Consider the following 57671-nt stretch of genomic DNA (forward strand, 5'->3'; position numbering starts at 1 on the left):
CCATGTTTTAAATGTTTCATCTGCTGCTTGCATAGCTTTTTCTGCTAAGTCTTTGCTTGCTTTTGACACACGGCCAATAACTTCTGTTTTCTTTGCAGGGTTATACGAAACGATTTTATCTTCAGTTGTAATGCGCTCGCCACCGATAATAAGTGGGTAGTCTTGACCTAAATAACCTTCAACTTTATTTAAAGCCTCTACATAAGCATTGTAGTTTGCCTCTTGTGAAAAATCTGTGAATGGTTCGTGTTTGTATGGAATCATGTCTGTTTCCTCCCCTGGATAAAGGGTGCCAAATGATTATGCACCTTTAAAGATTTTATTAATTATATAATGCAATATTATTTGGCATTAATCAACTCAAATTTTAAAACTTTTTTAATTTTTGCATCTGTTTTTCGTATTGGTGTTAGAATAAGCTTAATGGAACACAGGAGGACAAGATGGATAACAATGTACTACTAGGTATTTATAAATACGTCATTGAAAAAGGTGATATGGGGATTTGCGTTGTCGATACAGAAGGCAAGTTGCTCATATACAATAAAAAAATGCGAGAACTTGAAGGCGTGAATGAAGATGAATATGAGGAGAGGCGAGCTATAGAGATTATTGATTTCGAAATTGAAAAAAGTGATATTTTTAAGGTCCTAAGTTCTGAAACGCCAGTTCTCAATGTCAAAAAAACGTATTGGAATAAAAAAAATCAAGAAGTGACCTACATAAGCAATATTTATCCGTTGCACTATGAGGGTGTTTTAGTAGGAGCTGTGGAATTTGCACGAGATATTACGCAGCTTGAATACATGATGTACCAGCCATTAAGAAGATATGGTGCACCCCTAACATTTGATATCATTACGGCGGTTTCAGCAGTCATGAAAGATGTCATTGAAAAGGCAAAAATTGTCGCATTGAGTAGAATGCCCGTTGTGTTGATAGGGGAGTCAGGTACTGGAATCGATATGGTTGCTGAAGGTATTCATCATGATCTAAAAGTGCAAAATGATATGTTTATCGCTCTAATTTGCCGCCGAGATGAACAAACAGTGTTGAAGCAATTTGAAAAATACATTGTTGAAAAAGAGAGAATTACTTTTTTTGCTGAACGCATCGAATATTTATCACTCGAAGCACAAGAAAAGATTGTCGAGCTTTTCAATAATCATCCAAATCATCAGCATGTTTTGATCGCTAGTGTTGGTAAGGACCCTATAGATTTAATTCAAAAGCATGAGCTTTCTAAAAAACTTTACCGCTTATTTTCAGGGATTACGATTTATGTACCACCTTTACGCGAAAGAAAAGAAGATATGATGCCTTTTATTGATGATTACTTCAAAAGGCATCGTGATAGCTTTGGCTCAACGATCCAAGGTCTTTCCGAAGAAATCCAAGAGACCTTTTTGAAATATGACTGGCCTGGGAACTTGAAGGAACTAGAAGTTTTGTTGGATGAAATCACCTCGCTAATTACCAATGAGACGATCGTTGAATCTCATATGTTACCTGTTCATTTTAAATGGAAAATTCAAAGCTCTTGTGAGGAAGCAGAAAAAGAATTATCAACCAGTGATTTGTTTGTCATTAAAAATCAGCAGGACATTCGACCATTAGATGTCTACATGAAAGAGGTGGAGGAATATTATATTTCGAAGGCTTTAGACTTTCATCAAGGTAATATCTCTAAAACCGCGGCTGCATTGGGGATTCGTCGACAAAGCTTACAATATCGCGTAAAAAACTATAAACTCAATAAAAAAAGCGAAAACATTGATTAACGATGTTTTCGCTTTTTTGGTTAGCTTGTTCAAAGTGACGGATAAAACAGTCGAACTGACGGATAGGATTCCGAAAGTGACGGATAAAACTACCAAACTGCTGAATAGTCACTAGCCTCAAGTATTATTTTCCTTTTTTTGAAAGACGACCTAAGGCGAATGCTGCTGCCCCTAAGCCAATGGCTAGGTTTGTTTTTTTGTTAAAAACTTGTTTTGTTACAAGTGCTACATTTTGTGGACGTTCTGCTAAACGGCGCATAAAGTACCCGTACCAATCGTTACCAAATGGTAGGTATGTGCAGAAGTTATAGCCTTCACGTGCAAGGTCTAACTGCATTTCTTTACGGAAACCATAGAGCATTTGGAATTCAAATTTCTCGTTTGGAACGTTATGTTGTTTAACAAATTGCTTCACATGGTTAATAACATTATGATCGTGAGTAGCGATAGAAGTAAATTTACCATGTAATAAATGATGTTCAATAAGTTTCAGATAGTTACGGTCAATATCACCTTTAGATTGGTAAGCTACACTTTCTGGCTCTTTGTAAGCACCTTTTACAATACGTAAACGGAAGTTTTTGTACTTCTCAATGTTTTCCTCAGATTCGAAGAAGTAAGCTTGAATAACTGTCCCAACATTATCGAATTCTTTGTGTAACTCTTCTAATAATTCAAAAGAGCTGTGTAAACGTTCGTAGTTTTCCATATCAAAATTCACGAAAACATTGTATTGATGGGCAAGAGCTACGATTTCTTTTAAGTTTTCATAGCAGAATGCATAATCAATATCTAAACCTAATTGTGAAGGTTTAAGCGAGATATGAGCATCTAGTTGCTCATCATGAATAGCTTGGACAACAGCTAAAATATTATTTTTTGCAGCAGTTGCCTCTGATTTCTCATAAACAAACTCTCCTAGATTGTCGACTGTACAAGAAATATTAGCTTTATTTAATTCTCTAATGGATTGCACAACTTCAGGTAAGCTTGTACCTGCAACAACACTTTGAGCACCCATTTTTAGTCCATATTTTTGTGCAGCGCTATTTAATATTTTGTTCTCTGATAAGTAAATGAAAAAATCACGTAGTACCATGAATATGCCTCCAAAATTGAAAATTTTAAATTCTTGGCGATTATAACACTTTTTTCGAAAAGTAAAATGGTATGATTTTTTAAAAAAATTTTTTCTAAGGGATAATTGTGGGGGCAAACTCTTGGGGGAATTGACTTTTCAAAATTAAAAATAGAAAGAAAAAATTTTTTTTCAAAAAAAGGGACTTTTCAAAATAGTAGTTTTGTTTTATGTTGAAATTTATGTCTTAAAAAGTAAAAGCAACTAGGTTGGAAGGCGTTTTTTAATATAATATTGGCAATGAAATGGAATTCAGGATGAGTTATTTAGGTCATTCTAAAACTGCATAGAGAAAGAGAAATCCTCTTCCAAAAAATATTTTAATATAACATTTTAGAGTAACTCATAGTGGTATCTTAGATGTGAATCAGTGATATCTGTTTCTTTAGTTTTTCTAAGTAAGCATAAATGTATCATTTATAGTAAAAAAACAAAGGGTGTATTATAATAAAATGGTGTATAATCATGGATAAATTATGTACATATTATGAAATTTTAGTTACTTTTGATTAAGAATAGTGTGTCTATTCGTGATGCTAAAGGATTAGGACGACTATAAACTAAGATAAGGTGGAAAGTATGGCAAGGGGTAGAAAGTTTAATTCAAATGGTGAACGGAGCAAACAACTATTACTTGAAAAAGCGATAGAGCTATTTTCAGATCAAGGATATCATCAGACAAAAATTAGTGATATTGTGAAAGCTGCTAATGTAACGCAGCCTACCTTTTATCTATATTTTAAAAGTAAGGATGCACTTTATAATGATTTGAATGTAAAATTTCAGAGTGGCTTTTTTGAAGTGATGAATAGTAAATCCTCTGATATTATGGCTGATGGATTAGAAGCATTTATTTCGATGCTAGAGCAAAAACTGTCAAAATTATTCCTCTACATGATCGAAAATCCGAAGCTATCAAAAATCGGTTTTATAGAATCTAAGCAGGCGTATTTAGTAAAATCCCAGCTGACGCAGCAATTGATCCACCTTATTTATCTTCATGACTGTGACAAAGATTTTCAACATTATCATGTAGATATTAAATTTCTAATAGATTCTTTAGTTGGATCGATGGAGAGATTGATTTTAACTAATTTATTAGAGCAAAAAAGGTTACCTGCCGAACTAGCAAACGATATTGTACAATTATATTTTCGGAAAACTGAAGAGGTCATATAAAAAATCCTCTCATCGATCGTAGTGTATATCGATGAGAGGATTTTTCTTAATTTTCAAATTTTATATGCTGATAATAACCTTTTTGTGCTTTGCTTTGTTTATTCGAATGAATGAGGAGCATATATTCCTGATCGGGTGACAACGGAGTTGTTGGGGTAACAATTAGTGTTTGCCCTTCGACTTTAGCAGTTGCAGATACTTCATCAGCGCCTAAAGCAACAAGTTGAATGTGACCTTTCGCAATTTGTGAAACAAGAGCTGAAGGTAGTTTCATCGTCAATTTTCCTGTTTGAATGTCTAAACTTCCAATTGTAAGTTTTTTATATTTAGCATATTGCTCTTTTAAAGCATCATAATGTGCCTGGAAAATTGGTGAAGTTGTTGTTTGGATATCAGGTTTGACACCTACTTCATGAATGGTTTGATGAGCAGGACCTGTAAATTTACCTACAGTTAACTTTAAGTAGCTTCCGTCATGGAGCGTATAAAAGCCTTGCATGGCGCCTTTCCCGTAAGTTGTTTCACCATATAAAATAGCAGCCTTCTGGTCTTTTAGTGATGCAGAAAGCATTTCAGAAGCACTTGCGCTATAGCGATTGACCAAAATGCGTGTATTTGCTGGAAATTTAGTATCCTGCTTAACGGCTGGTATTGTATAGGAGGCATGTGCTTCCTCCAATAGATACGCAACTTTTGCTGATGGAAATAGTCCAGTAAGTTCTTCCGCTGTTGTAACATAACCGCCACCGTTATTCTGTAAATCTAAGATGAACGATTTAGCACCACGTTTTTTTAAGTCAACAAGCGCTTTTTTGACAAGTTGAGCGCCATCTTCTGAAAAGGAAGCGAGTGATATATAGCCAACATGTCCAAACAGTATTTCGGATTGTACGTTTGGTAATGTGAACTTTTTACGGGTAATGGTTTTAGTTGTTGTCGTTTCATTACTATGTTTAAGTGTTACTTTCACTTGACTACCTTCATTACCAATTAAGAGAGAAGAGGTCTCCTGTGTAGAACGACCAATAATAGACTCACCATTTACAGCAATGATGATATCTCCAGCCAGAACACCTGCATCAAAGGCACCACTGCCTTCGATTACTTGTAAAATATGAATACCATCCTCGTGTTCCCCAATTACAACACCAATACCGATTGTTGATAGATTGATGCTATTCATATAATCTTCGAATTCTTGCTTTGTAAAATAGGTTGAGTAAGGATCCAGCATATCAATAATTTCTGGGATGGATGTGGCCTTTTCTAAGTTTCCGTTAATCGTCCCTACATACGTGTTCTTAATAATCTCCTTCATTTCCCTTATTAGCGATTGCTCATTACTAGCTGCCTGAGTAGACGTGACTGGTAAGAGGAAGAAGCCTAGAATAAATACGAACGACCATATTAATTTTTTCATTGGACACCTCTTTTCTAGAACTCAAATGGGCATGCATAGTCCTGTTAGGTAATGGGTGGATACATTTTACAATTGAGTATCTAATTTTTATTATACATGAACGATAGAAATAGTGGACGAATGAATTAAATGTGATAGAAATAGAATCTGCTAGCCTTGAATAGCAAGCAGATTCTTGAGGATGTTGTAGCGTTCTTTTGTAACGTGCTAAAAAATTCGAATACATTACGCAGAGGCTTGATTGTTAAATAGTTTATGAATAATATAACCGATTAAAGCGCCAACAATGGCTGGTAGAAGCCATCCCAGGTTTTGCTCATACAATGGCAATGCTTGTAGAATATTTTTATATGGCGTGATTTCAATTTTCATTTCTTTTAAGCCACCATATAGACTAACAAAAAAAGTTGGAATTAACGCTAAAATATAAACAATTTGTCCACCTTTAAAGAAATGATCCGCCAATGATAATACCATCAATACCATTGCTAATGGATAAATGATTAACAGTACAGGTAAAGATGCACTAATAATTGATGAAAGTCCAACATTTGTAATGGCTGCACTAATAATAGTAAAGACGATCAAAAATGTCTTATACGAGATTTTTGGGAAGAGCTTGTGGAAATATTGTGCATTTGCAGTAAGTAAACCGACAGCTGTTGAAATACAAGCTAGTAAAATAGTCGCAGACAAAATAATACTTCCAAGGCTTCCGAAGAGTACTTCTGCTGATTTTGCAATAATATCTCCACCGTTAGCAGAAGTACCAATGGCAGTAATACTTGTATTCCCAATATGACCAAGTGAGATATAAACAAAAGATAAACCTAAAGCCGCAACAACTCCAGCAAAAATTGTCGTATTGACTTGCTTTTTCTTATCTGTCATGCCCATATCACGTAAAGCTTGTAAAATAACGATACCGAAAACAAGTGCGCTCAGAACATCCATTGTTAAGTATCCTTTTACAAAGCCTTCAGCAAAAGGAGAACTAATATAGTTTCCTACCGCTTCCCCTGGTTCTCCCATTGGAGAGATAAAGCTTTTGACAGCTAGCAATAAAATGACTAGAAGCAGGACAGGTGTTAAAACTTTTCCTACTCGGTCGACAAGCTTCGAAGGATTAATGGATAAATAAAGGATTAAGGCAAAAAACAAAATAGATATGATGAAAAGTGGCGCCCAATGATCTTTCATAGCTTCTGGAAGAAAAGGTGCAATTCCTATTTCATAGGACACTGATCCAGTTCGTGGTACCGCAAAGAACGGCCCAATTGCTAAATAAACAATGGATGTAAAGATGATACCAAAGGTAGGGCTAACACGATTGGCAAGCAGTTGTAAATCGCCTCCTGCTTTTGCGACAGCAACGATAGCTAATAGTGGTAAACCGACACCTGTTATTAGAAAACCGATCATTGCCACAGTGATATTTCCACCTGCTTGTTGACCTAATAACGGTGGAAAAATAATATTCCCAGCACCCAAGAATAAGGCAAATAATAGCAATCCTACTGCTAAATTTCCTTTGATGAAATGCAAGATATTTTTCATAAGTATAAAAACTCCTTTAAGATTGAAAAGCTAAAACTTTCTAAAAATTTTAAATACAGATGTGTATGTTATCATAGGAACCAAAATCTTGCAATGAATATATTATTGCAATATAGTCGGATTTCGTCGTATTTTATAAGTTTGATAAAATGTTTGAAAAATAGTCAGTATTTCCGATTTTTCATAAGGTAATTATCTAGTATGATAGACACACAAGGAAATATTCTAGCACGAACGGAGGCACTTTGGTATGCAAAAAACAAAAAAATGGAGAATTCTTGTTTTAAGCACTTTAGCCACTTCATTTTTAACACTACAAACTGCAGAGGCTGCAACATATACCGTACAAAAAGGCGATACATTATCGAAAATCGCCCAAAATCATCAAGTAACGATTACGGATATTATGAAGTGGAATAATCTATCGAAAGATACGATTTTTGTCGCTCAAAAGCTTGAAATTCAAAAGCAATCGACGAGTGAGGATAAAAAGCCTTCAGTCCCATCAACATCCGTAAAACCATCGACTACCTCTCACACAGTAGCGAAAGGTGATACATTATCCAAAATTGCAAAACAATATAATGTGACAATTAAGGATATTATGAATTGGAATAAGCTTGAGAAAGATACAATTTTTATTGGACAAGTGTTGAAAATTTCTTCAGGCGCAGTAATTCCCGAGGGTGATACAATACATAATAATGTGACTTCAGATGCGGGCACACCATCAAAAGTAACAGCTAATGATCCTACAGCTAATGGACAAGCTATTTATAAGAAAACAGTCGAAGTAGCCAATACTTTGGTAGGTACACCATATCTATATGGTGGTAATACACCTGTAGGTCTTGACTGCAGTGGCTTTATTTTCTATGCCTTTAATCAGGGTGGTTTAAAAGTAGGAAGAGCAAGCAGTGAGGGGTATTTTAACGGCAATACAACATCCGTACAAAATCCAGTACCTGGCGATTTAGTATTCTTCGAGAATACGTATAAAGAAGGTATTTCTCATATGGGTATTTATCTTGGCGATAATAAATTTGTCCATGCGGGTCCAGATGGCGTAGAAATTTCAGATGTTACGTATTCATACTGGTCATCTAAACTAGTAGCCTATAAACGCTTTGATAGCGTAAAATAAAAACTAGCGATTTTTGCTTTGGCAGAAATCGCTTTTTTCGTTGCATATTCAAAAAAGCCCCTTCATTTTTTAAGAGAAGGGGCTTTCTGTTATTGTGTTACACGTGCTGTCCAACGGGAAAGATCAGCGTCATGTGCATCAACAAGCTCTGCTGGGAAGATAAATGTCCACGGCTTTGTTGAGTTTGGTTGAACAGTTAGGATTGGATCCATTTTAAATGAACCTTTTGCGATTTGTTTACCTGTTGCATCAATAATTTCTATAGGCAATTGTTCTAAATTGATTGCTTTATTGTGTCCATTACGGATAAAGATTGATACGTTTAGATTACCGTTGTCCGCTAGTTTTGCCTGTAAGCCAGTAAAGTTTACCTCTGTTTCACCTAGCTTTGGCAATGTTTTGACGATTTTTGCAAGCTCTTCTTTTTGAGCTGCTGGTAATTGCTCTTCCCATGATGGATCTAGTTCTAATTGGTGACCACGAAGGGAAACAAGGTTAAAGGCAATTTTCCAACCATCTTCAGGAACTTCATCTACTTTAATAGTAGATTTTTCAAATTCAAATACCCATGGTCGAGCACTTTCAGCTTGAATAGTGCCTAATGCTTTAAAATCGAATTTTTTTGATGCTACAAGCTCATCGTTTTTATCTAAAATGAACAGTTCAATTTCACCTAGCTCAATTGCTTGTGGTAAAGAAGATCGGAAAAATGCACGAACTAACCATTTTCCAGCACGAGCTTCTTCAATACTAATAGAAGATAGGGATAATTGGTTTGGTTTCAATGGCTCTAGCTCATTAGCAAGGAAGTTAAAGATGTATTTTTGCTCCTGAGGTACATCCCACTCAGGATGGAAGGATAGTTTTGTCTCAACATCACGGTTATCACCTTTATTTGTTGTAACGTTTCCTAGCAAGTCTTTTGAGTCAATTGTATTTTCCTGACCGACTTTGTCTGATTTTTTAAAGAATGAAAATAAGCCCATTATTGTTCCTCCTGTTGTGCCTCAACTGTTTTCATGAAGCCTGTAATTTCTATTATAATAGAACGACGTAATTCTTGGAAGTTTTTACCAAACAATTCAAGTCCTTCTCGTTGGTAAATTCGCATTGGATCTTCTTGTTGATAATGACGTAAGCCGATTCCTTCTTTTAAATGCGTCATGGCCTCTAAATGCTTCACCCAGCCGCTATCGATATAGCTAAGCATGATTTGTGGGAGAACTTGTATAACTCTTTCATTTTCCGCAAATTTCTCCATATGATCGAGTAGTTCTTGTTCAGAAGGCTGAATATCAGCTAAAATTTGCTTTACTCTACCAACTTCGCGATCGATTGTAACAGGTGTGATGAACAGGGAGTTAAGTGCATGCTCCATTTGATCATAGTCCCATTCAATTGAGGATACGTCTTCCGGTGCAGCATCCAAAACAGCAAAATCAACCGTCTCACGTAACATTTTTTTTAGCTCACCGATTAAGTCTTCGCCAGCTAAAACTTTGTCTCGTAGTCCATAAAGAACAGTACGTTGATCATTAATGACATCATCTAACTTTAAGTTATATTCACGCATGCCGTATTGAGATCCTTCAACAATGCGTTGTGTACGGTCTATTAGCTCTTGTACTTCTTTATTTTGAATAATGTCTTTTTCATCCACGGCCATTTTGGCAGAGAATTTTTCAACTTCTTCTTTTGCATAGCGGCGGAACATATCATCTTCAATAGAGAGAATGAAGCGGCTTTCGCCTACATCCCCTTGACGGCCAGAACGACCACGAAGCTGATTGTCTACACGGCGGCTTTCATGTTTTTCAGTACCGATTACATATAAACCTCCAAGTTCGTGAACGTCATCGCCTAATACGATATCTGTACCACGACCAGCCATATTTGTCGCTACAGTAATACGACCTTTTTGCCCAGCTTGTGAAATAAGCTCAACCTCTTGCTCGACGGTTTTGGCATTTAGTAATTGGAATGTTAATTTTTCTTTTTTCAAATAGTCAGCCACTGTTTCAGATTGTAGGATCGATGTTGTACCAATTAAGATAGGTTGTCCTTTATCATGGCGTTTTTTAGTTTCAGCTGCAACATACTCATATTTTGCCTCTTGTGTTTTAAAAATAAGATCAGGCTGATCGACACGTTGACGTGGACGATTTGTTGGAATTTGTACAACTTCCATGCCATATACTTCTCGTATTTCTTTTTCCTGTGTTTTCGCTGTACCCGTCATCCCGGAAAGCTTCGGATACATACGGAAATAGTTCTGAATCGTAATTTGTGCTTGTGATTTATTTTCATCCGTTATAGTTACGCCTTCTTTGGCTTCAATTGCTTGATGTAAACCGTCAGAAAGTGAACGACCCTCTAAAATACGGCCTGTAAACATATCGACAAGCTCGATTTTATCTTCTTTGACAATGTAATCTACATCGCGTTTAAACATGACATGTGCGCGGACAGCTTGGATTACGTAGTGGAAAAGAGTTTGATGTTCTAAATCATACAGATTTTCAACATTGAAGGCAGCTTCTATCTTTTCAATACCTTTATCTGTCAGGGAAGTAGCTTTTGTTTCATCATCGAAATCATAGTCTTCATCTTTTTTGAAACGTTTAGCTACCATAGCAGCGATACGATGTAATTCATCATTTGAAGGCATTTTACCTGCGATAATTAATGGCGTTTTAGCTTCATCGATTAATACACTATCTACTTCATCAATAATAGCGAAATGATAAGGACGTTGTACTTTATCTGCTAAGCTATAGGCCATATTGTCACGTAAATAGTCGAAACCAAATTCTGTACCCACACCGTATGTAATATCTGCATTGTAGGCTTCTTTTTTCTCATCAGCCTCCATCATCGGTATATTTAAACCAACAGTTAAGCCAAGGAAACGGTGAATTTGCCCAACAAGCTCATAGTCACGTTTTGCTAGGTAATCATTCACTGTGATGACATGAACGCCTTTACCTTCTAATGCGCGTACATAAGAGGGAAGGGAAGCAACTAGTGTTTTACCTTCACCTGTAGGCATTTCAGCAATATTGCCTTCTGTTAACACTAGACCACCGATAAGCTGCACATCAAAATGACGCATTCCTAATACACGCTTTGAAGCTTCGCGTACAACAGCAAATGCGTCTGGGATGATCGATGTAATAGGCTCACCTTGTTCTAATTGATTTTTGAAAATAAAAGTCATTTCTCGTAATTCAGCATCTGACTTGTCAACATACTTTTCTTCAAGATTATTAATTTGATCTACTATTTTGTAGTAGCGTTTTAATTGACGAGCACTTGTTTGCTCTTTGTTACTTTTGAAAATTGAGAACATGAAATATACGCTCCTTTAAAGTTGTCTAAATGCTAGACACTCCATTATTCTATCAAATTTTACGTATGGTGACTACAATTGACTATATAGGAATCTATTAATGCTAAAATGTACAAAATATTTGTGAAATCGTGGAAAATGTTTAGAAAAAGTATATTTCAATGCTTGTTCGTGCTATAATCAATTTGGATTTCAATGTAGATTATTTTTTTGAGGAGGAGAGACATGATTTACGTGTCTTTAATAGCAGCATTCGTTGCATCCATTTTGTTAACTCCATTAGTGAAACGTTTAGCGTTTAGAATAGGTGCAGTGGATGCACCAAACTATCGAAAAGTACATGCTCGAATTATGCCAAGACTTGGCGGTTTGGCAATTTTCCTAGCATTTATAATTGGTGTAGCGATTTTATATTCATATTTAATTCAAACTAAAAATGGCAATAGCGAATATTTGATAGCGATTATTATTGGTGCTTGTATTATCGTTGTGACAGGTGTTATTGATGATATGCGTGAGATTTCCGCTAAGGCAAAAATGATTGGTCAGCTAGGTGCTGCACTGATTGTTGTTTTTGTAGGCGGCATTCAAATTGATATGGTTAATCTACCGTTTTTAGGTACATTAGATTTTGGTTTACTAAGTATTCCATTAACAATTATTTGGATTGTTGGGATTACAAATGCTGTTAATTTAATTGACGGCTTAGATGGTCTAGCTGCAGGTGTTTCTACGATAGCGTTGATTACATTAGCAGTCATGGCATTTATTATGAGTAATATGTTTGTTTTAGCAATAGCAGCCATTTTAGCTGTAGCTTCACTTGGCTTTTTATTTTATAACTTCCACCCAGCCAAAATCTTTATGGGTGATACAGGGGCGCTGTTCCTTGGTTTTATGATTTCAGTGTTAGCGCTACTTGGTTTTAAAAATGTTACTTTTGTTTCTTTAATCATCCCAATTATTATTCTTGGTGTACCGATTTCTGATACATTCTTTGCGATTGTTCGTCGCGTACGAATGAAGAAGAAATGGTCTGATCCAGATAAATCACACTTACACCATCGTTTACTGGATATGGGCTTCACACATCGTCAAACTGTACTGATTATCTACGGAATTGCGGTGATGTTTGGGTTAGCAGCAATTATTTTCTCGATGGCAAAAGTATGGGGAGCTATTTTACTTGTAGCTGTCATCCTAACAGCCATTGAAATATTTGTTGAAATTATCGGACTCGCCGGTAAAAACTACAAGCCATTATTAAATTTTGTACGAAGCTTAAGTAAATAAAATTTTAGCAATCATACAATTTGTATGGTTGCTTTTTTTGTATTTTGGAGGGTAGAAACTTTCGGACGTCTGATTTTACGCTTTCGGCATCGAATGGGCCAATTAGTGTTGTATTGAGAAATGCATATTAAGGATCTTTATCAACTCGGCGATAAGTTTTCCTTGCAATTGATGTTAGAAGTAATGATTTTCAAGTCGTTTCTTTTTATAAGTCAGTCGTTGTTTTTTTATGATATTGGTGCACTCCATCAAGTGAATTTTGATCATACCATCGTTATGACGCATTTTATACTGGAACGAACCTGTTGGTAAGGTAGCTGTATTTCAACATGCATTCCATCTCGGTGAATTGCTCTCAGGTTATATCCGTATTCTAGAATCGATCGATAAAATCAACGAAGTTACTTATGATCATACAGTTGATATTATAGAAGATATAGTGGGCGGAATAATCTTTCTCGTCACTATAAAATTGCAAATTGGCTGGTGGGGCTTGTTTGGTAAGACGGAGAAAGTGGCTATCAGTATAAAAGAATTATTTGTAACTAGACTGAAAAAAACGTAGCTTAATGATTTAACTGTATTTGTTATAGAGTTAAATAGTTTCGAATCAGTAGCTTTTAATAGGATTTCATATAAAAAAGCCTTTCCACGAATAGAAAGTGGAAAGGCTTTTAGATTTATTGAGATTGCTCATTCGTCGAAGATTCTTCGCTAACGGCATTGTTTCTTTCAGTACTGTTACTTGTGAGACTTGATGAAGATTCATTTAAGCCAAGATGGTTTTTTAACGTTTCTTCCACTTCATTAACAGATTCTTGATTTAATTGATAATAATATATGCCAGTTGAAGTATCATCAGTGCCATCTAATGTTAAAGTGTCAATACGTGGTACACCCTCTGATAAATAGGACAAGAAGGATTTCATTTCAGTAAATGTCATATTAGTCTTCATGTTATCACCAAGTGCCTTAATAACATCATCGTATTTTGTTATTGTCTTAACAGAAGCAACTTTTTTGATAATAGCTGAAAGAATTTCTTGTTGACGCTTACCACGCTCAATATCACTGTCTTGTTTACGTGTTCTTGCTAGTGCGAGTGCTTGGCTACCGTTTAACTGCTGTAGACCTGGCTGTAGGTTGATTGTATACTTGTCGAATTCATCTAATTCATGTAAAGCATAAGGGACTTCAGCTTCAATACCGCCTAATGCATCAACCACATCAATAAAAGCATTGAAATTCATACGCACATAATAGTCGATTGGAATATCTAATAATCCTTCAACAGTATCGATTGACGCCAATGTGCCACCATAAGCATGAGCGTGGGTAATTTTATCTTTATAGCCTACTTTAGGGATATAAACGTATGAATCACGAGGAATGCTTAGCATTTTAATAGTATGTGTTTTATTATTTAATGTAGCTAAAACAAGTGCATCGGAACGTGAATTGTCCGAACCCTGTCCTCGATTATCACTATCATCAACCCCGACAAATAAAATGGATACATTATCATGTACCGGTTCTACTTTTTCTTCGCGAAGTGTAGAAACTTCTCGCCCTTCTAATTCTTCATGTGCAGAATCGGCTGCATGTTCTACCTGTTTTGTAAGGTATACACCATAAGCTGTTACACAAATCACCAAGCTGGCAACTAATAGCAATGTAACTTTTATAATTAAGGAAGCTTTAGTAGATCTCTTTTTATACGGTTTAACAGATCTTTTTTTCATATTAGATATATTCTCCTCTAAATTAATGGGAATAATAATGCGATGAAGCTAAATTTTAATCAATTACAATAAAGTAAATATAATTGAATAAAAATAGCCTAACAAAAAAATTATACTATGCATATTTAGTTTCGACAATTAAAACTATTTATTTGACAATAAATTCTATAAATTGAGCATCCTCGAATGTGATGGATGCTTGTCCATTTGTGACTTCTGTTATCCAACTTCGGAACTGTTCTTCTTCCTCTTTTAGGACAGAAACGATGATTTCGACACCCTCCAAATAACGTATTTCCTCTAATGTATAGGACGAACCTCTTACTTCATTTTCGACTTTACCGAGCCATGTGTAATCAATGGCAACTTTCATGAAATGATGAAGCTTACGTTCAACTACTTGTGCAGCAATAAGACCTTCTGTTGTTGCTTTTCCATATGCACGAATAAGGCCGCCTCCGCCGAGTTTAATGCCTCCAAAATAACGAGTCACAACGACGACCGTATCTTTTAAGCCCTGTTTTTTTAAGACCTCTAACATAGGGACGCCAGCCGTACCACTAGGTTCCCCGTCATCATTCGCCTTTTGAATGTGATCATGCTCACCGATGATATAGGCTGAGCAATTATGTGTTGCATTATGATGCATTTTTTTTATACGATCTATAAAAGAAATTGCATCCTCTTCCGTTTCTGCACGTTCTATATAAGTGAGAAAGCGAGATTTAGAAATAACAATTTCGCTTTCACCATATCCTTTTACTGTTAAATAGTTTTCTCTCATCCGTATCAATCTCCTTTTAACTAGAGTTCTATTCTATAATTTTCATGAAGAAAAAGCATTAAATTTTAGGATGGTAATGCTATAATAGGTGTAGACTATGGAATATATGAATTTGGTCTATTAAAATAGTAAGTAATCATAAGACATTAGACTGGGGAGTATAGTATGTTTTCAAATGATACCTTCGATTTAAAGTCGCTTGATGACATTTTTAATCGAATGTTAGATACAATCATGAGCTCGAAGGATGATATCTTTATTATAAGTGAACAAAGCCGAAGAAGCTTTGAAGATATGCAAAAAGAGCTAGAAATTGTTCGAAAACAAATATCAATTGTAATTGATGAAGGCGATGCATTGGAAAAAAGTACGCAGCTTGCAAAACAAAGGCTTGTATTAGTAAGTAAAGCTTTTGATAATTATACCGAAGAACAAGTTAGAGAAGCATATGAAACTGCACATGATTTTCAAGTAAAGCTCTCCGTTATTAGAACGCAAGAAAAACAGCTACGTGATAAAAGAGATGATCTAGAGAGAAGATTAAGAGGATTACTCGATACGATTGAACGTGCTGATCATATTGTCAATCAGGTAAATGTCGTTTTGAATTACTTAACTTCAGATTTAAAAAATGTTGGTTTAGCGCTTGAACAAGCAAAAATGAAGCAAGATTTTGGGATTCGTATTATTGCAGCTCAAGAAGAGGAGCGTAAGCGTTTATCGAGAGAGATTCATGATGGACCTGCTCAAATGCTTGCAAATGTTCTAATGCGCACTGATTTAATAGATAGAACGTATCGTGAAAAGGGCATTGAAAATGCATTGGCTGAAATTGCCGATTTAAAGAAGACGGTGCGAAATGCATTATCTGAAGTGCGACGTATTATTTATGATCTACGACCAATGGCACTTGATGATTTGGGAATTGTTCCGACATTAAAGAAGTATTTATCAACAGTCACTGAATATAATCCAGGTGTTGAAATACATTTCCAATCGAGAAGTACAGAAAAACGTATACCTTCCAATTATGAAGTATCCATTTTCCGATTAGTGCAAGAGTGTGTAACAAATGCCATGAAGCATGGGAAATGTAAAGACATTTGGGTGAAACTTGAGTGGTTAAAAAATTCTGTTAATATCGTTGTTAAAGATGATGGCATAGGTTTTGACCCACAAGTAGTGAAAGACCATTCCTTTGGGATTTTAGGAATGAAAGAACGTATCGAAATTTTAAATGGTACAATTACTATTACTAGTGAAATCAACCGAGGCACTACGGTATTATTTAAAATTCCGTTAGAAGTAGAGTAAGTAACTGTTGCAGAAATTTAGGGGGTAAAGACAAATGACAAAGATTATTATTGTAGACGATCACCAGCTATTCCGTGAAGGAGTAAAACGTATTTTAGATTTTGAAGATACGTTTGACGTAGTAGCAGAAGGTGACGATGGTACAGATGTGGTGACGTTATATGCTGAAAACGAACCAGATGTAGTACTTATGGATATTAACATGCCAGGCAAAAATGGAGTAGAGGCAACGTCAGAGTTAATTAATGAATTTCCAGATGCGAAGGTAATTATGCTGTCTATCCATGACGATGAAACATATGTGACACATGCATTAAAATCAGGCGCACTTGGCTATATGTTAAAAGAAATGGATGCAGATGAAATCGTGGAGGCTATTAAAGTCGTAGCAAACGGTGGTTCTTATTTACATCCAAAAGTAACGAAAAATTTAGTAGCGGAGTTCAAAAGACTTTCAGAACACGAAAATAAAGGGAACTTCCATCAAACTGAAATTCGCCGTCCATTCCATTTACTAACAAAACGTGAATGTGAAGTATTACAGCTATTAACAGATGGCCAATCAAACCGTACAATTGGTGAGACACTGTTTATCTCTGAAAAAACAGTTAAAAACCATGTATCAAGCATCTTACAAAAAATGAATGTAAATGACCGTACACAAGCCGTTGTAACAGCCATTAAAAATGGTTGGGTTGAAGTACGATAATTGCTAAAACTGTTTTTAAAAGCTACTTTTTATCAAGTAGTTTTTAAAACAGTTTTTTATTGTTTTTTAGTAACTATTTGTATAGCCTTTGTAGTTAATGGTCTGACTTTCACAATTTTGTAACATTGCAGAATTGTCTTGTTAGTGTACTTAAAATATGGAAATTATCAGATCATGCAACATTTTACTGCCAAATGCGTCATAAGGAAGATGTAGCACCTAAATGTTGAAAAAGCACAACAAAATTCCTACGACTGCATTTATATGCTACAATATGCGCGGGAGGTTTTGTGATGTTAAAGAAAAGTTTTCTAGCAGTTTTAATTTTATTCGTATTAACTTTAACTGCATGTGGTAATAAAGAAGAGAAGATAAGTGATGAGGATCGAGAAAAAGTAATAGAAGATGGTACAGTAGGCTTTGAGATGATGGGCGGTAATGTGGAAAAAGCAGAAAATGTGCCAGCAGCTGATGAAAAAGCTATTTTAGCTTCTTTCGAAGAGTATATTGCTGCATTGAATGCGGAAGAAATCGACCGTTATATGAAAACGATTTCGAAAAATCCAAAGGGTTTTAAATACGATGAAGAAAAAACATATGCAACAGAAGTGTTCGATCAATTTGATATTAAGCGTGATGTAGAAAACGTAACGATTGCCAAATATGAGTCTGAAGAAGCTCAGGTATTTGCCAACATGAAAATGCATTCTCTTCAGCTTGAAACAAATGTCGAGCATGAAAGTGCAGGACGTCAGGTAACGGTCTTTGTCAAAGAAGATGATAATTGGAAAGTAACAAGCGTCTTTTATATTGGCGATGACTCACAGTCAAGTACAGGCAATTAAGAGGAGCGATCTTCATTCAACATAATTGAGTGAAGATACGCCTACTATACATAGAAAATGAATGTGAAATGGAAGCTAGTCTACTAGCTCAATGCTCGAATGGCGAAAACGTGAAGTATACGTTCGTCATTCATCTCACATTCATTTTTTTCTGTTTTCATTCAAAAATCTGTGTGAAACCCAACAACAATTGCACCAAGAGGAAATAGATTGTAAACTATGAATCATAGGAGAGTGGACATAGATGAGGACGGCAATTGTAACAGATAGTACTGCATATATTACGGCTGAGGAACGTGCACGCTTTAACATTCATATGATACCTTTAAGTGTTAATATCTCAGGCCAATTATTTGCAGAAGAAGTAGATATCACAGCATCGGAATTTTATGATAAGGTGCGTGGCGCAAAAGAATTCCCCAAAACAACTCAGCCTCCAATCGGAGAATTTGCCGCTCTTTTTGACGAGCTAGCAAAGGATTACGATGAGGTTATTTCCATCCATTTATCGAGTGGTATTAGTGGAACATATCAAGGTGCAGTACAGGCAGGCGAAATGGTGGAAGGTATTGATGTTTATGCCTTTGACAGTGAAATATCTTGTGCTGTTCAAGGCTTTTACGTATTAAGAGCAGCTGAAATGGCGAATGAGGGCTCTTCAGCAAAAGAAATACTTGCAGCATTAGCGGACATGCAGCAGTATATTCGTGCTTACTTCATTGTAGACGACTTAGCACATTTACAACGTGGTGGGCGTTTATCTTCTGCAGCAGCTTTAATTGGTGGCCTTTTACAGGTGAAGCCAGTACTTCATTTTGTGGACAAGGTGATTGTACCTTTCGAAAAAATTAGAACACGTAAAAAAGCTTTAAAGCGTGCTGAGGAACTGTTAGCTGAGGATGCTAAAAAGTATGATGCCATGGATGCTGTGGTCATTCACGGTAATTGCCCTATAGAAGCGCAAGAATGGCTAGAACAATTAGCCGCAACGTACCCGAACGTAAACTTTAAATTAAGCTATTTTGGTCCGGTCATTGGCACCCATTTAGGTGAAGGATCAATGGGCTTAGGTTGGACAAAAAAATAAACATAACTGATGAAAGTCTCTACACAAAAGTAGAGGCTTTTTTCTATGAAAGGAGAGATAGTTATGAAATACAAAGGTTGGCTGTTGCCACCAGCTTTACGCGATTTTCATGAGGGGCGAATTTGGTTGAAAAATCATTCCCCATTTTCAACTGCAGATATCGATAAAGCGATGAAGCGAAATTACCTCCATATAATAGAGGGAATTCAAATGGAGCCGATCATAAAATGCAATCGTTGCCACAATGTAGACCCACATTTATTCACGATATTCGATTGTTCAAAATGTCAGCGACAATGTTCATATTGTCGACATTGTATTAGGATGGGCAGAGTGAGTAGCTGTACGCAATTGATGATTTGGAATGGCCCAAAAGCAATAAAAAAGAGAATGCATTCATTTAAATGGGCAGGACAGTTGACTGAGCTCCAACAACTGGCTGCAAATGAAACGCTAGCCAGTGTGAAGGCAAAACGTTCTCATCTTATACATGCTGTGTGCGGTGCAGGCAAAACTGAGTTGCTTTTTCCCGCTGTCCATGATGCCTTAAAGCGAGGGTTACGTATTTGTATTGCTACGCCACGTACTGATGTGGTTTTAGAACTATATCCACGCTTTCAACAAGTGTTTCCTAAGACAATCATTCATGCATTATATGGTGGTGTAACACAACAAAATGGTTATGCCCAGCTTGTTATAGCAACGACCCATCAGCTCTACCGATTTGAAAGTGCATTTGATATTATGATCGTAGATGAGGCAGATGCTTTTCCTTATACAATTGACGAAACCCTGCAAAGAGCTGTGACAAAGGCCAAAAAGGAAGAGGCTCCTATTGTATTTGTTACTGCAACTCCTTCACAGAAATTACTCAATGCTTATCAACATGAAAGTTACTCCTTTATTCCAAAACGCTATCATAACCATCCTTTACCAGTCCCGAAATTCTGCACTTTATGGGGCTATGACAAAAGCTTTAAACGAGGAGAAATCCCCAAAAGACTTAGAAAATGGACAGAGGAGCGTTTTGAACGAAAGGAACCTTTTTTAATATTTTTCCCCACAATCTCTTTGATGCATAAAGCCATCCCTCTTTTTCAGTTAATAAATGAAAAAATATTAGCTGTGCATGCGGAAGACCCGGAGCGGAAGGAGAAAGTATGGATGCTACGAAAAAATGAAGTACAAGGACTATTAACTACCACTATATTAGAGAGAGGCATTACAATCAGCAATTTACAGGTGGCAGTTATTGGAGCAGAATCACCCATTTTTACTGCTAGTGCTCTTATTCAAATTGCCGGACGTGTTGGACGTAATATACAATTTCCTGATGGGGACGTCCTGTTCTTTCATCATGGCATCACGACCGAGATGGATGAGGCACGTGCAAAAATTCTTTTTTATAATAAGGAAGGATTTTCCCAATGAATAAAATAGAATCGAATTGTTTAATATGCTCACAATTGTTGAAATCAACTATTTCTTGGAAAATGCTATTAACAAAGCGGTATTCACCTACTATATGTGCAAGTTGCGCTGCTCGCTTTGAACATTCACAGTCAGCTACGGCACTCTATCAATATAATGAGGCAATGAAAGACTACTTACACCAGTTCAAATTTCTACAAGATGTAGCTCTTGCAAAGGTATTTCGACAGGATCTTTATGCTCGTTTCAATAAAGAAAAGGCGATTATTCTACCAATTCCCATGCATCCCTTCAAACAACAAGAGCGCACCTTCTCCCATACTGATGAGTTATTAAAGGCGGCTCATATTCCTTATATTCAGCTGTTAGAAAAGACTACAACTGAGACGCAAAGCTCCAAAAATAGAGAACAACGTATACATGTGGCTTCACTATTTCGCTTAAAGACGGACGCAAATGTAGAACATAAAGATTACCTTCTTTTTGACGATATAAAAACTACAGGAACAACTTTACAGCATGCTGCAGATATTTTATTGCAAGCAGGTGCTAAAAATGTCCAGTACTTCACATTAATTGAAGGATGAAATTGCCAATACATTATGTATAATAGATGATGGATATAGCATTCGTAGATAAGATATCTTGTTAGAGGAGGAAAAGCAGATGGCAGAGGTTCGAAATTGTCCAAAATGTAATGAGTTTTTTAATTATACAGGGGTTCGAGAAGTTTGTCATAAATGTGCACAGTCAGAAGAAGAACTGTATCAGATCGTATATCGCTTCCTTCGTAAACGTGAAAACCGTGCTGCAACAGTGGAGCGTATTGTGGAGGCAACGGGAGCAGAAGAAGAGCTACTATATAGATGGGTTCGTAAAGGTCGCCTGCAGCCAGCGATGTTTCCTAACTTAGGCTATCCATGTGATAACTGTGGTCATCTGACGACAACAGGCAAGCTTTGCACAAAATGCCAGGATGAATTAAAAGCTGATCTACGTACTTTTGAAGCGGCTAAGGATTTCCGCGATAGTGTGGAACAACGCGATCGTGTCACATATCATGCTGAGCGAAAACGTTAATAACTGAAGGTGTGTTAATTTTAAACAAAATTAGCACACTTTTTTATATGTGAAAACTTAACATTATGTGAGACAATCCGAAATAATAGTAAGATAAGTTTTTAGATGGGGGGGTTTCAAAATGAAAATTACATCTTATGGAATTAATGCAGTGAACGCCTACAAAAACCAAGTACGCAATGTCAAATCCGATACAAACAAAACATCCTTTGCCGATAAAATCGAGATTTCGAAAGCTGCTCAAGACATGAAAAGCGTTTCAACATACAGTACAGAGCGAGCTGACCGCGTACAACAGTTGAAAAAAGACATTGATTCTGGCGAATACAAAGTAGATGCTCGTAAAGTAGCAGAGGATATGCTGAAATATTATCGTTTCTAGGGTATAGCAGAAAGGGTGTTTAGCGATATGTCTGTAGAAGCGATTAATTCTACATTAACAATGCTAGAGAGAATGCATAAAAGCTTACTTGAACTAGCCTTAAAAAAAACAGAAATCATTAAAGCTGGCGATATCGAAGCTCTAGACCAATTGCTCAAGGATGAGCAGGCACACATAGCGGCCATCGATAAGCTCGAACAACAGCGTCAGAAACAGGTAACGGACTACCTTGAAGCAAAAGGACTTGCTTCAACTGACAAAACAACTGTTGCGGATATCATTGAGGCTGCTGAACAACAAACTGACAAAGCAACTCTATCAGCAGTTCGCGATCGTTTAATGCAAATTATCAACGACCTACGAAAACAAAACGACTTAAATCAAAAACTCGTTTTCCAATCACTACAAATCGTCAACTTAACATTAGATGCTGTAAGACCTCGCACAGAGCAAATGAACTACTCTAGCAAAGAGGTTCACGGCACAAATAACATAGCTAAAAAATCATATTTCGATTCACAAGCCTAATAAGGGAGGAAGAAACATGCGCTCAACATTTATGGGTCTAGAAACAAATAAACGAGGCCTCTTCACTCAACAAACAGCTTTATATACAACAGGACATAATATTTCCAATGCAAACACTTTAGGTTACTCTCGCCAACGAGTAAACATGCAGGCAACACCAGGTTTTCCAACAGCTGGCTTAAACCAACCTACTTATCCAGGACACCTTGGTACTGGGGTTGAAGCAGGGTCTATCCAACGTATTCGCGATCAATTTATTGATCGACAATATCGTCAAGAAACGAATAAGTTGGGCTATTGGGATTCAGCAGCAAAGTCGATTGCACAGATGGAAGATATTATGGCAGAACCTTCAGAGTTTGGTATCAATCAATCATTTACTGATTTTTGGAAAGCGATGGAAGATGTTATTGACAATCCAAAAGACTCAGCGGCAAGACAAGTGTTAATTTCTAAAGGAAAATCAATAGCAGATTCCTTTAATTATATGGATAGACAACTAAAACAGATTCAAGGCAATATTGGGAATGAAATAAGTGTGTCTACAGATAAAGTAAATTCAATTCTTAAACAAATCGCAGCTATTAATAAACAAATTCAAGAAGTAGAGCCTAGTGGTTATGTTCCAAATGATTTATATGATGCTCGTGACTCATTAGTAGATGAGTTAAATGAATATATTCCTGTATCGATCTCTTTGCAAAAAACAGGCGGGTTAGCAAAAGATGTAGCTGAAGGATCTATGACGATTACATATGTACCAGCGGACGGCAGTACACCTATTAAATTAGTGGATGGTAAAGAATATGCTGCTCTAGCAACAATGGATACAAATAATCAACGTGTTGATGGTGAGGTGGACGAACAAGCCACAGGAGGATTTTATAACTTTAGTGAAATTAAAATCTCTGCTATCGGCGAACCACCAGGAGATCCAGCGACAGGACCATACACTATTGATTACAGTCAAATGGATCAAGGTAAAGGTTCAATACGTGCCTTAATTGATGCTTACGGCCACAGTGGTGGACAAGGCACTTATCCAGAAATGCTTGCTAACTTAGATAAACTAGCAAATGAATTTATTACAAAATTTAATGATGTCCATAAAGCAGGTTTTGGTCTAGACAATAGTACAGGTCTTGACTTTTTCTCCGGAACAACTGCTCGTGATTTCAAAGTAGTGATTACTGATCCGGAACAAGTAGCTGTATCAGATACAACAGGTGAAGAAGGTAATAACCAAAACATGCGTAAGTTAGCTGAGCTACAAACTCAGGCACAAGCAAACTTAAAGCAAGGGACATTCCAGAGCTATTATAAATCATTAGTTGGAGATTTAGCAGTAAAGGGTCAAGAAGCAGAGCGTAGTGCATTCAACTCAGCAACATTGCACTTACAAATTTCTAGTAACCGTGATTCTGTGAGTTCGGTTTCTTTAGATGAAGAGATGACTAATATGATAACATTCCAGCAAGCATACAATGCCAATGCACGAATGATTACAGTAGTGGATGAAACATTAGATAAAATCATCAACGGTATGGGAAGAGTAGGGTTGTAAAAATAAACATTTGACTGAGAGGAGATAAATTATGCGCGTTACACAATCAATGCTATCGAGTAATATGCTACGGAATTTAAATACAAGTTACAGCAAAATGTCTAAATATCAAAATATGTTAGACTCTGGTAGTAAAATCTCAAGACCATCGGATGATCCCGTTGTAGCAGTAAAAGGAATGGGCTATCGTATAGATCTTGATAAAAATCAACAATACCAACGAAATCTTCGTGAAGCCAATACATGGCTAGATACAACAGATGAATCGCTCGATCAAGTAGGTGCTGCATTAAAACGTGTAAAAGAACTTATTATACAAGCAGCAACTGATACAACAACTACTGATGATCGTCAAAAAATAAATGCAGAAATGAAACAAATTAAGGAACAATTACGTGATATCGCCAATACAAAAGTGGGAGAAAACTATATTTTTTCAGGTACTCATACAAACCAGCCTCTTTATACAGATAGCACAGGACCACAAAACCCAGCCATTACTCCAGCTGGGGGACAAAAAACAATCGATATTAACGTCTTTGATGGTATCTCTATGAATGTAAATACGCCAGGTGCTGATTTATTTAATGATATTGATGGGTTTATGACGAATATAAACACTCTTTTGCAAAGTGGTGCACCAGCTGCTGAGATTGGAGATACACTTGGTTTACAAACAACAAGTGGTGGTACTACAATTCCTGGTTTAGATGGTATTTACGAAAGCACATTAACTGTTAGAGCAGATGTCGGGGCCCGACAAAATCGTGTAGAGTTGATGGAAAATCGGCTAGGCATCCAGGAAGTCAATGTGACGAAGCAATTGTCTGTTAATGAAGATACAGACTATGCTAAGACGATTACAGACATGGTGACACAGGATTCCATTCACCAAGCTGCTCTATCTGTGGGAGCAAAAATTATTCAGCAAACCTTAGTAGATTTTATAAGATAAAATCTACTAAGGTTCCGCCTTGAAAGTGAAACGACAGGGGCAAATTCGAAGCACAGGATTCTGTCTCAAAAGCAAAGCGTCAGGGCGAACTTTATAATGAACAACAAAGCGTTTGGACTATTTGTTCAGACGCTTTTATTGAAAGGAGAGGTATACATGAGGCTCCCTCAAATTCAAATTCATACTACAGATGCAAAAATAGATCTTGATATATCAAAGCCACAACAATATTTGAAACAACCTAAAGCAACTCAGCATATAGAACAGCCAGCAGCCATTTTAGAAATTCGTACAACTAGAGGCATTTTAAAAATAAACTCTTCCCAGGCAAGACGGGATATAGGGATGATTGGTCCATTGGAATCAAGTGCCAACTATGCTGAAAAAGGAAAACAAGAGGCACTTAAGGGAATGGCACGTAGAGCAAGAGAGGGTCGTCAAATGATGGACAACGCTGGAAAAGGTCAAGGACGAGCTACTATTCAAAATATTGCAAAACAAAACCATGGTCCGCATCATGCACAATTTAACATTAAATTTGTGCCCTCTATAGGGTCAGTGAAAATCGACTATACACCAGGTACAACGGATGTTAATATTCAGCGTAAAGAACCAATAATTGACACAAAAGTGAACAAACCAATCCATGAATACACACCAGGAAAAGTAACTGGTACAATGATACAAAGACCGGATGTTGACATCAATGTCATCATTTAAAGGAGCGCGAGGAATAGATGAAAATTGCGACAAAATTTTTAGGAGAAATCGAAGTTGCTGAAAAAGATTTACTTACCTTTGAACATGGACTGCTCGGATTAGAAGGACATAAAAAATTTGTATTACTACCTATTTCAGAAGAACATCCACTAGTATTGCTACAATCAGTTGAGGAAGTTGAAATAGGCTTTGTAGTAGCTTATCCATTCGCCTTCAAAAAAGACTATAGCTTTGATTTAAGTGAAGAGGATTTGGAACAACTTCAAATTGAAAATGAAGAAGATGTTCTAACGTACTCGGTTGTTACAATGAAGGAAACACTACAGGAATCTACTATTAATTTACTTGCGCCATTAGTTATTAACATGGATAAAAAATGCGGTAAACAAATTGTTCTTCAAGATAACAAAGCCTTTCCATTACGCTACCCAATGCAAACATTGGAAGGAAGTGCGAAGTAATGCTAGTCTTATCACGTAAGAAAGATGAATCTATTATGATTGGCGACCATATTGAAATAAAAATATTAGCAGTAGAAGGTGAACAAATTAAGTTAGGTATAGTAGCACCAAAAACAGTCAAAGTACACCGTTCGGAAGTTTTTGAAGCCATTCAAGCACAGAATAAAGAAGCTCTATCGGCATCATCAAATTTCTTGGAGCAACTAAAGAAAAAGTAAAATCTACTATTATTGTTTTATCCAAAATGCAAACTTAGAAATTATTACATAAAAATAAAAAAAAATTTAAAAAAACTATTAAACATTTCCAATTAATTACGATATATAGATTGTAAGGGGCAGGAAGTACATAACTACCTAATCCTAAATTCCACACGGATGTGGAATAACAAAAACAAACATTCAAGGAGGAATTCCAAATGAGAATTCAACACAACATTTCAGCATTAAACACACACCGTAACCTTGGCTTCAACAATTCACAATCTGCAAAAAATCTTGAGAAATTATCTTCAGGCTTCAAAATTAACCGTGCTGGTGATGACGCTGCTGGTTTAGCTATTTCTGAGAAAATGCGTTCTCAAATCAAAGGTCTTGATATGGCTACTAAAAACTCTCAAGATTCTATCTCATTAATTCAAACTGCTGAGGGTGCTCTTAACGAAACACATGCTATCCTACAACGTATGCGTGAATTAGCAGTTCAATCTCGTAACGATACGAACGAAAATTCTGATCGTACGTTCTTACAGGATGAAGTTAAGCAATTAAAAGAAGAAATCAACCGTATTGCTAACACTACTGAATTCAATGAAAAGAAATTGTTAAATGGTGACCTGAAAGGTGCAGCAACAGCAACAGCAAATGGTTCTTTGACATTCCAAATTGGTGCTAACCAAGGTCAAACAATGACATTAGCTATCGGTACTATGACAGTTTCAGCATTAGATAATGGTTTAAATGCTGCTTCAATTGGTACTGGTAATGCTGCAAGTGAATCGATTAAATTAATTGACAACGCTATTAAGAAAGTATCTACACAACGTTCAGCATTAGGTGCTGTTCAAAACCGTTTAGAGCACACTATTAACAACTTAGGTGCTGCTTCTGAAAACTTAACAGCTGCTGAATCTCGTATCCGTGATACAGATATGGCTGCTGAAATGATGGCATTCACTAAGAATAACATCCTTACTCAAGCTGCACAATCTATGCTAGCTCAAGCTAACCAACAACCTCAAGGCGTTCTTCAATTATTACAATAATTTATACATTAATTGATTTTAAAAAACCATTCTCTATAATTAGAGAGTGGTTTTTTTCTTTATATTTTAATACATTTGTCGATATAAGAGTAAGAGGTGAATATATGAGAGTTGATTATTTAACAGCCAAAAATGGTGAACAAACAATTAAAATTAATAATTATTTTTTACATAGTGAATATAATCCATCAAAAGAAGCTATCGAATTTGCAGAAAAACACTTTAAAGCGGAAAGGCTACATCTCGTTTATGGATTTGGAGTAGGTCATTTTATTAAAGCATTGCATCAAAAGGCGATACATGGCGAAAAAATCATTGTGATTGAACCATATATTGACATATCTTGCGACTTAAGTGGTATAACAATTATTAAAGCTAATTCAGAAAATGAAATAAGAGAAGCTTTGGAAGAGCAGATTTCTGTTGTAGACAATGTAAATATAATTATATCTCCAAACTATGACAAAATTGATAGTATAACTTTTATACAAGCTCTAAACGCTATTAACAAAAAATTATATTCTGATTTTGTAGCAGAGTCTACGCATAACCATTTTAATAAACAATGGCCCAAAAATTATTTGCTAAATTTGCAATATATATTAAAAGATAAATCTGTAATTAATTTAGTCTCAAAATATAATGAACCAATTGTAATTGCTTCTGGAGGGCCGTCTTTAACCAAGCAAATTAACACGCTAAAACAAATAAGGAGTAATATTGTCCTTATAGCTGCTGGCTCTACAGTAAATACATTACTACATAACGATATTGAACCTGACTATATTGTTTCTGTAGATGGAACTGAAGCAAATTACAATCACTTTAAAAATATACAGGGTTGTAAAAGTAGACTTATATATGCTTTATATAATCATTATTTAATTCGTGATATTTTTGAAATGAATGGTTACTTTTTTGCAACTAATCAGGATACTCTGAATCATATGCAAAAATATTCTGATCAAAAAGTACTCTATTTGTCTGGTGGTACATCTGTAGCAAACTATGCGTATTCTTTGGCAACTTTAATGACTACTGGACCTATAGCAATTATTGGTCAAGATTTAGCTTTTACTAATAATAAAACACATGCTGATTACAATAAAAATATGAAATCACTAGATGACTTAAAAAAAAGTAAGGATAATTTTATTGAGATTGATGGTTATTATGGTGAAAAAGTTTTAAGTGATTATGTATATTTGACGATGAAAGAATCATTTGAAAATCTTCATAAATCTTTAGGAGAAGAAAGGTTAGTTTTTAATTGTACAGAGGGTGGAGCAATGATAAATGGAATTGAAAATTTACCATTTAAAGAATTTGTTCAACAGTATGCTAGATTTCCAAAGCAAAATATAGAAATTGAAAAATCGAACTTCAATGCATCAGAAGAAAAAGAAAAAATGATTATGGGATTGAAAAAAGAGAATGAAATTTTTCTGAAATTAATTAAGTTGTTTGAAAAATCTTTGAACTTATTGGAGTTAAATAGATCCACAAAATTCTTTTCAAAAGAAATACTAATGAAATTAGATTGTAATGATGAGAAAATTCAAAAATTAAGTGGTGATACAATGCTTAATATGGCATTTCAAGTAATAAATTTAAATGCATTAAAATATTTCAAACCTCAAAAAAATGAGTCACCTACAGATACATATAACCGTATCTATAAACAGAATAAAATGTTATATGCAAAAATGTTAGAAGAAACGGTAGATACACAAAAACATTTAAATACTTTAATAGAATTTTTAATGAGGGAGCCAAGTATAAAATGAATGAAATGATTTTAGATATAATTAATAGCTATAATGGATATTTAGAAAAAATTCCTCAAGGATGCGAAAGTATAATTAAAAAGGCAAAATCGGAAGTACCATTAGAAGCAATGCAGCTGATTTCACAATTTACTGAAGGAGTAGATTGGTTAGTTCAAGTGAATGAGAAGCTTGCCTCATTAGGTTATGAAAATCCATTATATGTAATGAAAATTCATGAATATCTTGAGGAGATTAACAAAGGGCTTGAAATCCAAGATTTTTTGCGAGTGGCCGATATTTTTGAATATGAAATAAAACCTTATTTTGAAAGTATTCCTCCCTATGAAATACCTATCAACTAATATTAATTTATAATAATTTGAGGAATTTAATTAGAAAAGGTGATAAATATGACAAGTAATTCGATAGCAAATAAAACAATTTTAGTTACGGGTGGTACAGGTTCTTTTGGAAAAAACTTTATTCGCAAGGCTTTAACATTAGGTGTAAAAAAAGTAATTGTTTTCAGTCGTGATGAGCTAAAGCAATATGAAATGGCTCAAGAATTTACTGATTCACGAGTTCGTTTCTTCATCGGCGATGTAAGAGATAAAGATCGCTTATACCGAGCGTTTGATGGAGTAGACATTGTTATTCATGCCGCAGCGTTAAAGCACGTAGGGGCATGTGAATATAATCCATTTGAAGCTGTTAAGACAAATATTAATGGTGCACAAAACATTATTGAAGCTGCTATTGATCGTGGTGTTGAAAAAGTAATAGCACTTTCAACGGATAAGGCTTGTAGTCCTGTAAATTTATATGGTGCAACTAAGCTTGCTTCAGATAAGTTATTTGTAGCCGGAAATTCATATGTAGGTGAAAAGCATACGAAATTTTCTGTTGTACGTTACGGAAATGTAGTAGGTAGCCGTGGTAGTGTTGTTCCATTCTTTAAAAAAATGATTGAAACAGGTACCTTACCCATTACAGATGAGCGAATGACCCGTTTTTGGATTACATTAGAGCAAGGTGTACAATTTGTACTTGATAGTTTAGAGCGTATGTACGGCGGCGAAATTTTTATTCCTAAAATTCCCAGTATGAAGGTAACAGATTTAGCAAAGGCAATTGGTCCAGCGTGTAAAACAGAAATCGTCGGTATTCGCCCGGGTGAGAAGCTCCATGAGGCAATGATTACAGAAGATGATGCACGTCATACATTAGAGTACAATAGTTATTATGTTATTCAACCTGAGTTTTCATGGTGGTCAAAGGAATATGCAGTTGGTGGAAAACTACTTGACGAAACATTTTCATATATTAGTAATATCAATGATCATTGGTTGACTGTTGAAGAATTAAAAGATTTAGTAGAAAAAATGTAGTCATTGACTGCGTTTTTTCTTTAAAGGAGTTAAATAAAATGAGAGATACATATTTACCTTATGGACAACAATGGCTAGATGACGAGGATATACAGGCTGTTGTAGATGTTTTAAAGGGCAGTTACTTAACAACTGGTCCAACAATTGCGAAATTTGAAGAATCTGTAGCTGAATATGTTGGTGCAAAATATGCTGTAGCATTTTCAAATGGCACAGCTGCACTTCACGGGGCTTGCTTTGCTGCAGGTATTGGTGAAGGAGATGAAGTTATTACAACACCAATAACATTTGCGGCGAGTGCAAACTGTGTACGTTATGTAGGTGGTACAGTTGTTTTTGCAGATATTAAGGAAGATACATATAACATAGATCCTTTAGAAATTGAAAAAAAAATTACACCAAATACAAAGGCAATCATTCCTGTTCATTTTACAGGTCAGCCCGCACAGTTATCGGAAATTCATGCTATTGCTAGGAAACATAATTTAATAGTAATTGAAGATGCGGCACACGCTCTAGGAGCTGAATATAAAGGAGAAAAAATAGGTGCACTAAGTGATATGACAATGTTTAGCTTTCATCCTGTAAAGCATGTTACAACAGGTGAAGGTGGCGTTATTACAACAAATAATGAAGTTTTATACAAAAAACTTTTACAATTTCGTTCTCATGGAATAACAAGAGAGACAAGTAACCTTTCCAGAAATGACGGTCCTTGGTATTATGATATGAAATTTTTAGGATTTAATTATCGAATGACAGATATTCAAGCTGCTCTCGGCATTAGCCAGTTAAGGAAGTTAGATCAATTTGTAGCACGTCGTCGTGAGATTGCACAAGTATATAATGAGGCGTTTAAAGATAATGAATGTATATTTATACCAACCCAACGTGTAGATGGGATTTCAAGTTGGCACCTTTATATCATTAGATTAAATCTGGAAAATATAAGTGTGTCTCGAAAAGAAATATTTGAGGCATTATTAGCTCAAAATATTGGTGTGAATGTACACTACATTCCAGTACATACTTTGTCATATTATCAAGAATTAGGCTATGTAGAAGGGTCTATGCCAAAAGCAGAAGAGCTATATGATGCTATTTTCACTTTACCATTATTCCCTAAAATGTCGAATGAGGATGTAATGGATGTAATCAATTCAGTGATAATGGAACTGGAAAAGGTGAAAAAATGAGAATTGTTGCAATTATTCAAGCAAGGATGGGATCAACTCGTTTACCAGGGAAAATTCTAAAAATGGTGAATAATCGACCTTTACTATCGTATCAAATAGAGCGTTTACAACAAAGTAGTTACATTAATGATTTGGTGATAGCAACAACCATTGATGAAAAAGATGATTTAATAGTTGATTTTTGTAAAAAAAATAACGTTTTGTGTTTTAGAGGATCTGAAAAAGATGTATTAGCAAGATATTATGAGACAGCTAAGGCATTTGAAGCAGATGCAATTGTCCGTATTACTTCAGATTGCCCAATAATTGATGTGCAAGTAGTTGATAAAACGATACAATATTTTTTATATAATAAGGATTTTGATTATGTGTCAAATACTGTAGAAAGAACTTATCCAAGAGGACAAGATACAGAAATATTTTCATTTGCAGTACTCGAAAAGGCATATAATGAAGCTGTTTTAGAAAGGGACCGTGAGCATGTAACCGCTTATTTCTATACAAATCCTAATATATTTAAAATCGGTAGTAAAAAAAATGAAATTGATTATAGTAGATATCGATGGACAGTAGATACAGAGGAAGATTTTCAACTTATCAAAAATATAATAGAAAAGCTTTATTGTGAGAATCCACACTTTACTTTACTAGATACAGTACAGTTAATGGAAAAAAATCCTGATTGGTTTTATATTAATGCTCATATTGAACAAAAGAAATTATAGGTGATAGTATGAATATATTTATCAGAGTGGATGCCTCCATTGAAATTGGTACAGGACATGTGTTACGCTGTTTAACTTTAGCTCATCGACTAAAAAAAGAAGGAAAGCAAGTAGCGTTTATATGTAGAGGGGCAGAGGGTGACTGTATAGAATTAATAGAAAAACAAGGTTTTCAAGTATATAAATTGAAGTCTATTTTAGGTTCTTTATGGACATATGTAGCTGATTATTGGGAAAGAGATGTTAAAGAAACAATTGATGTTTTAAAACAACATGAGGTTGAAAAATTAATTATTGACCACTATTCAATAGATATTAAATGGGAACAAGCAACCCGTCCATTTACTAAAGAAATAATAATTATCGATGACTTAGCAAATCGTAAGCACGATTGCGATACTTTACTGGATCAAAATTTTTATTTGAATATGGAAACTAGATATAAAGGTTTAGTTTCCTCTACAACAAACTTGGTACTTGGACCAACATATGCTTTGTTACGTGAAGAATTTATTGAAGCTAAAAAAAATTTAAAAGCATTTAGTGGTAAGTTAGAAAGATTATTTATTTTCTTTGGCGGTAGTGATCCAACAAATGAAACAGAGAAAATATTATATTCAATAATGCCCCTAATAGAAAAATATAATTTTGAGGTTGATGTCGTTGTAGGCAATTCTAATCAGAATAAAAAACGTATAAAAGATATTTCTTTAACAAATAAAAATATCAATTTTTATTGTCAAATTAATAATATTGCTGAATTAATGGCTAAAGCTGATATAGCCATTGGTGCAGGTGGAGCTACTACCTGGGAAAGAGTTTTTTTAGGACTACCTTCAATTGTCATTGCCGTTGCTATGAATCAAGTAGAAGTTGCAAAAGCAGTGGCAAATATGGGGGCAATTATTTATTTAGGTGTCTCTAATGAAGTGAATGGTAATCAAGTACTTGAAAATCTTGAGCTACTATACAGAGATTCCGATGAATTATCTCGTATAAGAAAAAGTTGTTTTAATTTAATATCATGAAGGGATGTAATATAGTGTTAAATGCATCACTTAGGGATATAGTTATAGATGATTTAGAAAAAGTTTTAGCATGGCGCAATCAAGAACATATTAGGTCTGTAATGTTTAACGATAACATTATTTTATGGCAACAACATATGAATTGGTTCAATGAATTAAAGAATAACCATTATAAACTTTCTAAAATTTTTAGTATTAAGAATGTCGATTATGGTGTGATAAATATTAATAATATAGATGAATATTCTAATCGATGTTCTTGGGGCTTTTATATAGGAGAAAAAAAAGCACCAAAAGGTACAGGTATATTATTAGGATATATTTCTCTTGAATTTGTTTTTAAAGAATTAAAGTTTAGAAAACTTTGTGCAGAAGTTATTGAATCAAATAAAATCAGTTGTAATTTTCATGAAAAATTAGGATTTAAATTAGAAGGTACATTACGTAAACAAATAAAACGGAACGAAAACTATGAAGATATTTATATTTATAGTTTATTTGCTGAAGAATGGGAAGAAAAAAGAATAGAATTGAAGTTAGAGTTAGAGGAGCGATTTAAATGAAACAAATAAAGGTAGAGAATTTGGAAATTGGCTCACTTTCTAAACCATTTATTATTGCTGAAATGTCTGGAAACCATAATCAATCTCTAGAGCGTGCATTAGAAATTGTCGAAGCTGCCGCAGCTAGTGGTGTCCATGCATTAAAAATCCAAACATATACTGCAGATACAATTACACTTGATGTAGGGTCACCGGATTTTTTAATTTCAGATGAAGGAAATTTATGGAAAGGTAGGAAGCTTCATGATTTATATGATGAGGCTCATACTCCTTGGGATTGGCATAAGCCAATTTTTGATCGTGCTAAAGAACTAGGTATGATTGCTTTTAGTACGCCATTTGATGAAACAGCGGTTGATTTTTTGGAGGAGTTAGACGTACCACTCTATAAAATTGCCTCTTTTGAAAATACAGATTTACCACTTATAAAAAAAGTTGCGTCTACAGGAAAACCAATGATTGTATCGACTGGAATGGCGACAGTTGCAGAATTAGATGACTTGGTGTGTACTGCAAGAAAAGCTGGGTGTAAGGACTTAATTTTATTAAAATGTACGAGTACATATCCAGCCACGCCTGAAAATACGAATATTTCAACGATCCCGCATATGCAAGAGTTATTTGATGTGGAAGTGGGATTATCTGATCATACAATGGGAACTGGTGTGGCAGTAGCGAGTGTTGCTATGGGAGCAACCGTAATTGAAAAGCACTTCACATTATCTCGTGCAGATGGTGGGGTGGATTCAGCTTTTTCAATGGAACCAGAAGAAATGAAGGCATTGGTCATTGAAACAGAGCGCGCATGGCAATCGTTAGGGAAAGTTACTTATGGTCCAACTGAAAAAGAAAAGGCATCTTTGAAATTTAGACGTTCAATTTACGTGTCAAAAGATATTAAAGTAGGAGAAGTGTTTACAGAAGATAATATTAAAATTATTCGTCCAGGATACGGACTTGAGCCGAAATATTATGAGATTCTATTAGGTTGTAAAGCCAAGAAAGCCTATCAGTATGGACAACCACTCAAAATAGATGATTTATTGTGAAAATGAGAATGTAATTTAGTGGAGTAGCAATTCAGCTATCAGTATTGCTAGACTCTTCTATGCAGAATTACCGTAATGAGAGCAGGGTGTTATTATATTTATATAATTAAACCCTAGTAGCGATTAAAAAGTTTAAATACCTATAAGTGTGTTTCAATAAATGAATTATGATTAATGCAATTAGCGAGGTTAGTATTAGTAGTAAATATGATTAATTTATTCTATTAATTATGTTATACATACTATACTGATATCTATGCATCGTACTTTTAAATTAGAGAAGCCGTGTAATGTATGAGATAAAGTGGCTTCTCTTTGAAAGAATGCTTAATAAATTCAGAAAATGTATGCTATTTTTTAGATTTGAACCGAAATTGTACTAACATTAACATCTTAAATTTCGGGGAATTGGAGAGGGTAATTGTATGAAAAAAGTAGTATTAATAAAAGGGCAATCTAATTATAATGTATTACGTTATTGGATGGATGCTTTAGCAAGGGGACTTGAGAAGAAAGGGATAGAAACAATTGTTTTAGATGGGAAATATTCAATTAATGATCAAGTGATTGCATTATTAAGCTTAGATGTCGATGCTGTAATTTCATTTAACGGTTTGTTTTTAGAAAATAAGGAGATTATAGAGAAAGTTATTAGAGCACCGTATATTTATTTACTGATTGATCATCCGATCGATCATTTAGGGCGCCTTGAAAATTTAAGACCACAAGATATTTTGACTGTGATGGATCGAAATGATATAAATAATTTAGAGCATTTTGGCCTGAATATATCCAAAACATATATGTTACCTCATGCTGCAATTGAATTGTCGGTGGAACAAGTGGAAAAAACAATTGATATTTTAGTGTGTGGATCTTATTCAGATATGACAACGTATACAAAGTACATTGAGAGCCAGTCATCTGCTATTTTTGCAATTTGTAAAGAAGTTATAGATAACTGTCTTGAAGATTCAAGTAAGTACTACATAGATGAATTTTTACAAGCTTTCGCGAAACGGGGTGTATCAATAGAGTTACGTCTAAATGATAATCCGGATATCATAAAGTTAGTACGTGATATTGGTAGATATATATATTCTGTGAACCGTTTAAGTGTTGTAACAGCACTTGCGGATGCGGGCTTGTCGATTAGTATTTATGGTAAGGGATGGGAGGATTCACCTCTTATGAAATACCCCAATGTGATTATTAATAAGTCAGTGAATTATTGGGAGACTCAAGAGTTGATGCGACAAGCAAAGGTTATTATGAGTTTTCAAGCATTGCTTCGTGATGGTACTCATGAAAGAGTTTTTGCTGGGATGGCGGCACGCTCAGTGGTAGTGACAAATGAAACGCCTTATTTGAGAGAGCTATTTACAGAAAAAGAATTAATGTTCTATAACTTTAATGATTTAGGTGCAATGGTTGAGGCTGTTCAGGCAATTTTAAAAGATGATGAGCAACGTGAAAAAATATCTGAAGCAGCGTGGCAGGCTATTAAAGGTAAGCATACATTTGAGGAACGAGCACAGACGATTATTGATATTTTTAATGATGTAGAAGTGCACTAATTAGGGGGATATGGTTAATTTCTCTTTGTTAAACAATAGGTAAATTTAAAATACATAAAGGGTCTTCTACTTCTACAACCATTGTTTCGAGCGTTAATAATAATAATTTATGGTGAATTTCTGTTATGTATAATATGGAAATTCACTTTTTGTATTTGTTAATTTGTAAACTTCTGATGGGTTTAATCATTCCTAATTAATTTAATTAGCTTTACTTTAAAAGTGAAATATTTCAAAATTTATCCGATATAAACATTAGTAATTGAATAGCATAGGAGGTCAGGTATGATGCGTATTGTACCGCAAGGACAATCAGTAGAAGCATTAGCTGTTTCAAGTAATACTAGAGTGGCAAGTACCGAAGATGCAACCAAGCCTACTGTATCTACTCAAGCAGCTCCACAGCTAGAAAAACAAAATATTGCAATTGATGAACAAGAAATAACAAAAGAAAAACTACAACAAGCTGTAGAGACAGTAAACGAATTTTTACAAATCAATCATAGTTCCTCAAAATTTGTTCTTCATGATGGCTTAGAACGATATTTTGTGCAAGTTGTAGATGCAAAAACAGAAGAAGTAGTGAAAGAAATACCTCCTAAAAAGCTATTAGATGCATTTTATGAAATGCAAAAGCTTTTAGGGATGATTGTAGATGAAAAAATATAAACTTTTTTTAGGAGGACTTTATTATGGTAAATCGAATCGGTGGATTAGCATCAGGAATGGATATTGATGCATTGGTAGCAAAGTTGATGGCTGCAGAGAGAACGCCACTCACTAAACTACAACAAAAGAAACAAACTTCCGAATGGACACGAGATGCTTATCGAAGCATTAATGCAAAGCTAAAAACATTTGATACGTATATTGCAGACAATCTTCTAATTAAAGGCTTTAATACGAAAACGGCTACTTCATCTAACTCAAAATATGTTACGGCAACCGCAACATCAAATGCTTCAGGAAATTTAACGATTGAGGGCGTATCACAGCTTGCTACTGCAGGAAAAACAGTTGGTAGTAAACAAGTCAATTCAAATGCTGGGGTTGCTACTGGCAGTACAAAAATTAGTGATATTGAAGGATCCACTTTCACTGGCACAGGAGAATATTCAATTTTATTAAAAGCTATCAAATCGGACGGTACATTGGCTAGTGAAGCTACTGAAGTTAAATTTAAAGCCACAGATACTATTGATGATGTGATGAAAAAAATTAGTAGCAGCAATGCAGGTGTAACTGCTTTCTTTGAAAATGGTAAATTATCTGTTGCGGCAAAAAATACAGGTGAATTAGCAGGGAATGCTGCTGAAGTGCAATTAGTAACTGAACAAACAAAGAATGGTGTAAAAGTGGAGGGCACTGGTAATGCATTGTTCTCAGTATTAGGGGTAGGTAGTCCAGGTTCAACCGACTTAGTAGATGGTGGCTCTAATGCTATTTTCCGTGTAAATGGTATTGATACAGAGCGTTCTACCAATACATTCACTATGGGCGGTTATAATATAACGTTAAATGAAACATTTAATTCAAAAGCAACAATAGAAACTCGTATTAAAACATTGGAAGAATTGCTTGCCGCTACTAAATTAGCTATTCCTGATTTAGAAACAAAAATAAGTACGCTGACAGGTGAAGCAGCCACTGCAAAGGACCTTTATGATGATGCACTGAAAATTTTTAATGGTGCGAATACAAGTTCGGCATTATCTGCTGCTGGAAAAAAGATACTTGCAACTATGAATAAAGAACAGCTCGCTACGCTTGACAATCTTGATTTGACGGATAATGCAGCTATTGAAGCATCGGATTTAACTGATGCGCAAAAAAAGGCATTAAAGGCTTTAAAAACGGAAGAAAAGGAGGCTTTAAATTCCTCTCTAACCAATGAATTAAATGATTTGCAAAGATTTAGCGCATACGAAAATTTAAGTACGACTAGTAAAAATATTTTTATGAACATGGATCCAGCGGATATTGAAAAATTAGCCAATATTTCTGATTTAACATCGAATGATGAAATTGATAGCAGTGATTTAACAGATGATCAAAAAAAAGCATTAAAAAGCCTTTCATCGGAACAACGTCAAATATTAGGTAATATTTCTTCTGAAGACTTAAAAGGTATGCAAGAGGTTATTAATACAAAGAATGCGTATGATATTAAAAATACAGAGTTAACAACGAAAATCCAACAATTAGAAACAGCTAAGAGTAACGAAATAAAATACACTAAAGATTTAGCAGATGCTAAAAATGCACTTGCAAATACCCCAGCTGATGGAACTGCAGTACCAAATGTGACATTATCGTCTACAACAGATGTAGATGACATGATGAAAAAAATCAAAGAGTTCGTTACAATGTATAACGGACTTGTTAAGGAAATGAACGATCAAACGAAGGAAAAGAAATACCGTGATTATTCCCCATTAACAGACGAACAGAGAAAAGAAATGTCGGAAAATGAAATTAAGCTATGGGAGGAAAAAGCTAAAAGCGGTTTATTGCGTAGCGACTCGATTTTAAGAAATGGACTAGCGGGTATGCGTGGATTAATTTATGAATCGAACCCTGCTGTGTCCAATCCTAAATACAATACGTTATTTAATATTGGGATTACGTCTTCAAAATCATATAATGATGGTGGTACTTTAGAAATTGACGAAGAAAAATTACGTAAGGCATTAGAAGATGATCCTGATGCAGTAACAGCCTTATTTACAAACAAAGGTGATAAACAAGATACAATCTCTGTCGATGGTGTTGAAAAAACTGTTGATACTCGCGGGTTTTTACTAAAGCTTAGAGGGTCTATGGATAAATTCAAGCTAGACATCGAGAAAAAAGCGGGTAATGCTTCAAGTGTGGATAATTCTTACTCGATTGGGAAAAGTCTAGTTGATATGGATAAACGTATTGATACATGGAAAGACAAGCTTGAAAAAATAGAGGCCCGCTATTGGAAACAATTCAGTGCCATGGAGAAAGCTATTAACAAAGCAAACTCACAGTCAGGTATATTTGCGCAATTTGGTGGACAGGGATAAAAGTTTTAGTATAATTTAGTTAAAAGGTAATAAAAAGGAGTTGTCTTTGATTGACAGCACAAACATCTGCTCATAATGCATATAAACAAAATAGTGTTACAACTGCTTCTCCAGGAGATTTAACACTAATGTTGTATAATGGATGCTTAAAATTTCTGCATAAGGCAAAATTGGCTATTCAAGATAAAAAGATTCAAGAAAAAAATACTAACCTTCAAAAAGCACAGGCAATCATAAGTGAGCTTATGGCGACACTGAATATGGATATTGAAGTATCAAAAAATATGATGGCACTTTATGAATATATGAATACTCGATTAGTAGAAGCAAATATTCAAAATGACATTTCTATAATTGAAGAGGTTGAAGGACTTGTTTCGGAATTCCGTGATACTTGGAAGGAAGTTATTCGTATTAATCGTCAGCAACAATACGGCAATGGAGACAGAATATGATGGGACCAGTTGAACGATTGCTCTCTATTTCAGCTAGACTTTATGAGCATTTGTCGACCATTCCTCACGGAGACGATCGAGAAGAATTTATTGAAAAAATAAATGACTTGCTTGACGAGCGCGGTGCAATAATCGAGGAATTGAAGCAATTTGGAAAATCTTTAGATGGGCATCAATTAAATAAGCATTTACAGGAACTTGATCGAGGGATACAGGAACGATTACAAAAGGTTATGACTGCAATTAAAACGGATATGAAAACTCTTCAACAATCTAAAAAAAATGAGCAACAATATTTAAATCCATACAGCTCTGTTCGAGTAATGGATGGTATGTATTACGACGGAAAAAAATAAGTTAAATATTTAGCGATACTTATAATTGATTACATTAAAACCAGGACTTATTTAAAAATGAGCTTCTGGTTTTGTGTTTTACTCTACATAGTTTGATATATTTCGAGAATTTAAGTAATCCTATCATTTTTCGACATTTTTTTAGTCATCATACCAAATGTGTGAATACATTTATAATCTTTCTTAAAAAGGTTTAAGTAAAATAGTCATAAATTAGGCTATGCAACGGTAAAATATGTTACTTATTCCCCTAGCTGTAAAATGAGCATCGTGTCATAATCAAAGCAATATAAATGTTTAACAATATACTGGGGTGGGAATATGATTTTTAAGCGTCAAGAAGGTTTCCGATTCAAATTTGAGGAGCCTGTTCAAATAACTTTTTCTATTTATGAAAATGGAAGAGTCAATCATGGACAAACAGCTATGGCCGACTTGCTGGATATTAGTCCGCGTGGGTTAAAGATGTTTACTGAAGTGGATCTGGGTGTGAATCCTCCTCCACTGGATATCCATTTTGTGCTTGATACGCAAGAAGTGAGAGCTTTTGGAGAAGTGATTTGGAGTCGTCCGTTTGGGACGGGTAAGCAGTATGGCGTGTTTTTCAATAATCAAGGTCCCGTGGAAGATTTGATTATTGAGGAATTAAAGTTGCGACGTAAAAGAGAAGCGGCAGAAGCGAAAAAGCAAAGCAACCATTAAATCATTAATTTTATAAAAATTTTTTGTAAAAAAAAGAATTATTTTAGAGGAATTTCACACACTTGTGTAGAAATAGATAGTATAGCAGTTATAAAGGAGGAGTTTACATGTTAAACTTTAACATTCGTGGTGAAAATATTGAGGTAACTCCAGCTATTCGAGAGCATGTTGAAAATAAAATCGAAAAAGTTGAACGTTATTTTAACGAAGATGTTAACGCCAATGCTAACGTAAATTTAAAGGTTTATAATGACAAGCAAACAAAAGTGGAAGTCACAATTCCAATGAAGAACTTAACTCTTCGTGCTGAAGAGCGTCATAATGACATGTATGCTGCGGTTGATCTAATTGTTGATAAATTAGAGCGTCAGATTCGTAAGCATAAAACCAAAGTAAACCGTAAATTCCGTGAGCGTGAAGGTGCAGGCCTTTATTTTGCTGCTACTCAAGCAGTCGCAGATGCTTCTACAGAGGAAGAAGAATATTCCATTGTACGAACTAAGCAATTTGATTTAAAACCGATGGATCAGGAAGAGGCTGTATTACAAATGAATATGTTAGGACATGATTTCTATGTCTTTACCGATGCTGAATCGAACGGCACTAATATTGTGTATAAACGTAAAGACGGAAAGTATGGCTTAATTGAAACAACTTAAACTTCATGATGACAAAGGCTCTCGCGATGGCGAGAGTCTTTTTTGTATGGCTTTCTCATGCAAGTAGGGTGACTGTTTGCATGAAACTGTTACACAATGGTAAAATGAAAGTTGAATCTATATAGGAAGTGAAAAACATTCATGGCAAACCTATTAAATAAATTATTTGATTTCAATAAACGTGAGTTAAAAAAATTAGAAAAAATCGCTGACCAAGTTGAGGGATTCGCTTCTCAAATGGAACAGCTTTCAGATGATCAATTACAAGCGAAAACAGAAGAGTTTAAAAAGCGTTATGCTGATGGAGAGAATTTAGAGTCTATTCGTGCGGAGGCTTTTGCTGTTTGTCGCGAAGCGTCGAAACGTGTTTTAGAGATGTACCCATTCCGTGTTCAAATCATGGGGGCAGCTTCACTTGATGAAGGTAACATTTCAGAGATGAAAACGGGTGAAGGTAAAACGTTAACAGCTACGATGGCGGTTTATTTAAATGCTATAACTGGTAAAGGCGTTCATGTTGTTACAGTCAATGAATATTTGGCTAGTCGTGACGCTGCCGAGATGGGACATCTGTACAATTTCTTAGGTCTTACAGTAGGTTTAAATTTAAACAGCCTGTCAAAAGAAGAGAAGCGTGCGGCCTATGAAGCGGATATTACTTATAGTACAAACAATGAATTAGGGTTTGACTATTTACGTGACAATATGGTGCTTTATAAAGAAGAGCGTGTTCAACGTCCACTTCACTATGCTGTCATCGACGAGGTTGACTCAATTTTAATTGATGAGGCGCGTACACCATTAATTATTTCGGGTCAAGCTGGGAAATCAGCACAGCTTTATAAACAGTCCAATGCATTTGTACGTATGTTAAGTGCGGAGACAGATTATACGTATGAAGAGTCAACGAAAGGTGTTACATTAACGGATGCAGGTGTCGAAAAGGCGGAGAAAGCATTCGGCATTGATAATCTGTTTGATTTGACACATGTTCGTTTAAACCATGCCATTAACCAATCGTTAAAGGCACATGTGAGTATGCATAATGATGTTGACTATGTTGTCCAAGAGGGCGAAATTGTAATCGTTGACGGCTTTACTGGTCGTTTAATGAAGGGGCGTCGATACTCTGATGGTCTCCACCAAGCAATTGAAGCCAAAGAAGGCGTTGAGATTCAAAATGAATCGATGACAATGGCTACCATTACGTTCCAAAACTATTTCCGTATGTACCAAAAGCTTGCGGGTATGACAGGTACAGCGAAAACAGAGGAAGAAGAGTTCCGCAATATTTACAACATGAGCGTTATTGCGATTCCAACGAATAAGCCAATTGCTCGTGATGACCGTCCAGATTTAATTTTTGCTTCTATGGAAGGTAAATATAAAGCGGTGGCAGCCGATATTGCAGAGCGTCATAAGGCGGGACAACCTGTGCTTGTTGGTACAGTTGCGATTGAAACATCTGAAATTATTTCGCAATTACTTGATAAACATAAAATTCCTCATAATGTACTGAATGCGAAAAACCATGAACGCGAGGCGGAGATTATTGCCAATGCTGGTTCTAAGGGCGCAGTAACGATTGCTACTAACATGGCGGGTCGTGGTACTGACATTAAGCCTGGTGAAGGTGTATTAGAAATAGGCGGTTTAGCAGTAATTGGTACAGAGCGACATGAATCGCGCCGTATTGATAATCAGCTACGTGGACGTTCTGGTCGTCAAGGGAACCCAGGTGTGACACAATTTTATCTATCACTTGAAGATGATTTAATGCGTCGTTTTGGTTCAGATAATATGAAGTCTATGATGATGCGTTTAGGTATGGACGATACACAGCCGTTGCAATCAAAAGTTGTGTCGAGAGCTGTAGAATCTGCGCAGAAACGTGTCGAAGGTAATAACTTCGATGCTCGTAAGCGTTTATTACAATATGATGATGTTCTCCGTCAGCAACGTGAGATTATTTATAAAGAGCGTTATGATGTACTAGAAACTGAAAATATGCGTGTGCTTGTGGAGTCGATGATTCAAGAAACGATTGATAATATTGTCGGTCTATATACACAAGGTGAGCAGAAAGATTGGAATCTGAAGGCAATTGAAGACTTTGTTGCTGCCAATTTGCTAGAAGAAGGTCAACTAAAAGTATCTGAATTCCAAGGCAAGTCTGCTGAAGACATTAACCAATTGATTTCTGAAGCTGTCCATGCTCGCTATGATGAAAAAGAAGCAGAGCTTACACCAGAGCGTATGCGCGAGTTTGAAAAGGTTATTTTATTACGTTCTATCGATACAAAATGGATTGATCACATTGATGCAATGGATCAACTTCGTCAAGGTATCCATCTGCGTGCATATGGTCAAAATGACCCGCTTCGAGAATATCAACAAGAAGGTTTTGCGATGTTCGAAGATATGGTTGCTTCTATCCGTGAGGATGTTGCAAAATATGCGATGAAAGCTGAAATTCGCAGCAATCTTGAGCGTGAAGAGGTGGCGAAAGGTCAGGCAGTTAATCCGAAAGAAGAAGGCGGTCCTGCCCCGAAAAAGCAACCAGTACGTAATGCTGAAAATATTGGACGCAATGATTTATGTCCTTGTGGAAGCGGCAAGAAATTTAAAAACTGTCATGGTGCAGCTCAATAATATAAATAGAAAAGATCATTTTAACTGTGTGTTGAAATGATCTTTTTTTTCTTTAAGGAAAAAGAATTTAAGTTTTAAAAGTCAGAATTTGTGGACAATAGTAAAATATGGGTATACAATAGCTGTAATAATAGGAAATTAGTTTTAGTGAGTAGTCCTATTATTATCCTAAATAATTTAATGGTATGGAGTACTAAGGATTAAGAGTGATGAAAGATTTTGAGAAGCTGTGTCTACTAAAACGGGAGGATTATGGGTGGAAATAAAGTTTTCCAAGCAAATTCGACTTGTAGAAAATATTGGGAATGTACGGACCTTGGTATAGTCCTTTTTTATTTAGACTGAAACATAAAGTGTATAAAGGGGGAATATGGATGCATAAAAAGGATATTATGAGTAGTGAAACTATGCTGTATATGCCTGTGTATGATTCCTTTGGAAATTTATGTACTCGGGTGATGGAAAAAAATAATGAATATATTTCTAAGTTAGCACCAACGAAGTTAATGGATTATAATCTGCGTTATTATGGTTCAAGTTTAAGAGGGGCTTTTGATGGATCAAAAATGATCCTAGGTAAACTTAATAAAAACCCAATCGTTGTGGATGAGCGTGGTAATATTTTATGGTTTCCTAGCAAGTCTCCTCTACATCCTGAATGTATATGGTTTGCTGTTCATCAAATTGATGAATATATCACTGTGGATAAAAAGAGGACAAAGGTAACCTTTACGAATGGCCAGGAAATTATTGTAGATGTTAGTGTCAAGACGATAGAGTATCGAATTCAACGGGCATTTTTATTAAAGTATAGATTAGAGAGAAGAACGAAGCATTTACTTGTTCAGTATGATCGTGTGAAAATATTTCAACGTTTTGCGCTTGATATGCTTGAAGACGAGATGTAGGATAGTGATTGTATGTATGTTTTCCTCTGTAAAAACGTTATAATAAAAAGATACGGAGCTTTCACAATGATGTGGCTCCATTACTAACGTTCGGAGGATTTCACAATGATTGAATTAGCAGATGTACGCAACGTGTTAGACACTACAGCCAAAAAATTGGCGGACTTTAGGGGGTCTCTTTGACTTAGAAAACAAAGAGGCACGTATTCAGGAACTAGATGAAATGATGCTAGAGCCAGGGTTTTGGGATGATCAGCAAGGTGCACAAGTGATCATCAATGAGGGAAATGGCTTAAAGGCAATCGTCAATGAATATAAAGATTTAGAAGAAACACATGAGAATTTAGATATGACACTGGAGCTTTTACGTGAAGAACCAGATGAAGAACTACAGGAAGAGTTAGGCAATGAGCTTGCAGAATTCCAACAAAAAATGGTTGATTTTGAGCTACAATTATTGTTGAGCGGTCCATATGATCAAAACAATGCTATTTTAGAGTTGCATCCAGGAGCAGGTGGAACAGAGTCTCAAGACTGGGGTTCTATGCTACTACGTATGTATACACGATGGGCTGAAAAGCGTGGCTTTAAAGTGGAAACAATGGATTATCTTCCAGGTGATGAAGCAGGGATTAAATCTGTAACCATATCGATTAAAGGTCACAATGCATTCGGTTATTTACAGGCGGAAAAAGGTGTTCATCGCCTAGTGCGTATTTCACCATTTGATTCATCAGGACGTCGCCATACATCTTTTGTTTCTTGTGATGTTATGCCAGAATTTGACGATAATATTGAAATTGATATTCGCACAGAGGATTTGAAAATTGATACGTATCGTGCAACAGGTGCGGGTGGTCAGCACATCAATACAACAGATTCAGCTGTTCGTATTACACACATCCCATCTGGTACTGTCGTACAATGTCAGGCAGAACGTTCGCAAATTAAAAACCGTGAAAAAGCGATGGCTATGTTAAAAGGGAAATTATATCAATTAGAGCTAGAGAAGCAACAGGCGCAGCTTGATGAGATCCGTGGTGAACAAAAAGAAATCGGCTGGGGCTCGCAAATTCGCTCTTATGTATTCCATCCATACTCAATGGTAAAAGATCACCGTACAAATGAAGAAACAGGTAATGTTGGAGCAGTAATGGACGGCGATTTAGATCCATTTATTAATGCTTACTTACGTTCGAAAATTAACTAATATCCATCCCCCAAGAGTTATTCTTGGGGGATTTTTTAGTTAAAAGGGTGGGTGAAAGGGTGAGTCTTGACTAAGCTGTTTTCGTTCGTGCATGTAATGTTTATAGAGCATAGATGCATTCACAAATTGTTTACTAATAGAGGCATATTGAATAGGTAGCTCAATCTTTTTATCATTTTTTAACGTGACAACACATCCTGTTTTGCTAGGTGTAATATTGATAATCGCATGTAGCCCTATCCATATATTATGAATGGAATTCGGTGAGTAGGTTGGTAGAAAAATACAGGGATAGCCATAATCAAAGGCCACGACAATTGGTAGCTTATGTTGATTACCAAAAAAACGTTTAGCAGATTGTTTTGCTGCTTCATAGGTGGAGCCTAATGAAATACAAGATTTTCGAAGCACATGCATCGGTTTACGGGTAACAATTAGCTCATTATGTTTGTCAATAACATGTGTGAAAACTTTTGAGTCATGCTGAACGGGTTGTAGCAAGTAAGTGTTAAAGGAAATTAAATAGCCATTTACAAAATTGGTAGTCATATTGGAAGTGCCTCCTTTTTCTATTGATAACGGTAGTGTAGTACATAAAATGAATTTCAAAAAATATAGAAAATAACGGAACAATGCTTATAAATGAATGAAATGCTTAGAGAGTTTGCTCTAAATTTCACGAGTTTACTAGCTAATCCAAGTTATTTTCAAATCGTTAGCATTGCTTTTTAATTTCAATTTTCATATAATTTAGAAAAGGATCGGGGTGAGATCGTTGGATAAATATTATTCGTACACAGATTTTCTAAAAGCCGTTGGTCAGTCAAAAAAAGTTGATGAGGCAGAGAAATTATTAAACGAGATTTATTTAGATTTATTTTTAAATCGTATCCAGCGTGTGCATCGACAAGAGCAGCTCATAGTTCTGATAGATAGAGCACTCGATGAAAAAGATGAAAACGCATTTTATCAATACGCAGCCGAACTAAATTCCTTGCAGCAATCAGAAGATGAATAATATGACAATCCCGCTCTCTTTGTCTATGGAGAGCGGGATTTTTTTGTTTTGGAAATAATAGAGGGTTTAATGTTCGCTCAATTTGTGAAGAGTGTTGCCCTAAAAATGAGAAAGGGAGTGAGCATTGCTCAAAGCTCTCGCACACTAAGTAGCGACAACCAATCTAAATATTGAAATCTAACTATTAGATAAAGCTTGAAAATATGTGGAAGCGGCTATTATGAGAGTAGAAGGTTGAGTATCCATCTTCAATTTTAGAGCTAGAAAAAAAATTTACAAACATTCGTTCGTTAAATGTTCGAAATTTTAATATTGCTATGCTAAAATATATGTACAAATTGGAAGGAAAGGACGGGGAAATGTGTGCAAACATTTGATTTACAAGCGCCATATCAGCCTAATGGGGATCAGCCACAGGCAATTGTGGAATTAGTGGAGGGTGTGAAAGCAGGCAAGCGTCATCAAACATTGCTTGGTGCTACAGGGACTGGAAAAACGTTTACGATTTCAAATGTGATCCAGCAAGTTAAAAAACCGACACTCATTATGGCACACAATAAAACATTAGCGGGCCAATTATATAGTGAATTTAAAGAGTTCTTTCCCAATAACGCTGTAGAATATTTTGTTAGTTACTATGATTACTACCAACCAGAAGCCTATGTACCCCAGACAGACACCTATATAGAAAAGGATTCCAGCATTAACGATGAAATTGATAAGCTGCGCCACTCTGCAACATCTGCATTATTTGAGCGTGATGATGTCATTATTATTGCATCTGTGTCCTGTATTTATGGTCTTGGTTCTCCTGAAGAATATCGTGAAATGGTTGTATCAATTCGCACTGGCATGGAAATTGAACGTAATCAGCTACTGCGCAAACTAGTAGATGTTCAATATGAGCGCAATGATGTTAGTTTTACACGCGGAACATTTCGGGTACGAGGAGATGTAGTAGAAATTTTCCCAGCCTCACGTGATGAGCATTGTATTCGAGTTGAATTTTTTGGGGATGAAATTGATCGCATTCGTGAGGTAGATGCATTAACAGGAGAAATTTTATCGGATCGAGAGCATGTCGCTATTTTCCCGGCATCCCACTTCGTTACACGAGAAGAAAAAATGCGAAAAGCGATTGAAAATATCGAAAAAGAATTAGAGGAACGTCTGACATTGTTACGTGCTGAAGATAAATTGTTGGAGGCTCAGCGTTTAGAGCAACGGACACGCTATGATTTAGAGATGATGCGTGAAATGGGTTTTTGTTCGGGGATTGAGAACTATTCACGTCACTTAACATTACGTGGAGCAGGTGCTACTCCTTATACTTTGCTTGATTATTTCCCAGAAGATTTTTTGCTTGTGGTAGATGAAAGTCACGTAACTCTTCCTCAAGTACGCGGGATGTACAATGGGGACCAAGCTCGTAAAGGTGTTCTCGTAGAACATGGTTTCCGCTTACCTTCGGCCCTAGATAACCGTCCATTGCGGTTTGAAGAATACGAAAATCGAGTGCATCAAGCTATTTATGTATCTGCTACACCTGGCCCTTATGAGTTGGAGCATACACCAGAAATGGTCCAACAAATTATTCGACCTACTGGTTTATTGGATCCATTAATTGATATCCGCCCAATTGAAGGTCAAATAGATAATTTGATTGATGAGATTCAGGACCGAATCGCACGTGATGAGCGTGTATTGGTCACAACGTTAACAAAAAAAATGTCAGAGGATTTAACGGCTTATTTGAAGGAAATGGGCTTAAAGGTTGAATACTTGCATTCTGAGATTAAGACACTAGAACGTATTGAGATTATCCGTGAGCTACGAAAGGGAACATACGATGTACTCATCGGTATTAATTTATTGCGTGAAGGCCTTGATATTCCTGAGGTGTCACTTGTAGCAATTTTAGATGCTGATAAAGAAGGTTTTTTGCGTTCAGAACGTTCATTGATTCAAACAATAGGCCGTGCTGCGCGTAATGCGAATGGCCATGTCATTATGTTTGCAGATAATATGACAGACTCGATGAAAAAGGCGCTTGATGAAACACAGCGTCGTCGTGCGTTGCAAATGGCATATAACGAAGAGCATGGTATTACGCCTCAAACTATTAATAAGAAAATTCCAGATATAATTCGTGCCACACAAGTAGCAGAAGAAGAAGAATCCTATGTATCAAAGGCTACAAAAGGCAAAAAGTTGACAAAGGCAGAAAAAGAACAACTTTTAGCATCCCTAGAGGTAGAAATGAAGGAAGCTGCAAAAGCGCTTGATTTCGAACGTGCAGCCGAGCTTCGAGATACAATATTTGAATTGAAGGTAGAAGGGTGAATGACTTGTGAAAAATACTGAAATTGTCGTGCAAGGTGCACGTGCTCATAATTTAAAAAATATCAATGTCACAATTCCACGTGATCAATTAGTCGTTTTAACAGGATTATCAGGCTCAGGAAAATCTTCACTAGCATTTGATACGATTTATGCGGAGGGGCAACGACGTTATGTCGAGTCTCTTTCCGCCTATGCTCGTCAATTTCTTGGACAAATGGACAAGCCGGATGTTGATGCAATCGAAGGTTTATCGCCTGCTATTTCGATTGACCAAAAAACGACGAGTCGTAACCCACGTTCTACGGTAGGGACGGTCACAGAAATCTATGATTACTTACGTTTACTCTATGCACGTATTGGCAAACCGATTTGTCCGAATCATGGGATCGAAATTACCTCCCAAACGATTGAGCAAATGGTAGACCGTTTATTAACTTATCCAGAAAGAACCAAGATGCAACTTCTTGCTCCGATGGTTTCAGGTCGTAAAGGAACACATGTTAAATTGCTAGAGGATTTAAAGAAACAGGGCTTTGTTCGTGTGCGAATTGATGGTGATTTAAGAGATTTAGATGATGCGATTGATCTTGATAAAAATAAAAAGCATTCGATTGAGGTAGTGATCGACCGTGTTGTTATGAAGGAAGGCGTCGCTGCACGTTTAAGTGATTCTTTAGAGACAGCTCTTCGTTTGGCAGATGGTCGTGTGCTTGTAGATGTTATGGAGCATGAGGAATTACTGTTTAGTGAACACCATGCCTGCCCATTATGCGGTTTTTCAATTGGAGAGCTAGAGCCACGCATGTTTTCTTTTAATAGTCCATTTGGTGCTTGTCCAAGCTGTGACGGCTTAGGTTCCACACAAGAGGTGGATATAGATTTAGTTGTGCCAGATTGGGATCGTTCCTTGTTAGAGCATGCTATTGCACCGTGGGAACCAACTAGTTCTCAATACTATCCACAATTATTAAAAGCTGTTTGTGATCACTATGATATTCCAATGGATGTGCCTGTAAAGGATTTACCAAAGGAAAAGATGGACAAAATTTTATATGGAACGGGTAAAGAGAAGGTTCACTTCCATTATGAAAATGAGTTTGGCAATGTGCGAGACCAAATGATTGAATTTGAGGGTGTTGTGCGCAATGTTGAGCGTCGTTTTAAAGAGACAACATCTGATTATATTCGTGAGCAAATGGAAAAATATATGGCACAACAGGCTTGCCCTTCTTGTAAAGGTTATCGTTTAAAGCCTGAAACACTAGCAGTGAAAATTGCAGACAAGCATATTGGTGAAGTGACACAATATTCGATTCAGGAAGCGGACACATTTTTCAAAGGGTTAGATCTATCTGAAAAGGATATGCAAATTGCTCGTCTGGTTTTACGAGAAATTGCAGAACGATTGGGCTTCCTTGTTAATGTAGGTTTGGACTATTTAACGTTAAGTCGTGCAGCAGGCACATTATCCGGCGGGGAAGCACAACGTATTCGCCTTGCTACTCAAATAGGTTCACGATTAACAGGTGTTCTCTATATTTTAGATGAACCATCTATTGGATTGCACCAACGGGATAATGATCGTTTAATTAGCACGTTACAAAACATGCGTGATATTGGTAATACACTGATTGTGGTGGAGCACGATGAGGATACGATGCTAGCTGCTGATTATCTTATTGATGTAGGACCAGGTGCAGGTGTTCATGGTGGCCAAATTGTTGCAGCAGGTACACCACAGGAAGTCATGGAAAATGGGAATTCTTTAACGGGACAATATTTAAGTGGTAAAAAATTCATTCCATTGCCAGTTGAAAGACGCCAGCCAAATGGTCGTAAACTCTCTATTAAAGGTGCGAAGGAAAATAATTTACGCAACGTCAAAGTTGACGTTCCACTAGGCTTGTTTGTCGCCGTGACAGGTGTATCTGGCTCAGGAAAGTCGACGTTGATTAATGAAATCTTATATAAATCATTGGCACAGAAACTGAATCGTTCCAAGGTCAAACCAGGAGAACATAAAGAGGTAACAGGAATGGATGAACTTGAAAAGGTCATCGATATTGACCAATCACCAATTGGTCGTACACCTCGTTCCAATCCGGCTACCTACACAGGTGTCTTTGATGATATACGCGATGTTTTTGCTACAACAAATGAAGCAAAGGTACGTGGCTATAAAAAGGGACGTTTTAGCTTTAATGTCAAGGGAGGCCGCTGTGAAGCATGCCGTGGCGATGGAATTATTAAAATAGAAATGCATTTCCTTCCAGATGTTTATGTACCCTGTGAAGTATGTCACGGTAAACGCTATAATCGCGAAACACTTGAAGTGAAATATAAAGATAAGAGTATCGCAGATATTCTAGATATGACGATTGAAAATGCAGTAGTGTTCTTCGAAAATATACCAAAGATCCAACGCAAGCTCCAAACCATTGTAGATGTTGGCTTGGGCTATATGAAATTAGGGCAGCCTGCCACGACTTTATCAGGAGGAGAAGCACAACGAGTAAAATTAGCATCTGAATTACATCGACGTTCTACAGGGAAATCCTTCTATATTCTAGATGAACCAACGACAGGTTTACACGCAGATGATATTGCACGTTTACTTGTAGTGCTACAGCGTCTTGTTGAAAATGGCGACTCCGTATTAGTCATTGAACACAATTTAGATGTTATTAAAACAGCAGATTATCTTATCGATTTAGGTCCAGAGGGTGGTGACAAAGGTGGTACCATCATTGCAACTGGTACTCCTGAAGAGGTAGCGGAAGTGCCTGGCTCTTACACAGGAAAATATTTAAAACCAATTTTAGAACGTGACCGTATGCGAATGGAAGCTGTACTAGCAGAAGCTGCTAAATCTTAATGGAGAAACGATCAATGAAGCGGAAGAACTGTGGATTTGGACTGAAGCAATTAAAATTTGAATAGTCCTAATCAAGCCAAAGAATCAACATAGACAAGGCCACATCATTCAAGCATAAATTAAGGAAAGCTTAGATTGTCATGAAAGACCCAATTTATTCAATTTTGCAGTGAAACTTTTCACATGAAGAATCGTATAAATAGTATAACGAACTGAGGGAGGCTATTTATTTATGCAAAATGAACGTCAACGAATTTTAGAACTTGTAGAAAAAGGTACGATTTCGGCACAAGAGGCGATTACATTATTAGAAGCATTAGAGCAATCTGGCAATTCTACTCAAAATGTTATGAATGATGTTTCTAAAGAAACACAGTCATTTTCAACTGACAAAGAGTCACTATTTGAAGAAAAACCTAAAGATGATGACAAGAAAAAAGATGATTTTATGAAGAATTTCCAAGATGAGATGCAAGATTTTCGTAAAGATTTAACGCAAATTGGTTCTCTTTTTATGGATATGATGAATACGGCTGTCAAAAAGGTGAAGGAATTTGATGTAGCTTCTCCATTTGGCGATAAAATTGAGTTTACACATACAGAAGAAGTGGCTGCTGCCAACGTAGAAAGCATTATCGCTGAATTACCAAATGGTAACTTCTCATTGGAATCCAGTGAGGGAGAAACGATTCAAGTAATCTGCAAGGTGAAGGCACCGCTTATGAATGATAGCGAGGAAGAAACACGTAATCACTTTTTAGAGCAATTTGTTGTGAAAGAAGATGAGCATTCACTTCGGATTTTGAGTCAATTAAAGCTTGTTCAAGTCAATGTGAAGGTACTAGTGCCAAAGGATAAACTTGAAAAATTATCTGTCCGACTTATGAATGGCAGTGTTTCATTACAGGATATAAATTTTGAAGAATTAAAGGTGAAAACATTAAACGGTGCCATTAAAGGGTCGAAGTTCAATTTTGGGAAAGCGGATGTAGATTCTTCTAATGGTTCGATTGAATTAACGAATGTTCGTGGGAAAGACCTAGAAGCCGAAACATTAAATGGTCGTGTTTATTTAGACGGGGCATTGGATGAAGTAGAAGCTAAATCTGTCAATGGACATGTTGTGGTGACAACTTGTTCGACAAATTCATCCAAAATAAAAGCTCAAACAGTAGCGGGAGCGGTTGAACTATATGTCCCTCGTACAATCTCATTAAGTGGTAAAGTGGTGACGAATTTTGGGAAAGTTGACGTTGGCATACAAGATGTTTCCAAAATGGAGTCTCAGGATCAATTCCTATCCAAAGTAGTTCGTTTTGATAAAGAAGTTGAAAATGCAAATCGCTTATTTATCGAGGGTGAATCGAAAACAGGGGCTGTTTTAGTTCGCTACACAACAACTGACGAACAGCAAGTTTAAAAAAGCATTCAAGCTCGGGACTGAACCCCATTGGTGAGACAGTCTCAAAAAAGCATTACCCAACCAGTTTCCGATAATTAATTGGAGACTGGTTGTTTAATTTCAATTGAATACGAGTATTGTTATAATAATTTATATAATCTCTTACGGTTTGATCGACAATGGCCGGTGTAGTTCGAGTTAATCCGTCGAGATAAAACGTTTCTGTTTTGACTGTCGCATGAAACTAGTCAATTGGGGCACTATCAGCGGGCGTTCCTTTACGGGACATGCTCATGATAATGCCCTTTGCTTTGATTGCTTGTTGGTACGCTGCTGAAGTATAAACCGACCCCTGATCGCTGTGTAAAAGACAACCTTGCGGTAAAACAGGTAATTGCTGAAGTGTATCTAACACAAGATTTACATTTTGAGTATTAGAAATCGTATAAGCAATAATTTCACCATTCTTATACCAACGTGTCCATGTTTCTATTTGAGTGTCATTACGAATATTTAATTCTGCTAATATCACCTTTGTAGGAATACCTTGTAACTTCATTTCAACTGCTTTTATTTTTACTTCTTGCGGATAACTCACTCTCGTTCCCATAAAAATAAGCACCTCCAATAGATATTAGGATACATTACCCTAAATTCAATTGAAGATGCTTTTTTGTTTTTTCTAACCCAAAGGGGTCAGTTCACTCATTGCTTGAATGCTTTCTTCTTAAGAAACAGGAATCGACGCTATATGTCGTCGATTTCTGTTTTTATTTTTGTCTTAATCTTAAGGATTATGGCAAGGAAAGAACGAAATAGAAGGAACTGCCACGGATTGAAATGAAACTGTAATAAAAAAACAGAAATAGAGTGCTATAATAGTTAATGAAATACCTCTTACATAGATGAGAGTTTTAGGTGGTTTAAACATGATAGAAATGAAAAATGTGACAAAGAAGTACCCGAATGGTGTTGTTGCGACAAACGGTATTTCTGTAAATATAAAGCAGGGCGAATTTGTATATGTAGTTGGCCCAAGTGGTGCAGGTAAATCTACATTTATCAAATTGATGTACCGTGAAGAAAAGGCAACGTCAGGACAGATTATTGTTAATGGGATTGATTTAGCAACGTTAAAGAATAAGAAAGTCCCTTTTTTGCGTCGTCAACTTGGTGTTGTTTTCCAAGATTTCAAGTTATTACCTCGTTTAAATGTTTATGAGAACGTAGCTTTTGCGCTTGAAGTAATCGAGGAACAACCTGACGAAATCAGACGTCGAGTTATGGAAGTTTTAGAGCTTGTTGGATTAAAGCATAAAGCAAGAATGTTCCCGAATGAACTTTCAGGGGGGGAGCAACAACGCGTGTCCATTGCACGTTCAATCGTCAATGTACCAAAAGTTGTGATTGCTGATGAACCTACTGGGAACCTTGATCCGGAAACTTCATGGGAGATTATGAATTTATTTGAGGAAATTAATGCACGAGGGACAACCATTGTAATGGCGACCCATAACCGTGAGATTGTTAACACGATTCGTCGTCGCGTTATCGCGATTGAGGGCGGTTTGATTGTCCGTGATGAACACGGAGGTGATTACGGCTATGAAATTTAGTACAGTAAAGCGCCACTTCCGTGAAAGTATTAAATCACTTGGTCGTAATAGCTGGATGACCATCGCGTCTGTCAGTGCCGTAACCGTTACACTTATCTTAGTTGGCGTATTTGCGCTTATTATGATGAATTTAAATAAAGTGGCAACTGATTTAGAAAACGATGTTGAAATTAAAGTGTTAATTGATGAGACAGCAGATGAGGCTGCTGAAAAAGCACTCATTGAAAAAATCAAAAAATTGCCTGGTGTCTCAGAAATGACCTATTCAACGAGAGAAGATGAGTTATCCAAATTAGTCAAAGATTTTGGCGATGATTTTAAGCTATTTGAGCAAAGCAACCCTTTACGTAATGTAATTTATGTAAAAGCTACTGAACCTCAGCAAACGGCAAAAGTTGCGCAAGCGATTGATAAATATGAGTATACATATGACGTTATGTATGGTGAAGGAAAAGTAGAAAAACTATTTAACTTCTTAAATATGAGTCGTAATGTAGGGATCGTGCTTATTTTAGGGTTATTATTCACAGCGATATTCTTAATTTCAAATACCATTCGAATTACGATTATTGCTCGACGAGATGAAATTGAAATTATGAAACTTGTAGGGGCCACGAATTCATTCGTGCGTATCCCGTTCCTATTGGAAGGAATGTGGCTCGGAATTTTAGGCTCTATCATTCCGATTGCGGTTGTCACAACCCTTTACCACAATATATATAAAATTATTGCACCTCGTTTACAAGGTGAGCTAATTCAAGTACTGGATTTTTCTCCACTCGTGTACCAAGTGAGCGGTCTTCTGTTACTCATTGGTGTGCTAATCGGTATTTGGGGAAGCTTCATGTCAGTGCGTAAGTTTTTAAAAATTTAGTTTAGCACTCACAGCGGATATTTGTGAGTGGGAAAAATAGTCGAAGGGGAGTTCAATCGGTGAAAAGTAAGGCGAAAAACACATTGAAAACACTTGCAGTAGCATCTACTCTAATTCTTTTTATCCAAACTCCATCAGCGTTTGCAACAAGTTTATCGGATTTAAAAGAAGAGAAAAAGCAAATTGAAACAAAGAAAAATGAATTAAATTCATCCATTTCAAACAAATCAAATGCCATTACAGCGAATCAAGAAAAACAACAAAAAATCATAGATCAAATTCAAGCATTAAACGCTGAAATCGACAAAACAAATAGTGATATAAAAAATGTCCAAGCCGAAATTCAAGCAACGAATGAAGAAATAAAAAAACTAGAAGAGTCTATTAAAGAACTATTGCATAAAATTGAAGAACGCGATGTTTTACTACAAGAACGTGCTCGAGCGATTCAAGCAGGCGGCTCGGTAAGCTATTTAGACGTATTACTTGGTTCTAATAGTTTTGTAGACTTTATTGATCGATTCTC

The 57671-nt window shown here is 36.0% G+C and carries 52 protein-coding genes and 2 pseudogenes (1 of these 54 running past the window's edge); 44 read left to right on the forward strand and 10 right to left on the reverse strand.

Going from position 1 to position 57671, the window contains the following annotated elements:
• Window positions 1-264 (reverse strand): annotated as a pseudogene (locus AO843_RS12940) (L-glutamate gamma-semialdehyde dehydrogenase); the annotation flags it as partial.
• Window positions 265-443: 179 nt separating this feature from the next.
• On the opposite strand from AO843_RS12940, the gene AO843_RS12945 reads away from it, so the two are divergent.
• The gene (locus tag AO843_RS12945) at window positions 444-1781 is read left to right on the forward strand and encodes an AAA-type ATPase lid domain-containing protein (RefSeq protein ID WP_054611518.1); all 1338 of its coding nucleotides are present in this window, start codon (window positions 444-446) and stop codon (window positions 1779-1781) included.
• 124 nt (window positions 1782-1905) lie between these two features.
• Here the strand turns inward: AO843_RS12945 and AO843_RS12950 are convergent, their stop codons facing one another.
• Complete coding sequence (locus tag AO843_RS12950; RefSeq protein ID WP_054611519.1) at window positions 1906-2880, reverse strand: proline dehydrogenase family protein; 975 nt, start codon at window positions 2878-2880, stop codon at window positions 1906-1908.
• 618 nt (window positions 2881-3498) lie between these two features.
• Here AO843_RS12950 and AO843_RS12955 point away from each other — a divergent pair.
• Window positions 3499-4098 carry a TetR/AcrR family transcriptional regulator gene (locus AO843_RS12955; RefSeq protein ID WP_054611520.1) on the forward strand — a complete coding sequence of 200 codons (600 nt, stop codon included), beginning with the start codon at window positions 3499-3501 and terminating at the stop codon, window positions 4096-4098.
• Window positions 4099-4144: 46 nt separating this feature from the next.
• On the opposite strand, the gene AO843_RS12960 is transcribed toward AO843_RS12955, so the two are convergent.
• Window positions 4145-5518, reverse strand: a complete 1374-nt coding sequence (locus tag AO843_RS12960) for a S41 family peptidase (protein ID WP_054611521.1) — start codon at window positions 5516-5518, stop codon at window positions 4145-4147.
• Between the two features lie 225 nt (window positions 5519-5743).
• The gene (gene brnQ / locus AO843_RS12965) at window positions 5744-7075 is read right to left on the reverse strand and encodes a branched-chain amino acid transport system II carrier protein (protein ID WP_054611522.1); all 1332 of its coding nucleotides are present in this window, start codon (window positions 7073-7075) and stop codon (window positions 5744-5746) included.
• Between the two features lie 250 nt (window positions 7076-7325).
• On the opposite strand from brnQ, the gene AO843_RS12970 reads away from it, so the two are divergent.
• Window positions 7326-8219, forward strand: coding sequence for a C40 family peptidase (locus AO843_RS12970; RefSeq protein ID WP_054611523.1), 894 nt, complete (start codon window positions 7326-7328; stop codon window positions 8217-8219).
• Between the two features lie 89 nt (window positions 8220-8308).
• Here the strand turns inward: AO843_RS12970 and AO843_RS12975 are convergent, their stop codons facing one another.
• Both AO843_RS12975 and secA2 read right to left on the reverse strand, forming a co-directional pair.
• Window positions 8309-9205 (reverse strand): accessory Sec system S-layer assembly protein, encoded by an 897-nt coding sequence (locus AO843_RS12975; protein ID WP_054611524.1) that lies wholly within the window; start codon window positions 9203-9205, stop codon window positions 8309-8311.
• A complete protein-coding gene (secA2, locus tag AO843_RS12980; protein ID WP_054611525.1) occupies window positions 9205-11568 on the reverse strand; it encodes an accessory Sec system translocase SecA2 in 2364 nt (787 codons plus the stop codon). The genes AO843_RS12975 and secA2 overlap by 1 nt, the downstream gene beginning before the upstream one ends.
• Before the next feature lie 225 nt (window positions 11569-11793).
• On the opposite strand from secA2, the gene AO843_RS12985 reads away from it, so the two are divergent.
• Window positions 11794-12861, forward strand: coding sequence for a glycosyltransferase family 4 protein (locus AO843_RS12985; protein ID WP_054611526.1), 1068 nt, complete (start codon window positions 11794-11796; stop codon window positions 12859-12861).
• A 680-nt stretch (window positions 12862-13541) separates the two neighbouring features.
• Here AO843_RS12985 and AO843_RS12995 read toward each other — a convergent pair.
• Together AO843_RS12995 and AO843_RS13000 are read right to left on the reverse strand one after the other, a co-directional pair.
• Entirely contained in the window at window positions 13542-14603 is a 1062-nt protein-coding gene (locus tag AO843_RS12995; RefSeq protein ID WP_054611528.1) for an LCP family protein, read from the reverse strand.
• Window positions 14604-14751: 148 nt separating this feature from the next.
• Window positions 14752-15387, reverse strand: coding sequence for a YigZ family protein (locus tag AO843_RS13000; protein WP_054611529.1), 636 nt, complete (start codon window positions 15385-15387; stop codon window positions 14752-14754).
• 165 nt (window positions 15388-15552) lie between these two features.
• On the opposite strand from AO843_RS13000, the gene AO843_RS13005 reads away from it, so the two are divergent.
• The 33 genes from AO843_RS13005 to prfB all read left to right on the forward strand — a co-directional run bounded on the left by AO843_RS13005 (window position 15553) and on the right by prfB (window position 47017).
• Window positions 15553-16701 (forward strand): sensor histidine kinase, encoded by a 1149-nt coding sequence (locus tag AO843_RS13005; RefSeq protein WP_054611530.1) that lies wholly within the window; start codon window positions 15553-15555, stop codon window positions 16699-16701.
• A 34-nt stretch (window positions 16702-16735) separates the two neighbouring features.
• A complete protein-coding gene (locus AO843_RS13010) occupies window positions 16736-17410 on the forward strand; it encodes a response regulator transcription factor (protein ID WP_008178876.1) in 675 nt (224 codons plus the stop codon).
• A 293-nt stretch (window positions 17411-17703) separates the two neighbouring features.
• Window positions 17704-18255, forward strand: coding sequence for a DUF3225 domain-containing protein (locus tag AO843_RS13015; protein ID WP_054611531.1), 552 nt, complete (start codon window positions 17704-17706; stop codon window positions 18253-18255).
• Between the two features lie 244 nt (window positions 18256-18499).
• Window positions 18500-19342 carry a DegV family protein gene (locus tag AO843_RS13020; protein WP_054611532.1) on the forward strand — a complete coding sequence of 281 codons (843 nt, stop codon included), beginning with the start codon at window positions 18500-18502 and terminating at the stop codon, window positions 19340-19342.
• 45 nt (window positions 19343-19387) lie between these two features.
• Window positions 19388-20773 (forward strand): ATP-dependent helicase ComFA, encoded by a 1386-nt coding sequence (locus AO843_RS13025; RefSeq protein ID WP_054611533.1) that lies wholly within the window; start codon window positions 19388-19390, stop codon window positions 20771-20773.
• Complete coding sequence (locus AO843_RS13030; RefSeq protein ID WP_054611534.1) at window positions 20770-21360, forward strand: ComF family protein; 591 nt, start codon at window positions 20770-20772, stop codon at window positions 21358-21360. The genes AO843_RS13025 and AO843_RS13030 overlap by 4 nt, the downstream gene beginning before the upstream one ends.
• 79 nt (window positions 21361-21439) lie before the next feature.
• Complete coding sequence (locus AO843_RS13035; RefSeq protein WP_054611535.1) at window positions 21440-21853, forward strand: TIGR03826 family flagellar region protein; 414 nt, start codon at window positions 21440-21442, stop codon at window positions 21851-21853.
• 121 nt (window positions 21854-21974) lie between these two features.
• A complete protein-coding gene (flgM, locus tag AO843_RS13040) occupies window positions 21975-22235 on the forward strand; it encodes a flagellar biosynthesis anti-sigma factor FlgM (RefSeq protein WP_054611536.1) in 261 nt (86 codons plus the stop codon).
• Window positions 22236-22262: 27 nt separating this feature from the next.
• Entirely contained in the window at window positions 22263-22763 is a 501-nt protein-coding gene (locus AO843_RS13045) for a flagellar protein FlgN (protein WP_054611537.1), read from the forward strand.
• A 16-nt stretch (window positions 22764-22779) separates the two neighbouring features.
• The gene (gene flgK / locus AO843_RS13050) at window positions 22780-24327 is read left to right on the forward strand and encodes a flagellar hook-associated protein FlgK (RefSeq protein ID WP_054611538.1); all 1548 of its coding nucleotides are present in this window, start codon (window positions 22780-22782) and stop codon (window positions 24325-24327) included.
• A gap of 31 nt (window positions 24328-24358) precedes the next feature.
• Window positions 24359-25282: a flagellar hook-associated protein FlgL gene (gene flgL / locus AO843_RS13055; RefSeq protein ID WP_054611539.1), complete on the forward strand. Its 924-nt coding sequence runs from the start codon at window positions 24359-24361 to the stop codon at window positions 25280-25282.
• Window positions 25283-25438: 156 nt separating this feature from the next.
• The gene (locus tag AO843_RS13060; protein ID WP_054611540.1) at window positions 25439-26002 is read left to right on the forward strand and encodes a DUF6470 family protein; all 564 of its coding nucleotides are present in this window, start codon (window positions 25439-25441) and stop codon (window positions 26000-26002) included.
• Between the two features lie 17 nt (window positions 26003-26019).
• Complete coding sequence (gene fliW / locus AO843_RS13065) at window positions 26020-26463, forward strand: flagellar assembly protein FliW (RefSeq protein WP_054611541.1); 444 nt, start codon at window positions 26020-26022, stop codon at window positions 26461-26463.
• Window positions 26463-26681 carry a carbon storage regulator CsrA gene (gene csrA, locus AO843_RS13070; protein ID WP_054611542.1) on the forward strand — a complete coding sequence of 73 codons (219 nt, stop codon included), beginning with the start codon at window positions 26463-26465 and terminating at the stop codon, window positions 26679-26681. Before fliW ends, csrA begins: the two co-directional genes overlap by 1 nt.
• Before the next feature lie 200 nt (window positions 26682-26881).
• Window positions 26882-27727: a flagellin Hag gene (gene hag, locus AO843_RS13075; RefSeq protein WP_054611543.1), complete on the forward strand. Its 846-nt coding sequence runs from the start codon at window positions 26882-26884 to the stop codon at window positions 27725-27727.
• 104 nt (window positions 27728-27831) lie between these two features.
• On the forward strand, window positions 27832-29514 hold the full coding sequence (locus AO843_RS13080) for a motility associated factor glycosyltransferase family protein (RefSeq protein WP_054611544.1): 1683 nt from the start codon (window positions 27832-27834) through the stop codon (window positions 29512-29514).
• A complete protein-coding gene (locus AO843_RS13085; protein WP_054611545.1) occupies window positions 29511-29858 on the forward strand; it encodes a DUF8042 domain-containing protein in 348 nt (115 codons plus the stop codon). Before AO843_RS13080 ends, AO843_RS13085 begins: the two co-directional genes overlap by 4 nt.
• Window positions 29859-29906: 48 nt before the next feature.
• Window positions 29907-30884 (forward strand): UDP-N-acetylglucosamine 4,6-dehydratase (inverting), encoded by a 978-nt coding sequence (pseB, locus tag AO843_RS13090; RefSeq protein ID WP_054611546.1) that lies wholly within the window; start codon window positions 29907-29909, stop codon window positions 30882-30884.
• Window positions 30885-30922: 38 nt separating this feature from the next.
• Complete coding sequence (gene pseC, locus AO843_RS13095; protein ID WP_054611547.1) at window positions 30923-32080, forward strand: UDP-4-amino-4,6-dideoxy-N-acetyl-beta-L-altrosamine transaminase; 1158 nt, start codon at window positions 30923-30925, stop codon at window positions 32078-32080.
• Window positions 32077-32805 carry a cytidylyltransferase domain-containing protein gene (locus tag AO843_RS13100; RefSeq protein WP_054611548.1) on the forward strand — a complete coding sequence of 243 codons (729 nt, stop codon included), beginning with the start codon at window positions 32077-32079 and terminating at the stop codon, window positions 32803-32805. The genes pseC and AO843_RS13100 overlap by 4 nt, the downstream gene beginning before the upstream one ends.
• An 8-nt stretch (window positions 32806-32813) precedes the next feature.
• Complete coding sequence (gene pseG, locus AO843_RS13105) at window positions 32814-33833, forward strand: UDP-2,4-diacetamido-2,4,6-trideoxy-beta-L-altropyranose hydrolase (RefSeq protein WP_054611549.1); 1020 nt, start codon at window positions 32814-32816, stop codon at window positions 33831-33833.
• 14 nt (window positions 33834-33847) lie between these two features.
• Window positions 33848-34396: a UDP-4-amino-4,6-dideoxy-N-acetyl-beta-L-altrosamine N-acetyltransferase gene (gene pseH / locus AO843_RS13110; protein ID WP_054611550.1), complete on the forward strand. Its 549-nt coding sequence runs from the start codon at window positions 33848-33850 to the stop codon at window positions 34394-34396.
• Window positions 34393-35445 carry a pseudaminic acid synthase gene (pseI, locus tag AO843_RS13115; protein WP_054611551.1) on the forward strand — a complete coding sequence of 351 codons (1053 nt, stop codon included), beginning with the start codon at window positions 34393-34395 and terminating at the stop codon, window positions 35443-35445. Before pseH ends, pseI begins: the two co-directional genes overlap by 4 nt.
• A gap of 425 nt (window positions 35446-35870) precedes the next feature.
• The gene (locus AO843_RS13120) at window positions 35871-37022 is read left to right on the forward strand and encodes a glycosyltransferase family protein (protein WP_054611552.1); all 1152 of its coding nucleotides are present in this window, start codon (window positions 35871-35873) and stop codon (window positions 37020-37022) included.
• A 285-nt stretch (window positions 37023-37307) separates the two neighbouring features.
• A complete protein-coding gene (locus tag AO843_RS13125; protein WP_369814419.1) occupies window positions 37308-37691 on the forward strand; it encodes a flagellar protein FlaG in 384 nt (127 codons plus the stop codon).
• Window positions 37692-37714: 23 nt separating this feature from the next.
• Window positions 37715-40075, forward strand: a complete 2361-nt coding sequence (gene fliD / locus AO843_RS13130; protein WP_054611553.1) for a flagellar filament capping protein FliD — start codon at window positions 37715-37717, stop codon at window positions 40073-40075.
• Window positions 40076-40125: 50 nt separating this feature from the next.
• Window positions 40126-40530, forward strand: coding sequence for a flagellar export chaperone FliS (gene fliS / locus AO843_RS13135; protein WP_054611554.1), 405 nt, complete (start codon window positions 40126-40128; stop codon window positions 40528-40530).
• Window positions 40527-40886 (forward strand): flagellar protein FliT, encoded by a 360-nt coding sequence (locus tag AO843_RS13140; RefSeq protein WP_369814420.1) that lies wholly within the window; start codon window positions 40527-40529, stop codon window positions 40884-40886. Before fliS ends, AO843_RS13140 begins: the two co-directional genes overlap by 4 nt.
• A 321-nt stretch (window positions 40887-41207) precedes the next feature.
• Window positions 41208-41588, forward strand: a complete 381-nt coding sequence (locus tag AO843_RS13145; protein ID WP_054611556.1) for a PilZ domain-containing protein — start codon at window positions 41208-41210, stop codon at window positions 41586-41588.
• A 107-nt stretch (window positions 41589-41695) separates the two neighbouring features.
• Window positions 41696-42247 (forward strand): ribosome hibernation-promoting factor, HPF/YfiA family, encoded by a 552-nt coding sequence (gene hpf, locus AO843_RS13150; RefSeq protein ID WP_054611557.1) that lies wholly within the window; start codon window positions 41696-41698, stop codon window positions 42245-42247.
• A gap of 141 nt (window positions 42248-42388) precedes the next feature.
• On the forward strand, window positions 42389-44899 hold the full coding sequence (gene secA, locus AO843_RS13155; RefSeq protein WP_054611558.1) for a preprotein translocase subunit SecA: 2511 nt from the start codon (window positions 42389-42391) through the stop codon (window positions 44897-44899).
• A gap of 374 nt (window positions 44900-45273) precedes the next feature.
• Window positions 45274-45807, forward strand: a complete 534-nt coding sequence (locus tag AO843_RS13160) for a competence protein ComK (protein WP_054611559.1) — start codon at window positions 45274-45276, stop codon at window positions 45805-45807.
• A 105-nt stretch (window positions 45808-45912) separates the two neighbouring features.
• A protein-coding gene (gene prfB, locus AO843_RS13165; protein ID WP_369814421.1) for a peptide chain release factor 2 occupies window positions 45913-47017 on the forward strand; the annotation gives its coding sequence in 2 pieces (ribosomal slippage) (window positions 45913-45987 and window positions 45989-47017; 1104 coding nt in all).
• Between the two features lie 39 nt (window positions 47018-47056).
• Here prfB and AO843_RS13170 read toward each other — a convergent pair.
• On the reverse strand, window positions 47057-47566 hold the full coding sequence (locus tag AO843_RS13170; RefSeq protein ID WP_054611560.1) for a competence protein ComK: 510 nt from the start codon (window positions 47564-47566) through the stop codon (window positions 47057-47059).
• Window positions 47567-47792: 226 nt separating this feature from the next.
• Here AO843_RS13170 and AO843_RS13175 point away from each other — a divergent pair, with 226 nt between their 5' ends.
• The 4 genes from AO843_RS13175 (at window position 47793) to AO843_RS13190 (ending at window position 54673) form a co-directional block, all read left to right on the forward strand.
• The gene (locus tag AO843_RS13175) at window positions 47793-48035 is read left to right on the forward strand and encodes an IDEAL domain-containing protein (protein ID WP_054611561.1); all 243 of its coding nucleotides are present in this window, start codon (window positions 47793-47795) and stop codon (window positions 48033-48035) included.
• A 363-nt stretch (window positions 48036-48398) separates the two neighbouring features.
• A complete protein-coding gene (gene uvrB, locus AO843_RS13180; RefSeq protein ID WP_054611562.1) occupies window positions 48399-50378 on the forward strand; it encodes an excinuclease ABC subunit UvrB in 1980 nt (659 codons plus the stop codon).
• 7 nt (window positions 50379-50385) lie between these two features.
• Window positions 50386-53253, forward strand: a complete 2868-nt coding sequence (gene uvrA, locus AO843_RS13185; RefSeq protein ID WP_054611563.1) for an excinuclease ABC subunit UvrA — start codon at window positions 50386-50388, stop codon at window positions 53251-53253.
• 232 nt (window positions 53254-53485) lie between these two features.
• On the forward strand, window positions 53486-54673 hold the full coding sequence (locus AO843_RS13190) for a DUF4097 family beta strand repeat-containing protein (RefSeq protein WP_054611564.1): 1188 nt from the start codon (window positions 53486-53488) through the stop codon (window positions 54671-54673).
• 55 nt (window positions 54674-54728) lie between these two features.
• On the opposite strand, the pseudogene AO843_RS25140 reads toward AO843_RS13190, so the two are convergent.
• Window positions 54729-55121 (reverse strand): annotated as a pseudogene (locus AO843_RS25140) (transposase); the annotation flags it as partial.
• Between the two features lie 463 nt (window positions 55122-55584).
• Here AO843_RS25140 and ftsE point away from each other — a divergent pair.
• The 3 genes in view from ftsE to AO843_RS13210 are tightly spaced (at most 59 nt apart) and all read left to right on the forward strand, a layout consistent with a single transcriptional unit that may run on beyond the window.
• Window positions 55585-56271, forward strand: coding sequence for a cell division ATP-binding protein FtsE (gene ftsE / locus AO843_RS13200; protein ID WP_054611565.1), 687 nt, complete (start codon window positions 55585-55587; stop codon window positions 56269-56271).
• Window positions 56261-57145, forward strand: a complete 885-nt coding sequence (ftsX, locus tag AO843_RS13205) for a permease-like cell division protein FtsX (protein ID WP_054611566.1) — start codon at window positions 56261-56263, stop codon at window positions 57143-57145. Before ftsE ends, ftsX begins: the two co-directional genes overlap by 11 nt.
• A 59-nt stretch (window positions 57146-57204) precedes the next feature.
• A protein-coding gene (locus AO843_RS13210) for a murein hydrolase activator EnvC family protein (RefSeq protein ID WP_054611567.1) crosses the window boundary here: on the forward strand, window positions 57205-57671 show its 5' portion. Its footprint extends 844 nt past the window's final position; the window shows 467 of its 1311 coding nt (coding positions 1-467); the start codon lies at window positions 57205-57207; its stop codon lies beyond the right edge, outside the window.

Origin of the sequence: Lysinibacillus sp. ZYM-1, from assembly GCF_001308875.1 — a bacterium.
Classification (GTDB): Bacteria; Bacillota; Bacilli; order Bacillales_A; family Planococcaceae; genus Lysinibacillus.

Bases quoted from the DNA above. Each gene is read 5' to 3' on its own strand.
- fliW (WP_054611541.1), top strand. From the start codon at position 26,020: ATGAAAATTGCGACAAAATTTTTAGGAGAAATCGAAGTTGCTGAAAAA.
- AO843_RS12955 (WP_054611520.1), top strand. From the start codon at position 3,499: ATGGCAAGGGGTAGAAAGTTTAATTCAAATGGTGAACGGAGCAAACAA.
- AO843_RS12970 (WP_054611523.1), top strand. From the start codon at position 7,326: ATGCAAAAAACAAAAAAATGGAGAATTCTTGTTTTAAGCACTTTAGCC.
- AO843_RS13170 (WP_054611560.1), bottom strand. From the start codon at position 47,566: ATGACTACCAATTTTGTAAATGGCTATTTAATTTCCTTTAACACTTAC.
- flgK (WP_054611538.1), top strand. From the start codon at position 22,780: ATGCGCTCAACATTTATGGGTCTAGAAACAAATAAACGAGGCCTCTTC.
- AO843_RS12995 (WP_054611528.1), bottom strand. From the start codon at position 14,603: ATGAAAAAAAGATCTGTTAAACCGTATAAAAAGAGATCTACTAAAGCT.
- AO843_RS12985 (WP_054611526.1), top strand. From the start codon at position 11,794: ATGATTTACGTGTCTTTAATAGCAGCATTCGTTGCATCCATTTTGTTA.
- fliD (WP_054611553.1), top strand. From the start codon at position 37,715: ATGGTAAATCGAATCGGTGGATTAGCATCAGGAATGGATATTGATGCA.
- AO843_RS13100 (WP_054611548.1), top strand. From the start codon at position 32,077: ATGAGAATTGTTGCAATTATTCAAGCAAGGATGGGATCAACTCGTTTA.
- secA (WP_054611558.1), top strand. From the start codon at position 42,389: ATGGCAAACCTATTAAATAAATTATTTGATTTCAATAAACGTGAGTTA.
- pseB (WP_054611546.1), top strand. From the start codon at position 29,907: ATGACAAGTAATTCGATAGCAAATAAAACAATTTTAGTTACGGGTGGT.
- AO843_RS12945 (WP_054611518.1), top strand. From the start codon at position 444: ATGGATAACAATGTACTACTAGGTATTTATAAATACGTCATTGAAAAA.
- csrA (WP_054611542.1), top strand. From the start codon at position 26,463: ATGCTAGTCTTATCACGTAAGAAAGATGAATCTATTATGATTGGCGAC.
- flgM (WP_054611536.1), top strand. From the start codon at position 21,975: ATGAAAATTACATCTTATGGAATTAATGCAGTGAACGCCTACAAAAAC.
- hpf (WP_054611557.1), top strand. From the start codon at position 41,696: ATGTTAAACTTTAACATTCGTGGTGAAAATATTGAGGTAACTCCAGCT.
- AO843_RS13000 (WP_054611529.1), bottom strand. From the start codon at position 15,387: ATGAGAGAAAACTATTTAACAGTAAAAGGATATGGTGAAAGCGAAATT.
- flgL (WP_054611539.1), top strand. From the start codon at position 24,359: ATGCGCGTTACACAATCAATGCTATCGAGTAATATGCTACGGAATTTA.
- AO843_RS12950 (WP_054611519.1), bottom strand. From the start codon at position 2,880: ATGGTACTACGTGATTTTTTCATTTACTTATCAGAGAACAAAATATTA.
- AO843_RS13190 (WP_054611564.1), top strand. From the start codon at position 53,486: ATGCAAAATGAACGTCAACGAATTTTAGAACTTGTAGAAAAAGGTACG.
- pseC (WP_054611547.1), top strand. From the start codon at position 30,923: ATGAGAGATACATATTTACCTTATGGACAACAATGGCTAGATGACGAG.
- AO843_RS12975 (WP_054611524.1), bottom strand. From the start codon at position 9,205: ATGGGCTTATTTTCATTCTTTAAAAAATCAGACAAAGTCGGTCAGGAA.
- hag (WP_054611543.1), top strand. From the start codon at position 26,882: ATGAGAATTCAACACAACATTTCAGCATTAAACACACACCGTAACCTT.
- AO843_RS13140 (WP_369814420.1), top strand. From the start codon at position 40,527: ATGATGGGACCAGTTGAACGATTGCTCTCTATTTCAGCTAGACTTTAT.
- ftsE (WP_054611565.1), top strand. From the start codon at position 55,585: ATGATAGAAATGAAAAATGTGACAAAGAAGTACCCGAATGGTGTTGTT.
- AO843_RS13010 (WP_008178876.1), top strand. From the start codon at position 16,736: ATGACAAAGATTATTATTGTAGACGATCACCAGCTATTCCGTGAAGGA.
- AO843_RS13125 (WP_369814419.1), top strand. From the start codon at position 37,308: ATGATGCGTATTGTACCGCAAGGACAATCAGTAGAAGCATTAGCTGTT.
- secA2 (WP_054611525.1), bottom strand. From the start codon at position 11,568: ATGTTCTCAATTTTCAAAAGTAACAAAGAGCAAACAAGTGCTCGTCAA.
- AO843_RS13085 (WP_054611545.1), top strand. From the start codon at position 29,511: ATGAATGAAATGATTTTAGATATAATTAATAGCTATAATGGATATTTA.
- pseG (WP_054611549.1), top strand. From the start codon at position 32,814: ATGAATATATTTATCAGAGTGGATGCCTCCATTGAAATTGGTACAGGA.
- AO843_RS13120 (WP_054611552.1), top strand. From the start codon at position 35,871: ATGAAAAAAGTAGTATTAATAAAAGGGCAATCTAATTATAATGTATTA.
- AO843_RS13060 (WP_054611540.1), top strand. From the start codon at position 25,439: ATGAGGCTCCCTCAAATTCAAATTCATACTACAGATGCAAAAATAGAT.
- AO843_RS13015 (WP_054611531.1), top strand. From the start codon at position 17,704: ATGTTAAAGAAAAGTTTTCTAGCAGTTTTAATTTTATTCGTATTAACT.
- AO843_RS13020 (WP_054611532.1), top strand. From the start codon at position 18,500: ATGAGGACGGCAATTGTAACAGATAGTACTGCATATATTACGGCTGAG.
- AO843_RS13160 (WP_054611559.1), top strand. From the start codon at position 45,274: ATGCATAAAAAGGATATTATGAGTAGTGAAACTATGCTGTATATGCCT.
- AO843_RS13045 (WP_054611537.1), top strand. From the start codon at position 22,263: ATGTCTGTAGAAGCGATTAATTCTACATTAACAATGCTAGAGAGAATG.
- pseI (WP_054611551.1), top strand. From the start codon at position 34,393: ATGAAACAAATAAAGGTAGAGAATTTGGAAATTGGCTCACTTTCTAAA.
- brnQ (WP_054611522.1), bottom strand. From the start codon at position 7,075: ATGAAAAATATCTTGCATTTCATCAAAGGAAATTTAGCAGTAGGATTG.
- AO843_RS12960 (WP_054611521.1), bottom strand. From the start codon at position 5,518: ATGAAAAAATTAATATGGTCGTTCGTATTTATTCTAGGCTTCTTCCTC.
- AO843_RS13005 (WP_054611530.1), top strand. From the start codon at position 15,553: ATGTTTTCAAATGATACCTTCGATTTAAAGTCGCTTGATGACATTTTT.
- AO843_RS13035 (WP_054611535.1), top strand. From the start codon at position 21,440: ATGGCAGAGGTTCGAAATTGTCCAAAATGTAATGAGTTTTTTAATTAT.
- AO843_RS13025 (WP_054611533.1), top strand. From the start codon at position 19,388: ATGAAAGGAGAGATAGTTATGAAATACAAAGGTTGGCTGTTGCCACCA.
- ftsX (WP_054611566.1), top strand. From the start codon at position 56,261: ATGAAATTTAGTACAGTAAAGCGCCACTTCCGTGAAAGTATTAAATCA.
- AO843_RS13080 (WP_054611544.1), top strand. From the start codon at position 27,832: ATGAGAGTTGATTATTTAACAGCCAAAAATGGTGAACAAACAATTAAA.
- AO843_RS13145 (WP_054611556.1), top strand. From the start codon at position 41,208: ATGATTTTTAAGCGTCAAGAAGGTTTCCGATTCAAATTTGAGGAGCCT.
- AO843_RS13030 (WP_054611534.1), top strand. From the start codon at position 20,770: ATGAATAAAATAGAATCGAATTGTTTAATATGCTCACAATTGTTGAAA.